Annotated in this window: 55 protein-coding genes and 3 pseudogenes (1 of these 58 running past the window's edge); 27 read left to right on the forward strand and 31 right to left on the reverse strand. The window is 50.6% G+C overall.

The genetic code is table 11. The features are described 5' to 3' along the window. A partial coding sequence (uilS, locus tag VV869_RS23025) for a UilS family quorum-quenching N-acyl-homoserine lactonase (RefSeq protein ID WP_337737281.1) occupies positions 1–801 on the forward strand: 801 nt, incomplete at its 5' end. Between the two features lie 107 nt (positions 802–908). On the opposite strand, the gene VV869_RS23030 is transcribed toward uilS, so the two are convergent. The 3 genes from VV869_RS23030 to VV869_RS23040 form a co-directional block, all read right to left on the reverse strand. Then, complete coding sequence (locus VV869_RS23030; RefSeq protein WP_337737282.1) at positions 909–1,139, reverse strand: helix-turn-helix domain-containing protein; 231 nt, start codon at positions 1,137–1,139, stop codon at positions 909–911. A gap of 12 nt (positions 1,140–1,151) precedes the next feature. Then, on the reverse strand, positions 1,152–1,700 hold the full coding sequence (locus VV869_RS23035) for a DUF2975 domain-containing protein (RefSeq protein WP_337737283.1): 549 nt from the start codon (positions 1,698–1,700) through the stop codon (positions 1,152–1,154). A 212-nt stretch (positions 1,701–1,912) separates the two neighbouring features. Beyond that, positions 1,913–2,827 (reverse strand): DMT family transporter, encoded by a 915-nt coding sequence (locus VV869_RS23040; protein ID WP_337737284.1) that lies wholly within the window; start codon positions 2,825–2,827, stop codon positions 1,913–1,915. A 970-nt stretch (positions 2,828–3,797) separates the two neighbouring features. On the opposite strand from VV869_RS23040, the gene VV869_RS23045 reads away from it, so the two are divergent. The 6 genes from VV869_RS23045 to VV869_RS23070 all read left to right on the forward strand — a co-directional run bounded on the left by VV869_RS23045 (position 3,798) and on the right by VV869_RS23070 (position 10,440). Continuing rightward, positions 3,798–4,877, forward strand: coding sequence for a replication initiation protein (locus VV869_RS23045; RefSeq protein WP_337737285.1), 1,080 nt, complete (start codon positions 3,798–3,800; stop codon positions 4,875–4,877). 690 nt (positions 4,878–5,567) lie between these two features. Further along, positions 5,568–6,767: an AAA family ATPase gene (locus VV869_RS23050; RefSeq protein ID WP_337737286.1), complete on the forward strand. Its 1,200-nt coding sequence runs from the start codon at positions 5,568–5,570 to the stop codon at positions 6,765–6,767. Positions 6,768–6,775: 8 nt separating this feature from the next. Beyond that, the gene (locus VV869_RS23055) at positions 6,776–7,744 is read left to right on the forward strand and encodes a ParB family protein (protein ID WP_337737287.1); all 969 of its coding nucleotides are present in this window, start codon (positions 6,776–6,778) and stop codon (positions 7,742–7,744) included. A gap of 290 nt (positions 7,745–8,034) precedes the next feature. Beyond that, complete coding sequence (locus VV869_RS23060; RefSeq protein WP_337737288.1) at positions 8,035–9,537, forward strand: bifunctional NUDIX hydrolase/phosphatase PAP2 family protein; 1,503 nt, start codon at positions 8,035–8,037, stop codon at positions 9,535–9,537. A 343-nt stretch (positions 9,538–9,880) separates the two neighbouring features. Continuing rightward, the gene (locus tag VV869_RS23065; protein WP_337737289.1) at positions 9,881–10,165 is read left to right on the forward strand and encodes a type II toxin-antitoxin system RelB/DinJ family antitoxin; all 285 of its coding nucleotides are present in this window, start codon (positions 9,881–9,883) and stop codon (positions 10,163–10,165) included. Then, positions 10,162–10,440 carry a type II toxin-antitoxin system RelE/ParE family toxin gene (locus VV869_RS23070; protein WP_337737290.1) on the forward strand — a complete coding sequence of 93 codons (279 nt, stop codon included), beginning with the start codon at positions 10,162–10,164 and terminating at the stop codon, positions 10,438–10,440. Before VV869_RS23065 ends, VV869_RS23070 begins: the two co-directional genes overlap by 4 nt. Before the next feature lie 178 nt (positions 10,441–10,618). Here the strand turns inward: VV869_RS23070 and VV869_RS23075 are convergent. Next, positions 10,619–10,963 (reverse strand): annotated as a pseudogene (locus VV869_RS23075) (GrpB family protein); the annotation flags it as partial. 77 nt (positions 10,964–11,040) lie between these two features. Continuing rightward, positions 11,041–11,520: a GNAT family N-acetyltransferase gene (locus VV869_RS23080; RefSeq protein ID WP_337737292.1), complete on the reverse strand. Its 480-nt coding sequence runs from the start codon at positions 11,518–11,520 to the stop codon at positions 11,041–11,043. 745 nt (positions 11,521–12,265) lie between these two features. Between VV869_RS23080 and VV869_RS23085 the strand changes: the two genes are divergently transcribed. Further along, positions 12,266–13,816 carry a hypothetical protein gene (locus VV869_RS23085; protein ID WP_337737293.1) on the forward strand — a complete coding sequence of 517 codons (1,551 nt, stop codon included), beginning with the start codon at positions 12,266–12,268 and terminating at the stop codon, positions 13,814–13,816. Between the two features lie 471 nt (positions 13,817–14,287). Here VV869_RS23085 and VV869_RS23090 read toward each other — a convergent pair whose 3' ends face one another. Then, a complete protein-coding gene (locus tag VV869_RS23090; protein ID WP_337737294.1) occupies positions 14,288–14,689 on the reverse strand; it encodes a disulfide bond formation protein B in 402 nt (133 codons plus the stop codon). A 256-nt stretch (positions 14,690–14,945) separates the two neighbouring features. Between VV869_RS23090 and VV869_RS23095 the strand changes: the two genes are divergently transcribed. The 3 genes from VV869_RS23095 to VV869_RS23105 are packed head-to-tail and all read left to right on the forward strand — an operon-like array spanning position 14,946 to position 16,517. Continuing rightward, positions 14,946–15,365: a PACE efflux transporter gene (locus VV869_RS23095; RefSeq protein WP_337737295.1), complete on the forward strand. Its 420-nt coding sequence runs from the start codon at positions 14,946–14,948 to the stop codon at positions 15,363–15,365. 15 nt (positions 15,366–15,380) lie between these two features. Further along, a complete protein-coding gene (locus VV869_RS23100) occupies positions 15,381–15,920 on the forward strand; it encodes a carboxymuconolactone decarboxylase family protein (protein ID WP_337737296.1) in 540 nt (179 codons plus the stop codon). Positions 15,921–15,941: 21 nt separating this feature from the next. Beyond that, positions 15,942–16,517: a TetR/AcrR family transcriptional regulator gene (locus tag VV869_RS23105; protein ID WP_337737297.1), complete on the forward strand. Its 576-nt coding sequence runs from the start codon at positions 15,942–15,944 to the stop codon at positions 16,515–16,517. A gap of 642 nt (positions 16,518–17,159) precedes the next feature. Here the strand turns inward: VV869_RS23105 and VV869_RS23110 are convergent. The 9 genes and pseudogenes from VV869_RS23110 to VV869_RS23150 all read right to left on the reverse strand — a co-directional run bounded on the left by VV869_RS23110 (position 17,160) and on the right by VV869_RS23150 (position 26,167). Further along, positions 17,160–17,426: a hypothetical protein gene (locus VV869_RS23110; RefSeq protein ID WP_337737298.1), complete on the reverse strand. Its 267-nt coding sequence runs from the start codon at positions 17,424–17,426 to the stop codon at positions 17,160–17,162. A 262-nt stretch (positions 17,427–17,688) separates the two neighbouring features. Next, positions 17,689–17,981, reverse strand: a pseudogene (locus VV869_RS23115) (transposase domain-containing protein); the annotation flags it as partial. Between the two features lie 330 nt (positions 17,982–18,311). Then, positions 18,312–19,190 (reverse strand): hypothetical protein, encoded by an 879-nt coding sequence (locus VV869_RS23120; protein WP_337737299.1) that lies wholly within the window; start codon positions 19,188–19,190, stop codon positions 18,312–18,314. Between the two features lie 540 nt (positions 19,191–19,730). Next, on the reverse strand, positions 19,731–20,906 hold the full coding sequence (locus tag VV869_RS23125; RefSeq protein WP_337737300.1) for a M24 family metallopeptidase: 1,176 nt from the start codon (positions 20,904–20,906) through the stop codon (positions 19,731–19,733). Between the two features lie 78 nt (positions 20,907–20,984). Continuing rightward, positions 20,985–22,325: a TRAP transporter large permease gene (locus VV869_RS23130; protein WP_337737301.1), complete on the reverse strand. Its 1,341-nt coding sequence runs from the start codon at positions 22,323–22,325 to the stop codon at positions 20,985–20,987. Beyond that, on the reverse strand, positions 22,322–22,864 hold the full coding sequence (locus VV869_RS23135; protein ID WP_337737302.1) for a TRAP transporter small permease: 543 nt from the start codon (positions 22,862–22,864) through the stop codon (positions 22,322–22,324). Before VV869_RS23135 ends, VV869_RS23130 begins: the two co-directional genes overlap by 4 nt. Before the next feature lie 164 nt (positions 22,865–23,028). Then, entirely contained in the window at positions 23,029–24,066 is a 1,038-nt protein-coding gene (gene dctP, locus VV869_RS23140) for a TRAP transporter substrate-binding protein DctP (RefSeq protein ID WP_337737303.1), read from the reverse strand. An 86-nt stretch (positions 24,067–24,152) separates the two neighbouring features. After that, positions 24,153–25,334: a M20 aminoacylase family protein gene (locus VV869_RS23145; RefSeq protein ID WP_337737304.1), complete on the reverse strand. Its 1,182-nt coding sequence runs from the start codon at positions 25,332–25,334 to the stop codon at positions 24,153–24,155. 26 nt (positions 25,335–25,360) lie between these two features. Then, positions 25,361–26,167, reverse strand: coding sequence for a maleate cis-trans isomerase family protein (locus VV869_RS23150; RefSeq protein ID WP_337737305.1), 807 nt, complete (start codon positions 26,165–26,167; stop codon positions 25,361–25,363). 331 nt (positions 26,168–26,498) lie between these two features. Between VV869_RS23150 and VV869_RS23155 the strand changes: the two genes are divergently transcribed. After that, a complete protein-coding gene (locus VV869_RS23155; protein ID WP_261604686.1) occupies positions 26,499–26,990 on the forward strand; it encodes an Lrp/AsnC family transcriptional regulator in 492 nt (163 codons plus the stop codon). A gap of 116 nt (positions 26,991–27,106) precedes the next feature. On the opposite strand, the gene VV869_RS23160 is transcribed toward VV869_RS23155, so the two are convergent. From VV869_RS23160 to VV869_RS23175, 4 genes are all read right to left on the reverse strand, one after another. Beyond that, entirely contained in the window at positions 27,107–28,300 is a 1,194-nt protein-coding gene (locus VV869_RS23160) for a diaminopropionate ammonia-lyase (protein WP_337737306.1), read from the reverse strand. Positions 28,301–28,496: 196 nt separating this feature from the next. Further along, complete coding sequence (locus tag VV869_RS23165; protein ID WP_337737307.1) at positions 28,497–29,015, reverse strand: metal-dependent hydrolase; 519 nt, start codon at positions 29,013–29,015, stop codon at positions 28,497–28,499. Next, positions 29,012–29,698 (reverse strand): hypothetical protein, encoded by a 687-nt coding sequence (locus VV869_RS23170; protein ID WP_337737348.1) that lies wholly within the window; start codon positions 29,696–29,698, stop codon positions 29,012–29,014. The genes VV869_RS23165 and VV869_RS23170 overlap by 4 nt, the downstream gene beginning before the upstream one ends. 142 nt (positions 29,699–29,840) lie before the next feature. Further along, the gene (locus VV869_RS23175; protein ID WP_337737308.1) at positions 29,841–30,563 is read right to left on the reverse strand and encodes a hypothetical protein; all 723 of its coding nucleotides are present in this window, start codon (positions 30,561–30,563) and stop codon (positions 29,841–29,843) included. A 1,255-nt stretch (positions 30,564–31,818) separates the two neighbouring features. Between VV869_RS23175 and VV869_RS23180 the strand changes: the two genes are divergently transcribed. Then, complete coding sequence (locus VV869_RS23180) at positions 31,819–32,421, forward strand: recombinase family protein (RefSeq protein WP_337737309.1); 603 nt, start codon at positions 31,819–31,821, stop codon at positions 32,419–32,421. An 844-nt stretch (positions 32,422–33,265) separates the two neighbouring features. Here VV869_RS23180 and VV869_RS23185 read toward each other — a convergent pair. From VV869_RS23185 to VV869_RS23200, 4 genes are all read right to left on the reverse strand, one after another. After that, a complete protein-coding gene (locus VV869_RS23185; RefSeq protein ID WP_337737310.1) occupies positions 33,266–34,246 on the reverse strand; it encodes an endonuclease/exonuclease/phosphatase family protein in 981 nt (326 codons plus the stop codon). 421 nt (positions 34,247–34,667) lie between these two features. Further along, on the reverse strand, positions 34,668–35,555 hold the full coding sequence (locus tag VV869_RS23190) for a PhzF family phenazine biosynthesis protein (RefSeq protein WP_337737311.1): 888 nt from the start codon (positions 35,553–35,555) through the stop codon (positions 34,668–34,670). Positions 35,556–35,569: 14 nt separating this feature from the next. Next, positions 35,570–36,055, reverse strand: a complete 486-nt coding sequence (locus tag VV869_RS23195) for a tetratricopeptide repeat protein (protein WP_337737312.1) — start codon at positions 36,053–36,055, stop codon at positions 35,570–35,572. A 108-nt stretch (positions 36,056–36,163) separates the two neighbouring features. Further along, the gene (locus VV869_RS23200; protein WP_337737314.1) at positions 36,164–36,706 is read right to left on the reverse strand and encodes a DinB family protein; all 543 of its coding nucleotides are present in this window, start codon (positions 36,704–36,706) and stop codon (positions 36,164–36,166) included. 616 nt (positions 36,707–37,322) lie between these two features. Between VV869_RS23200 and VV869_RS23205 the strand changes: the two genes are divergently transcribed. The 4 genes from VV869_RS23205 (at position 37,323) to VV869_RS23220 (ending at position 42,115) form a co-directional block, all read left to right on the forward strand. After that, a complete protein-coding gene (locus VV869_RS23205; RefSeq protein WP_337737315.1) occupies positions 37,323–38,405 on the forward strand; it encodes a YkvI family membrane protein in 1,083 nt (360 codons plus the stop codon). Positions 38,406–38,899: 494 nt separating this feature from the next. Then, entirely contained in the window at positions 38,900–39,433 is a 534-nt protein-coding gene (locus VV869_RS23210) for a YdeI/OmpD-associated family protein (RefSeq protein WP_337737317.1), read from the forward strand. 327 nt (positions 39,434–39,760) lie between these two features. Continuing rightward, positions 39,761–41,644, forward strand: coding sequence for a methyl-accepting chemotaxis protein (locus tag VV869_RS23215; protein ID WP_337737318.1), 1,884 nt, complete (start codon positions 39,761–39,763; stop codon positions 41,642–41,644). Positions 41,645–41,752: 108 nt separating this feature from the next. Continuing rightward, positions 41,753–42,115, forward strand: coding sequence for a DUF1304 domain-containing protein (locus VV869_RS23220; RefSeq protein WP_337737319.1), 363 nt, complete (start codon positions 41,753–41,755; stop codon positions 42,113–42,115). A gap of 548 nt (positions 42,116–42,663) precedes the next feature. On the opposite strand, the gene VV869_RS23225 is transcribed toward VV869_RS23220, so the two are convergent. The 3 genes from VV869_RS23225 to VV869_RS23235 are packed head-to-tail and all read right to left on the reverse strand — an operon-like array spanning position 42,664 to position 44,709. Further along, entirely contained in the window at positions 42,664–42,972 is a 309-nt protein-coding gene (locus tag VV869_RS23225; RefSeq protein WP_337737321.1) for a putative quinol monooxygenase, read from the reverse strand. Between the two features lie 14 nt (positions 42,973–42,986). Further along, the gene (gene nfsB / locus VV869_RS23230; RefSeq protein WP_337737322.1) at positions 42,987–43,646 is read right to left on the reverse strand and encodes an oxygen-insensitive NAD(P)H nitroreductase; all 660 of its coding nucleotides are present in this window, start codon (positions 43,644–43,646) and stop codon (positions 42,987–42,989) included. A gap of 19 nt (positions 43,647–43,665) precedes the next feature. Beyond that, positions 43,666–44,709 carry a zinc-binding alcohol dehydrogenase family protein gene (locus VV869_RS23235; protein WP_337737323.1) on the reverse strand — a complete coding sequence of 348 codons (1,044 nt, stop codon included), beginning with the start codon at positions 44,707–44,709 and terminating at the stop codon, positions 43,666–43,668. A 116-nt stretch (positions 44,710–44,825) separates the two neighbouring features. On the opposite strand from VV869_RS23235, the gene VV869_RS23240 reads away from it, so the two are divergent. Continuing rightward, positions 44,826–45,182: a winged helix-turn-helix transcriptional regulator gene (locus tag VV869_RS23240; protein WP_337737324.1), complete on the forward strand. Its 357-nt coding sequence runs from the start codon at positions 44,826–44,828 to the stop codon at positions 45,180–45,182. 306 nt (positions 45,183–45,488) lie between these two features. On the opposite strand, the gene VV869_RS23245 is transcribed toward VV869_RS23240, so the two are convergent. Continuing rightward, positions 45,489–46,160, reverse strand: a complete 672-nt coding sequence (locus tag VV869_RS23245) for a type 1 glutamine amidotransferase domain-containing protein (RefSeq protein WP_337737325.1) — start codon at positions 46,158–46,160, stop codon at positions 45,489–45,491. Positions 46,161–46,277: 117 nt separating this feature from the next. Between VV869_RS23245 and VV869_RS23250 the strand changes: the two genes are divergently transcribed. Further along, entirely contained in the window at positions 46,278–47,162 is an 885-nt protein-coding gene (locus VV869_RS23250; protein WP_337737326.1) for a LysR family transcriptional regulator, read from the forward strand. Between the two features lie 26 nt (positions 47,163–47,188). Next, a pseudogene (locus VV869_RS23255) lies at positions 47,189–47,877 on the forward strand (ISAs1 family transposase); the annotation flags it as partial. Positions 47,878–47,886: 9 nt separating this feature from the next. On the opposite strand, the gene VV869_RS23260 reads toward VV869_RS23255, so the two are convergent. Next, on the reverse strand, positions 47,887–48,675 hold the full coding sequence (locus tag VV869_RS23260) for a DUF3658 domain-containing protein (protein WP_337737327.1): 789 nt from the start codon (positions 48,673–48,675) through the stop codon (positions 47,887–47,889). Between the two features lie 706 nt (positions 48,676–49,381). Here VV869_RS23260 and VV869_RS23265 point away from each other — a divergent pair. The 3 genes from VV869_RS23265 to VV869_RS23275 all read left to right on the forward strand — a co-directional run bounded on the left by VV869_RS23265 (position 49,382) and on the right by VV869_RS23275 (position 51,822). After that, entirely contained in the window at positions 49,382–49,969 is a 588-nt protein-coding gene (locus VV869_RS23265) for a hypothetical protein (RefSeq protein WP_337737329.1), read from the forward strand. 449 nt (positions 49,970–50,418) lie between these two features. Continuing rightward, positions 50,419–50,505, forward strand: a complete 87-nt coding sequence (locus tag VV869_RS24455; RefSeq protein ID WP_443147363.1) for a DUF4113 domain-containing protein — start codon at positions 50,419–50,421, stop codon at positions 50,503–50,505. 237 nt (positions 50,506–50,742) lie between these two features. Continuing rightward, positions 50,743–51,822, forward strand: a complete 1,080-nt coding sequence (locus tag VV869_RS23275; protein WP_337737330.1) for a hypothetical protein — start codon at positions 50,743–50,745, stop codon at positions 51,820–51,822. Positions 51,823–51,927: 105 nt separating this feature from the next. Here the strand turns inward: VV869_RS23275 and VV869_RS23280 are convergent, their stop codons facing one another. The 3 genes from VV869_RS23280 to VV869_RS23290 all read right to left on the reverse strand — a co-directional run bounded on the left by VV869_RS23280 (position 51,928) and on the right by VV869_RS23290 (position 55,138). Further along, positions 51,928–52,563, reverse strand: a complete 636-nt coding sequence (locus VV869_RS23280) for a recombinase family protein (protein ID WP_337737331.1) — start codon at positions 52,561–52,563, stop codon at positions 51,928–51,930. 499 nt (positions 52,564–53,062) lie between these two features. Then, positions 53,063–54,664 carry a sensor domain-containing diguanylate cyclase gene (locus VV869_RS23285; RefSeq protein WP_337737332.1) on the reverse strand — a complete coding sequence of 534 codons (1,602 nt, stop codon included), beginning with the start codon at positions 54,662–54,664 and terminating at the stop codon, positions 53,063–53,065. Between the two features lie 198 nt (positions 54,665–54,862). After that, positions 54,863–55,138, reverse strand: coding sequence for a hypothetical protein (locus VV869_RS23290; RefSeq protein WP_337737333.1), 276 nt, complete (start codon positions 55,136–55,138; stop codon positions 54,863–54,865). A 277-nt stretch (positions 55,139–55,415) separates the two neighbouring features. Between VV869_RS23290 and VV869_RS23295 the strand changes: the two genes are divergently transcribed. The 4 genes from VV869_RS23295 to VV869_RS23310 form a co-directional block, all read left to right on the forward strand. Further along, positions 55,416–56,138 carry a winged helix-turn-helix domain-containing protein gene (locus VV869_RS23295; protein WP_337737334.1) on the forward strand — a complete coding sequence of 241 codons (723 nt, stop codon included), beginning with the start codon at positions 55,416–55,418 and terminating at the stop codon, positions 56,136–56,138. Then, positions 56,113–56,601 carry a hypothetical protein gene (locus VV869_RS23300; protein ID WP_337737335.1) on the forward strand — a complete coding sequence of 163 codons (489 nt, stop codon included), beginning with the start codon at positions 56,113–56,115 and terminating at the stop codon, positions 56,599–56,601. Before VV869_RS23295 ends, VV869_RS23300 begins: the two co-directional genes overlap by 26 nt. Positions 56,602–56,727: 126 nt before the next feature. Continuing rightward, a complete protein-coding gene (locus VV869_RS23305; RefSeq protein ID WP_337737336.1) occupies positions 56,728–57,522 on the forward strand; it encodes a winged helix-turn-helix domain-containing protein in 795 nt (264 codons plus the stop codon). Further along, on the forward strand, positions 57,506–57,671 hold the 5' portion of the coding sequence (locus tag VV869_RS23310; protein WP_337737337.1) for a hypothetical protein. It continues 317 nt past the right edge of the window; 166 of the gene's 483 nt are visible here — the first part of the coding sequence; its start codon is at positions 57,506–57,508; its stop codon lies off the right edge, out of view. Before VV869_RS23305 ends, VV869_RS23310 begins: the two co-directional genes overlap by 17 nt.

Consider the following 57,671-nt stretch of genomic DNA (forward strand, 5'->3'; position numbering starts at 1 on the left):
GAATCGCGCGCACCCTATCCCTTCATTATCTTGTGTCACGGCTTTTGTGGGGTGAAAGAGTTACTGTTGCCGGCATTTGCTGAGCGATTTGCAGAGCAAGGATACGCAGCGCTGACGTTTGACTATCGTGGATTCGGTGAGAGTGAGGGAGAGCCTGGCCGCCTGGTGCCGGCATTACAAATCGAAGATATTCATGCCGCGATTGAATGGGCAGCGATGCAAGAGCATGTGGATGCAACCCGCATTGGGCTGTGGGGAACATCTTTCGGCGGTGCGAACGCGATGATCGCTGCCAGCGAAAATCCGAACGTGAAATGTGTCGTCGCCCAACTGACTTTCGCAGATGGTGAGTCGGTGATTTGCGGTGACATGAACGCAGAAGAGAAAGAGAAATTTGTGTCGACGCTAGCGCGTATGCGCGAGAAAAAGGCCAAGACCGGCAAGGAGATGATGGTGCCCATTTCCAAGGTCTTGTCAGACCCTCAGTCCGTCGAGTTTTTTCACCAGTTTAAAGATGATTTTCCGGCCCTCAATCTTAAAATCCCGTTTTTAACCGTGTGGGAAACCATGAATCACAAACCACTGCATGCACTCCCGGGGTTAAATCAACCCCTGCTGATCGTGGCTGCCGGTGAGGATGGGGTCAATCCTGTTGGTGAGTCGCAGCAATTATTTGAGCATGCGAATGAACCAAAGCAGCTGCATATTGAACCAGGGGCGACGCACTACCAGGTGTACAGCGGCGAACATTTTGAGTCTGTGGTGCAACAAGAACTCAATTGGTTCAACCAATACCTGTAATCCAGCGATTGCTATCGAAGCAAAAGGCCACCCGGGTGGCCTTTTGTCTTTGGAAACACAATGAAATGATGGTGCAGTTCGCCGCCTTCCTGGCGGAACCGGGGATCCTATTGTTGTGGGCTTTCTTCATCCTCTGATGGCTCAAACGCCAGAAGATCGCCGGGCTGGCAGTCCAGTACTCGGCATAGTCGCTCGAGGGTTGAAAAACGTATGGCTTTCGCTTTACCGTTTTTCAGTACCGACAAATTCGCTTCCGTGATACCGACGGCTTCGGAGAGCGTTTTTAAACGCATTTTCCTTTTGGCCATCATGACATCCAAATTGATCTGTATACTCATGCCGGACCTGTGTTAGATGGTGTATTTACTGTCATCTGACAATTGATAGGCTTCTTTCATGACCCAGGAGATCAGTAAAGTAATGAGGCCAAGCATCAGGGTCAGTAGCTGCCCATCATCAATGCTCAAAGTCAGTTGGTGCTGCCCGGCAGGGGCATTAAAGGTGACGATCAGCGAAATCATCGCGCCATACAAGACAGATGCAATCACCCAGTAAAACAGACTCAGCGCCAGCTGCCGGTAAATCAACGCATTCTCGAGCGAAAAGATGTCTCCCTGCTCATAATTTCTGAACAAGCGAATCAACTTCGCCAGCGCATAAACCGGTACCGCGGTGACAGCCAAACTAAGCAAGGTTAATGCAAGCCGTATCCCCACGGTGAGGGGACTATCCCCGAGCGAGTCAAAGTTTAAGCTCAGGTTGATTAAGCCTGAATTCGTCAGAATGTCATAAGAGCTTTCGACGGTTAGCCAGAAATAGGCGACAAACAGCGGCAATGCGATGCGAATCAACTGGAAAATTCTCCGCGTAAACCGACTTAATTTTGCAATTTTGTCCATCCTGATACTCCGAGTTCGATGAGGTTATGGAGCTACTTTAAGGAATGCTTAACCAATGATCAATAAAAATTTATCGTTAAACGATAAATTTAGAGTGCTCCGATGGTGAAACTTAAGACTGAAGGTGCCATCTTCGGGCAAACCCGCAGGCGGAAGTTGCCTTGTCTTCCGCCCGGTGGAAAGTCGGATGTTTTAAGCCTCAGATACGCCTGTTAATGGCTTGGTGTGTGCAGCGCTGAACGCCATTTGAATAACGGCTTGGGTGCTTTTGTGAGTAATACGCCAAACAGCAAAGGGAGCATCAAGATCAGTGACTGCCGCGACAGCATGTTGTCATTGATATATGCAGAGATGAGTAGCGCGATGACCGGGAAAATCAGGAAGCAAATTGATGCCTGGAATGGCGTCGAGACTTGCCCTAATTTGAAGTAGGCAACAATGCCGCCAACACTGGCAATGCAGCCGAGGTATACAACCGCAGCAACAGACTCCCGGGTGAACGCGTCAAGATGGACGGTCTCCCCTAATGCCGATACGGCAAACAAAAACAGAGAGGCGACCAGGCAAGGTATCGCATTGTAAGTCAGGACCTGAATCTCCTGACAGTACTTCTGGACTAACACGTACATCACGGCGTGTATGGCGACAGCCAGCCCTAAGGACAGTGTGCCGAGCAAGTAATCTTTCCCCCCGACCTGCATTTCGCTCCCCAGGATCAGACATAAGCTGATCACGGCGGTGAGCAGCCCAAAGACCTGGTGCCTGGCCAACTGCAAGCCCAGGAATAAACCAGACATCAGCATCACGGCGACGGGCATGTTGGCGAAAATAATGGAAGCCAGGCCGGAAGAGATAAATTGCTCACCATAAATCATCAGGGTAAATGGAATGGCGAAATACATGAGCGCCACAATCAACAGCCATTGGCGCTTCCCCTTGGGAAACAGTAACGGTTGTTTGAAAACTTTGGCCAGCAGTGCCAGCAAAGGGGCCGCGAGCAGAAAGCGCAAGGCTGTGGCAAAAATGGGGGGAATAGAGCGCAGAGCGAGTTCCATCGCGAACCAGGTGGTTCCCCAGATCAGGCAGACGGATAAAAATAGTAAAAACGTAATTGACTTCGAATTCATGGAAGTTGGTCACTCATGAGGTTTGTAAATCAAAAGCACGGTGTGCCTCTGTGATTGCTCACCCTGTCGGGATTATGAAAGGAAAGGTCTTGAACCCAGAGCTATCTATTGCCCGTAGCCGGTCCTGAGTGTGTTACAGGAACACGGGCTGTCCGTCGATAACTCATTTGTGGTTGGTAACACGGCGGCTCATCGTTCAACGAAGTCCGGATAAGAAATTGTAATAAAACACCATCGGTGCCACGGGAGTTTCTGGAGCTCTGGACCGGAGCTCCCGCGACACCGATGTGTTTTATAATTCATATCGGTTAATCTTGATTGTCTCGCCGCATGTGGTGCAATGATAGACTTGTTTGTAAAACAGTTTTTGCAAGCAACTCCGTTTCACTCGTTTAACGGAACGATGCTGACATGTCTTCTGTGTCCCAGGCATGGTTTCAACTCACTTCGCAATTGAGCAGCTCATTGTTCGAGGCCTATGGCTCCCTTCCTGAGCACACGGTGCATACCATCTATCACGGGCGATTAGCTCAGCTTGGTACGTAGTTTATAAGATTATTAATATAGTGCTACACGCAAAAAAGACGGAGAGCGTAGTCAATTAGGTCATCAACACTCTAATGCACTATAACTTTATAGTTTAAAAACTATAAAACTCACACCTCACCATTAAATCCACCCCATCACACCAAAACGACACCAGCCTAACAGAACATTGAGCATGAATCGTCTCATCATACTGCGCAGATGCTCCCCTGCTCTGAACCAGCACTGCCGCCCGCTTTTGCTCACCCAAGCAATAGTTTCCGCGCGCGGCTGAGGCTTGAAATACCATAGAGTGACCCTGTCACAAGATCGCAACGTCGTATCCTGGGGGAACACCCTACTAACAATTGCGGCAATCACCGGTTGCCAACACCACAATTCTGTTATCTAATGCCAGAATTGTGTTATTGATGGAAAACCTGCCGTGAATTCAGAAGCCTATTATCCGGCGATTGGCCCGGCCCTGCCCAAGCACATCAAGAAAGGCCATCAGCTGATCTTCAGCCGCCAGGATCTCTCCGCTCGCGAGGCTGATCTGTTTGCCCTGATGATGGCCCACATGAAAGAGCCGGACTGGCACCACAACACCCCGGTTTACCGCTTTTCCTGCAGCCAGCTGTCAGAATGGCTCGAGATTGACTCGCGCCACGTCGCCTCAGTCCTCAGCCCGGTTGCCGAACGGCTGTCGATGCGCCAGGTCGGCCTGCGCGCCCTCTCCGACAAGGGCGAGGAAGAATTCGACTACATCCCGTTTTTCAAACGCCTGGCCTACAAAGACGGTCACCTGGTGATGATCCCCAACGACGAGCTGCGCACCGAGTACATCGAATACAATCAGGGCTTTGCCCTGATCAACACCCGCCACTTCTTCCATCTCAAAAAAGAATACTCCAAGCGCCTGTATGAGCTGCTGAGCCGGTTCAAAACCGAAGGCACCGCGATGAAGGCGCAGAACATCGATGATCTCAAAGGCCTGTTCGGCCTGCTCGATGAAAAAGGCCGCCTCAAAGCGGACAAAAGTTCGTTCAAAAACAACAGCGTGTTCATGAAACGCTGCATCCGCGACAGCATTGAGGAAATTTCGACCAACCCGCAGACCCGCAAGGAGCTGCTGTTCCTCACCAGTGACAAGGGCGAGAAAGGCTATCAGCTGATCAAACGCGGGCGCAAAATCGTCGGCATCGAGTTTCTCTACCGCTGGCTGGAATCCGCCACCATCCAGGAGCTCAACGATCAGGATGCCAAGGAAACCATCCGCAAGCTCGAGCTCAAGCGGCTGCAAAGCGGAGAAAAGCTGGCCGTGGCCGAACTGCGCCGGCTGGCTGACGCCTACCGCGCTGTCGAGCGCTTCGAAACCGCCGATGAAATCGAGCAGAGCATTGCCCGCCGGGAGCAGGAAGAAAGCCGGAACCCGGCGCAGCAGAACGCGCAGGATGAAGATTTTGAAGCCATGCTGGCGCGCCTCGAAACCCTCAAAGACATGAGCGAGCACCCGCAATATTGATCATATTTCTGGCGTCAGCGCGATTTGACGCCAGAATTGTGTTATTTATTGCCGCCTCACCCGCATTTCAGGCCCGCTCAGATGACTTTTCACCCCCAACCGCGTCCTTTAAATAACACATTTATGGCCCGTATCCCCCACCACGCCATAAATGTGTTATCGACACACCACAATTGTGTTAGCTATACGCCATAAAAAGGATCAATAACACCAGAAATAAGATCAACAACGCCATAAATGTGATCAAATAAGCCAGAAAAGTGTTATCTATACGCCATAAATATGATCAATAAGGCCTTTTTTCTTTTTTAATATCAGATGGTTACAACGCCTATAGATCTTATAGATCTAATAGTATTTATAGTAATAATAGAAATATAGATCTTATAGTCACTGTGGATAAGTGGAAAATCTTCGATTTACACACTTCCCCACAGCCCAGGGCAAAATCGGTTCTCTCTTTCTTTTTCAGAAGCTTAAGGGAGCCCCCGCAAAAATCCCCTGCCAAGCCCGGATCCATCCCTCACAACGCGTTACAGCGCCTCTGAGCATGGTAAACCTGCGTGTTCCCCGGAGAACTGCCAAGATAAAAATTGGAAGCAGATCAAACCGATAGTCATTTACTTTTTTTCATATATGCAGCATTATAGCGTTCAAGCTAAAAAGCTGCATATTAAAGGAAGCCATCGAATGTATGATCCCAAACAGTTGATTTCCCGGGTTGCCGAGCGCTCTGAACGGATGCTGGCCTCGCTCACGACTCAAATCCGTGAGCAAAAAGCCGAGCTGGCGCTGGATACCTATTACCAGGTGTATTCGAAAGCAGCCGTGGCCAAGTTGCCGAAACTGAGCAAGGCGATCGTGGATAAAACTGTTGGGGAGATGGAGGCGCGCGGCTATTGCTTTGAAAAGCGCAAAGCTGGTACTTCGGAAAAATACGCGATGTCGATCCAGAATATTATCGATATTTACCAGCACCGGGAGGTGCCGAAATACCGCCAGCGCCATCCGCAGGCATTTACTCTGTTTGTCGGCAACCTTAAAGGTGGGGTCTCGAAAACCGTCAGCACCGTGTCGCTGGCCCACGGGCTGCGCACCCATCCGCATTTGCTGCAGGAAGATCTGCGGATCCTGGTGATTGATCTGGATCCTCAGTCATCGGCGACCATGTTCCTTAATCATACCCAGGCGGTCGGCTCGGTCGAGACCACGGCCGCCCAGGCAATGTTGCAGGATATCAGCCGCGAGGAGCTGCTTGATGAATTCGTGATCAGCTCCGGCGTGCCCGGGGTCGATGTGATCCCGGCCTCAATTGAAGATGCCTTTATCGCCTCGCGCTGGGAAGAGCTGTGCGCCGAGCACCTGCCGGGCCGCAATGTGCACACCGTGCTGCGCGACAATGTGATCGACAAACTCCAGGGCGACTATGACTTTATTTTCGTCGATAGCGGCCCGCACCTCGATGCCTTCCTGACTAACGCCCTGGCATCGTCCGATCTGCTGATGACCCCGATCCCGCCGGCTCAGGTCGATTTTCACTCGACGCTGAAATACCTCAACCGCCTGCCGGAGCTGATGAGCATGATCAGCCACTCCGGCGCCGAGCTGCGGGTCCAGGGCAATATCGGGTTTATGTCGAAGCTGGCCAACAAGGCCGACCACAAGCTGTGTCACAGCCTGGCCAAGGAGATCTTCGGCGGCGATATGCTTGATGTCGCCCTGCCCCGCCTCGATGGCTTTGAGCGTTGTGGCGAGTCGTTCGACACCGTGATCTCCGCCAACCCGGCCACCTATGTCGGCAGCAGCGAAGCGCTGAAAAATGCCCGCGTCGCTGCGGAAGACTTTGCCAAGGCGGTGTTTGATCGCATTGAATTTATTCGTGCCAACTGAGGTTCACCATGACAACCAAACGTAAAACCATCGGCCGTACACTCAGCGGTACCACTTTTGACAGCGCGCCGGCCCAGCCGGCGGGCGCAACACGCACCTTTACTCTGGCTTCCGGGCAAAGCGCCACGTTTACTCTGAAATCCATTGCGGCGGATGCGCTCAAAGACAAAACCTTTGTGGAGCTTGTCACCAACGGCCGCGATCAGGACGCCCTGACCGAAGCCTCGGTGGCTGATATCACCCGCACCCTCACCCTGCAGCAGTTCTTTCCGGCCATCGGCCGCGAGGTCGGCGACAAAATCGAGATCCTCGACGGCTCCCGCCGCCGGGCCGCCGCGCTGTTTGCCGGCACCGGCCTGGAGGTTCTGGTGACCCAGGATGCGCTCAGCAGTGACGATGCCCGCCAGCTGGCGGCTGATATCCAGACCGCCCGTGAACACAACCTGCGTGAAGTCGGGATCCGCCTGTTGGTGCTGCGTGACGGCGGCATGAGCCAGAAAGAGATCGCCGCCAGCCAGAATCTGTCGGCGGCCAAGGTGACCCGGGCGATCCAGGCGGCTTCGGTGCCGGCTGAGATGCTGCAGGTGTTCCCGGACCATGCTGAGCTGGCCTACCCCGACTATAAGCAGCTACTGGAGATTGCCACAGCCATCGCCGGCAAAGGACTGGATCTGGCCGATGTGATTGCCCAGGTGATGGTCGATCACGACGAGCTGGCGCCGGAACTGGCTCCGGATGAAGTCAAAGCGGCGCTGATGAAGGCATATCGCCGCGCCGCGGAGCGGCAGCTGGCCAAACCGGCGCCGAAGAAAGCCAAAATTGAGCCGCTGTGGCAGTTTGACGATGCCAAAGTCTTTGCCCGCAAGCGCAGTAAGGATCGCAACTTCAGCTACGAGTTCAGCCGCCTGCCGAAAGCGCTGCAAAAAGAGCTGGATCAGGTGATCGGCGAGACGCTGGCCAAGCACCTGGCAGAATAAGCTGCTCGGCGCAAAGCCATTGCGAACGAATCGAATTTCGATGAAAAAGGCCCGTTTCCCTGGGCCTTTTGTGTGAGATACTGTGGTTTTTGCACCATTACAGGCAATACCGTGTAATGAAAAATGACTGGGTAGCTGCGATAACCGTCACCTTTTACGCGGGCATTTGAATAGATAACCTCGTATTCATCTCCTGCTCTCATATCCCGTAGAAACTGACCTAAATTCTGGCAATCATATTCATCTTAGTGATAATAGCGCCTTAACCATCCGTAAGAGGACGCACTCCCTTGCAACACGCGTTATTATTATTCAGCTTATTCGCTGGATTGTTCAGTTCATTCGCTTTTGCCCAAACAAATATCCAAGCCCAGCCCGAAACCCGGCCCAAAGGGGCCACCTGTGTGATTCGTGATGATCGTGGCCAGGTTATTTTAGTGCAGGACAACCTGACCCGGACTCTCTCGTTACCCGGTGGTTACATCGATAGCCACGAAACATTCCGAGCTGCCGCCAGGCGTGAAACACTTGAAGAAACAGGAATAAAAGTTGACGTTGGAAAACAGCTTTCTATCAATCAAAACCGTGTGGTTTTTGCTTGCCGGCCAAGTTCAAGAATCGGTTACATTGAGCCCGCTGTTGATCATGGCTTTAACGCACAGATCATCCCAGCGCTTGATTCTGAGCATTTTGGTAAAGAGATCCGTCAAGTTTACCTCACCGCATTAACGCCAGTCGTGATGGCTAAATATCGCTACCCAAGCGATGCAGAAGCGCTTCACTCCTGGGTCAACGCGAGTGAGCCAACAAACTTTTATCCCCTGCAAGATTTAACCGACCGGGCGGATAGCTTGCACTTCTTGCTGCTCTCTTTCATTGAGTCTTTTCAATCTTGGGTAAAGTCAATCGCCCCTGCGCGTGAGTTATTGAACCTGTCCAACTGGCTCGGTGAAGGGGCGATTGCCATTGGCCTGCTCATACTATGCTTTCTGATCTTTCCACTACGTTACGGGTTGACCATTGCGTTTGCACTGCTCGCGACCGCGTATTCAGTGAATTTATTGAAAATTGGTTTAGCAATCCCAAGGCCGTTTTATTTCCTGCCGAGCCTGCAGCAAGCACAAGCAAGCGGGTTTAGTTTCCCAAGCGGCCATGCCACCCAAGCTGCGGCCATGATTGGGGTGCTTATTGGCTGGTTACTTCGAGAAGGTAAACAGCGTGTTTGCATCTCGGTGCCGACGGCTGTGGTTGGCTGGTTCGGGCTGTCATTACTTGCCGGAGCAGCGCGTGTCTGGCTGGGTGTGCATTACCCAACAGATGTCGCGGCTGGTATAGGTTTAGGGGGGATTATCGCGCTCGTCTCACTGGCTGTTTGTCATTACCGCTACGCTAATGATAAACCTCTGATCGAATCAAAGCGCTTATGGTTGTTGTTATTAGGGATATACCTTTACGGTACATCGCAGCTGATTCAACCGTTATATGTGTTCTCGTGGTTTGCCGCATTAGGGATTTTTATGTCGTTATGCTTTATTCCATTGCAACCCGCAGATTCACGTAAGCATCTGGTGAAGCACAACAAGGTTGCCTCATGGCAGCAAGTTGTTCTGGCACTGTCTGGTGTAGGCGTTATCGTCGCTGTACCCATGATACTGATCAGCCCTGCCACGACCAGCATCTTCATTTTGGCGGCGAACTCGGTTGCTATTTGTTGCGGCGTGCTCTGGCTTTTAGTCGGTGCACCACGTCTTAGTCAAAAGCTAGTCACTGCGACGAGCGGCAATAAAAGCTAAACATGCATGCACAATTGACCAGAATACGGCACTGTATTTTAGTGCGCCTCGCACAACCCGCCTGCAGGTAAAAAGCGGGTGAGTTTGTGCTGTGGGCTATTGATACGAGCCGACGCGTTTCCAACCAAAAACGATTCTGGTCAGGATGATTGGTGGCGGCAGGCAACCTGCAAGCGAGCATCTTTTTTGCCGCTTTTTTCCTCAATTCATCAATATATACTGCCGCAACTTATGACTATGTGCCCAACCATGGCGCTCCTTGATTTTAGCTTGTCATGTTGTCAGTTGCTCAAACTTAAGCCTAGTGCTAACATTTGTACACACGCAAGATATGGAGCACATCATGGACACTAGAATTCAGTTTCGTGTTGATGAAGAAACGAAACGATTGGCTCAGCAAATGGCTGAAAGCCAAGGCAGAACATTAAGTGATGCTTGCCGTGAGCTAACTGAGCAACTCGCCGAACAACAGAGAAAAGCCCTATCTTATGACGCTTGGTTAACTGAGCAAGTAAACCTGGCTTTTGAGAAGTTTGACTCAGGAAAAGCTGTTTTTGTTGACCACGAATCTGCTAAATCTCGAATGGCTGGGCGCAAAGCTAAAATCCGTAACCGAGGCAAGCTATGATTTTGTGGGAAGAAGAGTCTCTTAACGATCGTGAAAAGATCTTTGAGTTTCTTTACGACTTCAATCCCGAAGCAGCTGAAAAAACTGATGATCTCATCGAAGCAAAAGTTGAAAACCTTTTGGAGCAGCCTTTCATGGGAGTACAGCGGGATGGAATTCGCGGACGACTCCTCATCATTCCTGAGATTTCAATGATTGTTTCCTACTGGGTTGAAGGCGATATCATTCGTGTTATGCGCGTACTACACCAAAAGCAAAAATTCCCGGCGGACTGATAGTACTCGCTGGGCAACTTACGTTTGTCATCAACGGTCGAGCGATCACCAGCCGACGGAAAACCGGGGAAGGAAGCCATCATCGTCTGCGTCTGAAAGATGGCTGTTGTCCATAATAAGAGGCGGCGGGTGGGGAGAAACACGGCGTCAATTGAGTGATTGACGTCATTATTTTTTATTAGGCTTGAGCCAACACACGCTCCACAAAAGCAGATTTTTTACGACGGTATTCTTCTTGAGACCAACCCTCGCAAGACAGTTTTAGCTCGTTGTACTGTTGCACTAGCGAAGCATCTGAGCGTCACTTATCTCTGAACACCAAAAAGCATGCAAACTCAGTCCCGTTAGCCACCACCTGAAATGCTACGTCATCACCCAAAGTCGACTCCAACATACAGAGTTCCGCTGTTCTTAGTGTGTCGATTTTTTCTGCGAAACCCAAAGTTGTGAGTTGTTGGACTGCGTTCTCTAACGCGCCCGCCTCTACACCCACGAAGATGTCGAGATCTCCTTTAGAGACTGCTCGCTAACACGCATCCCCTTTTGAGGATACTTGAGTCACCTCAGCATGATTAAACTTATTGATACCGTAGTTGTTTGTTATGTCTGTACTTTTGACATTATGACAATATCAGTTAATTCGTCTTCAACACGCACAGCCTTACGTTTTGTACCTTCGATTTCAAAACCAAATGATTTATACAATGCAAGTGCTGCTGCATTGTTCGAGTGCACTTCTAGTTCAAGGCGAACTAAATCAAGTTTTTCATCACAGTATGATAACAAATGTTCCATTAAGAAACGTCCAACACCCATACCTCGAGACGCTTTATCTACAGCGATACCAAAAGATGCACAGTGCATTAGCCTTGGCTTGTCTGCGGTAAAGATCGACAAATGCCCTAGGATCTCCCCAGTCGAGTCAACGGCAACAAAGTTATGCTGACTATCATTGAACATTGAGTCGAACTCTTCTCGCTTGATATCGGGCAAATAGCGGTTGTTGTTAACCACTTCTTTATCTTTGTATATCTCATATAAGGCTGATAAATCAGCTGAACACATTTTTCTTATTTTCATCGAACACCAGAATTCTGAAAAACAGCATAACGAATAATATGGCATCCCCCTGAGCAGGCTTTGCCTCATTGGGTAGGTCTGATCCCGGCATTACCTGATGCCTCCTGATCAACATTTGTCTATGGCATTGATTCAGCCAAACAGAGCTTCAGTTTCCACGGCGAGGATCACCAAGGAAAGACATTGACCGACAAACAATATCACGCTCTCAGTGGCGTGCAAACTGATGAGGATTGCCGAAAAAAGTTGGTGAAACAGCGCTGATTTAAACTGCTCTCGATGTCATCAAAGGAGTGACATTCCGAGATGGTGTTCGCGAAACGGAGTGAACATCAGCAGGACACTGCTTTGAATGTCGTACACCGGATTTGCCTATAACGCTGTATTTTAGTCCGTTTACTCCCCCTACGGCGTCTTATTTGCGGCAGTCGGAATCTTTCTACTTTCGTTAAAATATTAACTTTGTTAATAGCTTTTGATTGTATTCGTCAGGGCGAAAAAAAGAGGACTCATTGTGCACACTTCACTTTTTCGGGTGCTTTGGTTATCGGCGATTATATTGGGAGGTGTCTCAGGATGTCATCATTCTTCCGGTTCTTCCGGTTCTTCCGGTTCTTCCAGTTCTTCCGGTTCTTCCGGTTCTTCCAGTTCTTCCGGTTCTTCCAGTTCTTCCAGTTCTTCCGGCTCTTCCAGTTCCACGTTGTCCGATTTTAATTTAACCGATATCACTGCATCATCGACGGATGTGAAAACAATAACACTCGCCTGGACCGAGGCGTCTGAGGCTTCCGGTGTGACCTATACCGTTTGTCAGAAAGATACCTCTCAAGATGATGATTGTCTGGCACTGGCAACAGTTACCGATACGTTGTCGGCTTCTGTGTCTGTGGGCAGTCTGGTGAGAGCCCTCTCTAGTGATTATTTCATTTCAGCCTCTGATGGCACGCATACCGCGAGATCCAATGCGGAAAGTTTAACGGTGGATACCGCCAATCAGATGATCGGTTATTTTAAGACCTCCAAGCTCGGGTTCTATGATCAGTTTGGTTCTAGTGTGGCCTTGAGTGACGATGGCTTAACCCTGGCGGTCGGGGCACCTAATGAAAGTGGCGGCATGGCTGGTATTCAGTTCGGTACGGTGGAGGAAGGACAGGAAGCCATAGCTTCCGGTGCGGTGTATCTGTTTAAGCGAGAGAGTGACCGCTGGTCGCTGAGCGCATATATCAAAGCCTCCAACCCTGGAAGCAGTGATCGGTTTGGTTCTAGTGTATCCCTGAGCGCAGATGGCTCAACCCTGGCGGTCGGAGCGCCTTTTGAAGATGGTGGTACGGCTGGTATTCAGACCGGTACGATGGCCGAAGGGACGGAAGTTTCAGAGTCCGGAGCTGTGTATCTGTTTGACCTCAGTGACAGTGATCGCCATCACTGGTCGCAGAGCGCATATGTCAAAGCCCCCAACCCTGGGAAAGATGATAATTTTGGCGAGAGTATAGTCCTGAGCAAAGATGGCTCAACCCTGGCGGTCGGGGCGCCTCGTGAAGATGGCGGCATTGCTGGTATTCATACGGTTGGTATTCCGCTCGGTAGGATTGGGCAAGTGACGGATGGCTCAGATTCCGGTGCGGTGTATTTGTTTAAGCGAGAAAGCGGCAGTTGGTTACAAAGCGCATATATCAAAGCCTCCAACCTTGGGAGCAATGAATATTTTGGCGTTAGTATGGCCCTGAGCGCAGATGGCTCAACCCCGGCGGTCGGGACGCCTTTTGAAGATGGCGGCACGGCAGGTATTCAGACCGATACGGTGGACGACGGGGCGGAAGCCAGAGATTCCGGTGCAGTGTATCTGTTTGACTTCAGTGACAGCGATCCCAGTCACTGGTCACAGAGCGCATATATCAAAGCCTCCACCTCTGGGAGCTATGATCATTTTGGCGCCAGTGTATCCCTGAGCGCAGATGGCTTAACCCTGGCGGTCGGAGCGCCTAATGAAGATGGCGATACGGCAGGTATTCAGGCCAATGTGGTGGACGAAGGGACGGAAAGTTTAGATTCCGGTGCGGTGTATCTGTTTGACCTCAGTAACAGCGAGCGTAGTCACTGGTCGCAGAGCGCATATGTCAAAGCCCCCAACCCTGGGAACGGTGATCTTTTTGGCGTCGGTTTGGCTCTGAGCGCAGATGGCTCAACCCTAGTGGTTGGGGCGCCTTATGAAGATGGCGATACGGCAGGTATTCAGACCGGTACGGTAGAGGAAGGGGGGGAAGCCATAAATTCCGGTGCGGTGTATCTGTATTAATTGTCAGCGTGATAAAAAGCGCCATGATTGAGGAGTGCCGATCAGTTTAGCCACAAATGATCGGTTGAACGCTCCTCTGGAGCTGTCAAAATCCGAGTGTATTCAATGCGCTCGGATTTTTTATGGGCGTCTCATCAGCTCCGGGCATCATGAAGAACTGGAAACCTAACCCAGAAGTAACTCTGGCTGACTGGCTCCTTCTCGAACTGTAGTGGCCAATAAAAGTTGGCCACGATTCTGGAACATCCCATTTTACGCTGGTTCTCCCCGTCTTTCCCCACATGAAACCCGCTCAAACTTACCCATGCGTATTTCATTACTAACCGACTGATATAAATAAATTTGGCCCGAAAATTTCAGCCTGAAATTCCCATGGTTTCAGGTGCCGGGGAACTTGCTGCTGAACAAGGCCCGGTCTGCCGGGCCTGGTACAGTGCAGCTGCGCGGGCTCCCTGCGGATCGCGCCTGCGATCAGGCCAATGCCGGCTTTTTGATCCAGTGGCGGTTAAGCAGCGCAAACTGGGTCAGGATAATGATCAATGCCGCGGCAGACAGATAAAAATCATTCTTATAAATGGGCTGGTACAGCATCTCAAAATTACCGTCATCGAACGCGTCCCAGTTCATAAAGTGTTGCAGCGCCGCAACGTGCGCGCCGTAGAAGGCAAAGATATTCCCCAGGTGCAGCATGGTCCAGTGAGGGCTTCGGAATATCATCAGCAGCCCCAGCAGGCCAATCACCGATCGCTGCGTCCGGCAGTACGGACAAGGGTCGACGACTGAAAAAATATCCATGCCCCAGGTCACCAGAAAGATCGCAATCGCGCCAAAACCAAGCAGCCGTACCCGGCTGTCATTCAACACACTAAACATAAAATCCCTTCTTCAAGTTAAATTGAGCAACGAAAACGTGTTTGCAATCGACTTGCCTGAGTAAGTTACCATTGGTATAGTTGGATGTAGATTACTATTGGTAACTTATGGCAATGCCACAGATCCTCTATTGGTTAAATGGTGTGTACAGCTGGATTGCGCGCAGTTTCGAAAAGCGCAGGGCTTACCGCTGCACGCACTGCCCTCCTGATTTTTTAAATGTAAATCAATCATTTGAACTATTAAGGAGGAAGCAATGCAAGGTATCAAGCGACGAATTACATATGTGTTTTTTTATGAGGTCATCACCTTAGTGCTCATCAGCATGGCGTTTCATCTCTGTGCTGAAGACGACTCAGGGCACCCGGTGATCCTCGGGGTGATCACCGTGGTTCTGGCAATTCTCTGGAACACGTTTTACAACACCCTGTTTGAGCTCTGGGAGAAAAATTTGGTCACCCGGGGAAGAAGTGTTCGCAGACGGGTACTCCATGCCGTTGGCTTTGAGGTCGGGTTTGTGGCCGTGACCTTACCCATCTTTGCGTGGTGGCTGAATCTCAGCCTTTGGGATGCATTTTTGTTAGATGCTGGACTCACCCTGTTCTTTATGTTTTTTACCTTCTTTTATAACTGGTTATTCGATCTGATTTTCGGGTTACCAGTCTCTGCACAGTAAGAAAAGGAATTTGAAATGGAAAAGTTTAACCTGAGAACCCCCCAGACCGCAGACAAACTGGCGGCCCCGATCCTGATGGAATTCAAGGAAAAGTACGGCATGATCCCGAACTTTTACGCAGCGCTGGGGATTGATGGCGCGAGCCTGAGCGGCTACCTGGATTTTGAACAAGCTATTGAGGATTTCGGCAGCCTTACTGAGCGTCAGCGCGAGCTGATCTCACTCAGTGTCGCCAACTACAATCAGTGCCACTACTGCGTCTCTGGCCATACTTTTTCCGCTAAGAAAATTGGTTTATCATCGCAAGAATGTGCTGATGCCCAGCGGGCTATCGCCAAGGATTCAGGCGATCAGGCTATTTTATCCCTGTCCCGGACGATTCTTGAAAAGAAAGGGAACCTGAGCCAGGAAGACGTCGATGCGGCTCTGTTTCACGGGCTGACGGAAAGCCAGATCCTCCAGGTGTGCGCCTGGACTGCGCTGAATACGTTCAGCAACTGGGTCAATAATATTACGCAACCCAAGATTGATTTCCCAAAAGTTGATTTTGCATAGGAAAAGGTAAGGAAAGTCATATTGAAGTCTCGTTTTAAAAAGGAAGAGCGTTATAACCAGCTTCTGGATTTGGCTTTCGACATGGTCAGAGAGCAGGGCACGGATGCCCTGACTCTGATCAGCCTGGCAAAAAAAGCCGGGGTGACAAAACCCATTACCTATAATCATTTTTCAACTCGCCAGGCCTTGTTGTATGCATTGTACCGGCGTTGCGATGAGGCGCTGTCGTCCCGGATGGACAGCCTGATCACGACCCAGTCAAACAGCTTAAAAGATGCCGTAACCGTGTATGTGTCTTCTTATATCCACTGTCTCGAAACCAACGGGAAGGTGTATGACGATATCGTGTCGGCGTTAAAAGCCTACCCGGAGTACGCCAGCGTGGAAAATGATATCCGGGACTACTTCTGTCATGTGATTGAGAAGACATTGTCGCCATTTGTTGTCTCGGACGGGAACAGTCTGACCAAGTTAATGCAGATCTCGATATTCAGCATCACCGAATCGTTAGGCGGATTTTTGCAAGAAAACCCGCAGGCCAAAGAAGAGCTGATCGATGAAGCCGTCGAGATCATCTTAAGGATCTGCAACCGTTAACACGGCCGCAGGTTCACTCCCCTATCCTCATCATAACCTTTTGGCGGAGTTGCTCCGCCGTTTTTTTTGATGATGGCAGGTGCTCAGGCGCCGTTTATCTGAATATAGTTACCCACACGAAAATCACTTATAACCATATAAAATTAAACGTTTTTTTAAGATGATTTCAGCCTGAAATTCCCAAAAGTTCAGGTGCCGGAAGAAACACCCACGACAACATAAACGTCACGAAAAGTGATGAAAGCCGGACATTCTAAACGGGTGAAATGTGGTTAAAGTAAGTTGGTGTCATCCACTCCGGTTTTGTCACAAGAACGGATGGAACTTAGCTGATCTGGACGACAACAAGTTCAATTCAGTGTGCCACTTCACCTTTGCTGAAAATGACCAGATGGACAAGGTGCTTGACTCTGTTCGCCGAGAGGCCGCCGTAAACGTGGCTCAAAATAGGTTAGTTAGTCTGAGGGCTGACTAAAGCTGGCAATGCGACATTGCCAGATTTGATGGACGAGCTAAACGGGCTATTGGAGGCGCTTGAGAGTGATATAGAGGACAGCTTTGGTTCTCGGGTGCAGCCTGAAACTCTTGGTGATGACTGAAGGCCAATCGCAGCCTTCTCATTACCCGTTGTGAACAATACCACTACCCCTGCGCTTCAATCTCCACCCGAGTCGAATCAAGAAACCACACAGTCTCACCAGTCAACAGGGATACAGCATTACCTTTGTAGCGGTAGTTTGGGTCGTCTTCACTTTGTATCATGGCACAATCATCTTCGGCCTTACGGACGAAGAGCTCCCCCTGAAAAGCAAAGTAGCCTTCTTCCATAACAGACTGAAAGTGAACAGTGTTCGTCTCTACTTTTTCACAAATAGCTTTGATTGCGTATTCCAATGTTGTTTTAAACATAATTACCCTTTTTTTTTGATATTTATTAGTAATATATCACACTGAAGCAGAGTGGAGCCTGTGTTGTTTTGTCTGGTGTAAAGCTAAGCTGGCAAGGCACTTGAAAGTGACATAGAGGAAATCTTTTCAGAATGGTTGTTTAAAGCATTGTGTGCATATGATTGAAGGCTTATCATGTGATTAATGCTTATATATCAAGTTGCTAGCACTCATTTTTAACTAACAGAGGAAGTATGTAAGCGCTCAATAAACCAGTAAAGCCTTATTCAGCCTCACCGATTTCAACATTCCACGGCATCAGATCCGACATATCATTGTCCACCGAACGCTTTGGCAATTCGGTGAACAGGTGCCGGAAGTAATAATACGGGTTCATGTCATTTGCTCGACACGTCATCACCAAGCTGTACAGATTAGCGCTGGCTTTCGCACCACCGACCGAGGTTGAGAACATCCAATTCTTTCTGCCTGTCGTGAACGGCCGGATATCTCTGTCACATTATTGTCGATGCTGATATGGCCACCTTCCAGATAGGTCAGCAGCTTTGGCCTCTGAATTCCCAAAAACTCAGGTGCCGGAAGAAACACCCGCGACAACCTAAACGTCACGAAAAGTGATGAAAACCGGACATTCTAAACGGGTGAATATGGTCAAAGTAAGTTGGTGTTGACACTGCCGAAAGGGTTGCAACGGGGCGGGACTATGGCCTGCTGTATGGCAGCGCGAAAACACAGCATGATCACTTCCATGCTGCGCTCGCCCTGAAGAAAGCCGCGGGCGCAACGCCTGCCAGCCCCCAATCGAGCAATTTGCTTAATAAGGCTGTCCGGGCTTGTCCAACACCCGGATAGAAGTGTCGGCTGCGCGACACGTATCCTTATTTGTTACATTTCTGCCAACATGATTTCGGGAAAAAGCTCCCGTTGCTCGTTAGACCCTATTTGATGGTAAGTAAGACTTTCACCATCAGCTCCGACCTTGGTTACCAGCTTTGCGTGAAACAGATAGTCATCTTTTTCTCGAATAACACTAGCAATTTGGGAGCCAACCAACTTAAGTTTGGACCTTTTTTCTTTACGAAAGCAGACATTGAAATGGCCTTTCTTTGCGACAGACGGGTAACACCAAGCATCTTGAAAATCAGGAGGTAAATCAAAGTAGTCCTTAGTAATCGACTCGGAGATTCTATACAGGTACTCTGTACCCACACCAACATCTCTTATGAACTCATGTTTCAAGAAATCTTGAATCATCTTGGATTTGAGTACTTCCTCTGCATTTAGCCCTTCAGTGCTTGGCTGTGCCCCAATCATGGTCACATTAATTTGTTCTAGCGCTTCGTAGACAATAAGTGAAAACAGCTCACCATCTGGAATCTTCATTTCCTCTACAGCGACAAAAGGTGAAATAGGCGCTGTATACAACAAAGCTTCATTGTCCCGATTTAGCCTTCCCGCTTTCACAATATGCTCAGGAGGCTCCCAACAATCAGACACCTTAGACATTGTTTGTAGAGGAATTTTTCGATCATTCCCAGGTAATGCCCGAACCCTGTAAAACCTTGTACCCGCAGGATAATTATCATTCATAGGCATCAATATTGAAATGTTGCCATGCGGTGTACTAAATGTAATCACATCAGCTATAGATTTTTGGACTTCCTGGTATGACATTCGTTTGAAGTCTAAATCACGAAATTTACCGATCTTGTCGTGTAAATGCGCCGCATCAACGTGCTTTAGAAAATCCTTTAAGTTGACCACTAATCCCTCTTAATAAATGTAACAGCGTATTGTGCAGCATGCTCGATAACACGCCTACTATGTTGGTTCCATATTAGAAACTTTGCTTAATGTATCAAGCGTTTAAGCCCTGATTTGATATCTGTGCACGGTTTTACGTGCGGTTAAAACAAGCATGTGCATAGAACGAGACCTGATATGTACTCATTAGCGAAGAGCAATGCGCTTATTTTCAGTAACATAAGCTGTTTGGCCCTGAATGAAGAGAGCAATTTTTGTCTCGTTAATACGCCCGGGATATGCAGGAATCGGAGGCTCTCAGTTATAACTGTTTATAACGACAGCGCAACTTATATGAGCCATGCTGTGCCGGCTCTACCCGTGTCCCCGCATGAAGCCGCTCAAATCTACCCATCTGAATTTTGAAGATAAGCTCATGATATTAAATCACTTTGACTGAGAATTTCAGCCTGAAATTCCCATCGGTTTCAGGGCTGTTTCGCGTGATCGGCAGGGGCGCTGCGGTGACACCGATGCGCCCCTGTGTTCATGGTAACCTCGCTACGCGATCACCGGCATGTCGCGCCAGGTGCGCTCGTGCAGCAGTTCGCAGCCGGATGCGGTGATGACGATATTTTCTTCATGTACCATCATCCGGCCCGGGGCAAATGCCATTCCCGGTTCCAGGGTGATCACCATCCCCGGCTTCAGCACCACATTGCCCTGCGGGACATGCGAGGGCCATTCGGTCAGCTGCATCCCCAGCCCGTGCCCCATCCGTCCGACGTCATTACCCAGTGCCCCTGATGTTTCCAGCACGGCCCACATGGCCTGCCAGAGCTCCCCGGTGGTCACGCCGGGCGCGGCAAGATGCAGCCCGGCCTCGGTGGCTTCATAGACTGCGTCGTAGGCGCGCAGAGTTTCGGCGGGCATGCGGCCGAAGCCGTAGTTGCGGTCGAAATCGCTGAAGTAGCCGTCGAAGGTGGCCCCGGTATCGATGATCAGGACATCACCCTCATCCAGGACCCGATCCGTGGGCCCCATGATGATGTTGTCATAGCCTCCCTGGCCGGAGGCGGAGATCAGGTACGGGCAGGCATCGGCACCCAGGCGCAGCATTTCCAGGTGCATGGCTTTACATGCGTCACGCTCTGTCATTCCGGCGCTGAGGTGACGGCGCAAATAGTCAAACCCGGCGGCGGTAACCTGGCAGGCAAAGCGGATCTTCTCGATTTCCGCGCGGGATTTGATGCTGCGGATGCGGCGCACGGCTGAGGACACATCGACCATCTGATGCTGACTCAGCTGCTGTTGCAGCGCCGCGTAGTTGGCGGCAGGCATCCGCAGGTGCGTTTCCGGCCCGAGCATGGCGCCGATGCGGTGGTGCCGCCCGGCCAGAGATTTTAAGGTGGCTGCCAGCAGCGAGATACCGTCATCTTCCGGTCGCGGGGAAGGCCAGCTCCGGACATCTTCGAGCCAGGTCTGCTCAAATCCTGCGACGCCGATTTCCGGGACCACGGCAATGGGTTTTCCGGCCGCGGGGACCACTAAAAACCAGGGCCGGGTCGGGCTTTCCCAAAACTGGCTTTTGAAGCCGCTGAAATAGCGGAACTCCGGCTCGGTGGTAAAGAAGACGGCATCAAGCCGCTGCGCGTGCATCTGCGCCTGGAGCTGGTTGGTGCGTTGCTCAAATTCTGCAAATTCAAAACCCCGTTGGGGGGCGATCAGGGTGTGCATGATATTTATCCTTACGAACATGCCGGCGCAACGGGCAGAGGGTGAGATTTTCTCTCCCCGCTGCGCCTGTCTGTGGGGTTAGAACAAGAGATCTCGCGGCATCAGGGCGATACCCGGAAAATAAATCAGCAGCGCTGACATCAGGAGCAAGATCAGGAAGAAGGGGAGCGTGCCCTTGATCACTTCCATGTATGGTTTTTCAAAGATGGCGATGGCGGTGAAAATGTCACAGCCGAACGGCGGGGTGGCAGAGCCAATGGCCATCTGCAGGGTGACCATAACCCCGACCAGGACCGGATCCAGTCCTGCGGCCTCAATGATGGGCATGAAAATAGGGGTTAAGATCAGCAGCACGACCAGGGAGTCGACGAACATGCAGCCGACGAAAAATGCCACCGCGATGACAAACAAAATATATTCAGGGGAGGCGTGTTCCAGGTTGAGCGGTGCCAACAGCGCTTGCGGGATCTGCTCAAACGAGATGTACCAGGAAAAAGCCTGGCCGACCCCAACCAGCACAAAGACGACGGCGGTGATCAAGCCGGTATTGAGCGCGGCATCGCAGATATCGCTGAGGGTCAGTTTGCGGTAAATCACCGATTCAATAATGATGGCGTAGAGCACGGCGAAGGAGGCCGCTTCGGTCGGTGTCACGATGCCGGAGTAAATCCCGCCGATGATCAGGGCCGGAAATCCCATCGGCAGCATGGCTTTCTTGATGGCCGCCATCTTTTCGGCCGTACTGGCTTTTTCGACCAGGCTCAGGCTGTCGCTGTGCTTCACGCTGTAGCGGTAACTGGAGAGTGAAAACAGCAGCGCCAGCACTAACCCGGGGCCGATCCCGGCAATGAACAGCTCGCCCACGCTGGCGTTGGCCAGGGTCCCGTACAGGATCAGGCCGATGCTCGGCGGGATCAAAAAAGCAATATCACTGGCATTGATGATGAGCGCCATGACAAAGCTGTCTTTATAGCCGGCCTGCAGCAACTTCGGGCGCATGATTTGCCCCACCGACACCACGGTGGCCTGGGTGGAGCCGGACACCGAGCCAAAGAGGGTACAGCTGATGCAGGTGGTGATCGGCAGCCCGCCGCGTAAATGGCCGACAAAGGCCTGGATCAGCCCCAGTAAGTTATGTGCCGTATGGCCGCGGGTCATGATGTCTGCGGCGAGGATAAACATGGGGACCGCGATCAGCGCATTCGGCGAGATCCCGGTGACCATTTGCTGGATCAGGACCTGGGGATCAACCTGCGAGAAATGTATCAGCCCAATCAGCGCCCCGATTGCCAGCGGCACAATCATCGGGAAGCTGAGGAACAGGAAGACGACCATGACGACCACCAGAGTGAAGGTGATCACGTAAATGTCAGGCTCGCCGGCGATCACATCGGATAAAAATTGCGTGATACTGATCATGAGTATTCCCCCGCCTGTTCCTGTTTATTTTCGATCATGTCGAACGAGAGATAAATATCATCGTGGATGAGGTTCATCGCCAGGCTCATCAGGTATTGCAGCCCTGCAATGGCGAACCCGACCGGGATGATGGCGTAAACCCAGAAGACCGGCAGTTGCAGCGCCGGGCTGAGGCGGTTCATTGTTTTCAGCTCAGCGACATAGAGCAAGGACTGGTAGGCCAGGTAAAACATCAGCAGTGAGGTGATCAGGGCGATCAGCGTGGTCAGGTGTTTCTGGGCCCGTGGGCCGAGGGCGTCATACACTGCGGTCATGCGGATGTTGCGGCCTTTGCGGACGGCATAGGCAAACCCGATGAAGGTTACTGCAACGATTAAAAACTGGTTCAGCTCTTCGGCAAAAAAGAGACTCTGGTTAAAGGCATAACGGCCGATGGCGTTGGCCGTTGAGTTCATCATCATGATGAGAATAAAACTGGTGATCAGTACACGCTCCAGCGTTTCTGTCACCTGGCTGATCTGATGGAGTATTCCTTTCATATCGATACGCTCCTTGTTCGCTTTGGCCCGGATTGACTCGGCTTTGATATCCACGATCTGGTCAAGACTGCTGATGCAGGACGTCAGTGACGGGAAAGGTCTGAATCGCGGCCTGCCCGGTAGGCGCCGGCCGCGAGGGGACATCGTATTCAGCAGGCCCTTGGTCAGCGAGCCGCCACTTTGACATCATTGAGCAGGCCGGTGAGGATGGCCTCGGCTTCCTGACGCGCTGCGGCTTTCTCTGCGTCCGGATAGGCGTTTTCGACCACGTCATAATAGGTGGTAAACAGTTGCTGACTGAGGGTTTTGAAGCGCTCGCGTTCGCTCTCGGTCAGCGTAATGATCTGCATGTCCGGACGCTCTTTCAGAATGTTCTCGAGGTGCTCTTTGTTGATCCGCAGCTGGTATGCATAGGCGGCCTGATCGGCTGCTTTGATGGCTTTTTTGATCATGGCCTGCTTGTCGGCAGAGAGGCTGTGGAACCATTGGTTGTTGGTTGAGACGGTGCTGATGTAGGACTGCTGGCCCGGGAACATGAGGTAGTCTTGCACTTCATGCCACTTGGCGTTGTAGATGAAGTAAATCGGGTTCACCATGCTGTCGATGGTTTTTAATTGCAGCGAGCCGTACACTTCCCCCCAGGAGAGCGGGGTCGGGGTTGCCCCGAAAGCTTTATAGGTTTCGACCGGAATGGTCGAGGTAAAGGTGCGGATTTTCTGGTTCGCGAAGTCTTCCGGAGAGCGGATCGGCTTGTTGCCGCCCCAGACCATTTCGCCTTCCGACATCATCGACAGCAGTTTGAGGTTGGATTTTTCAAACTTCGGCGCCAAGTGGTTGTAGATCGTCGGGCTCTGGGTCAGGACCTTGTGCGTGAGTGCTTCGTTGGTGCCCAGCACATAAGGCAGGCTGACGGCCTGAACCTCCGGGACGTAAGAGCCCAGATGACCGGCGCCGACCGAGACAAACTGGATGGTCCCTTTGGCCGCAAGCTCGACGATATCATTTTCCGTCCCTAACTGGCCGTAGTAGTAAATACGGACCCGGATATCACCATCGGATTCTTGTTTGATGGCGTCGGCAAATGCCTTGGCGTAGACATCCTGAACATCGTTCTTATCTTCTTCCGAAGCGAACTTCCACGTTTCAGCCTGTGCGCTGAACATCATCCCTAAACTGAGTAGTGCAACGAGAGAGCGTTTCATCCTGTTCTTCCTTTTTGGGTCGCTTGCCATGGGGCAGCCGGAGACAGGCAAACGCGCTGTGCCGGCTGCGGTGGTGAAAGTGGTGTTTACCGGTGACCGGTTATCGGGCTCAGGCGGTTGGTCACCAGCTGGATCCAGTACCGTGCGCCGAATTCCAGAATGCGGTCGTTAAAGTCATAGCGGGGGTTGTGCAGGGCACAGCCGCCCACGGACTCCGTGCCATTGCCGAGCAGCACATAGCAGCCCGGCTTGACCCGCAGCATGCTGGAGAAGTCTTCGGAGATGGTCAGGGGATCGCAATCGGCATGCACCCGATCTTCCCCCAGAACCTGCCGGGCCGCTTCAACGGCGTACCGGGTCTGCGCCGGGCTGTTGACTGTGGGATAAAAGGTATTGGTAAAGCTGAACTGGTATTCGGCCCCCGCGGCCTGGCAAATCCCGGCCACGATCCGGGCCATGCTCTGCTCAATCCGGGCCAGGGCGCTTTCGGTAAAGCAGCGGCAGTCACCTTTGATGGTGACGGTCGAAGGGATCACATTCACGGTGCCGTCGGTGATAAATTCAGTCGCAGAGACGACCGCCGTTTCATGAATCGCACTGAGGTTGCGCGAGACAATGGTCTGCAGCCCCAGTACAACCTGGGCGCCGACCACGAGCGGATCGATGCCCTGATGCGGCAGCGCGGCATGTCCGCCGACGCCGGTGATGGTGATTTCAAAACTGCTCTCGCTGGCCATGAGGGAGCCCGGGCGGACCATGAGTTCGCCTTCGGCAAGGCCGGGGAAATTATGGATGCCGTACACTTCGTCAATCTCGAAGCGCTCAAACAGACCGTCGTCAATCATCGCCTGGGCCCCGCAGCCATGCTCCTCATCGGGCTGGAAGATAAAATAAATGGTGCCGTCGAAGGTCGGATGTTGTGCCAGATAACAAGCGGCACCCAATAACATCGCAGCGTGCCCGTCGTGTCCGCAGGCATGCATTTTGCCGTCGTGTTGCGAGCAGTGGGAGAACGTATTTTGCTCCCGGATATGCAGGGCATCCATATCCGCCCGCAGACCGATGCTGGCCGGACTGCTCCCCTGGCGCAGGATCCCGACCAGCCCGCTTTGCCCGATCCCGCGGACCACTTCAATGCCGAAGCTGTGGAGTTTTTCCGCGATAAAGTCAGCCGTCAGATGGACATCAAACCCGCATTCGGGAAAGCGGTGCAGGTGCTGGCGCCAGGCCGTCATGTCAGTGATGAGTTGTGGAGGGAGTAACAACATATTCTGAGCTCCGTCTGGTGAGAGATTTATTGGGCGTCGCTTAGGTGTTCGCACGATGGCTGCGTTTCAGCCGGTGCGCCCAGGTGCCTTTCCATCAGCAATCCGAAGCCGTGGATCGGCTCGGCGTATCCGACTAGTTTTAATGAATGCCAGGCCAGAACCTGGTTGCTGCTGAGCACGGGTTTACCGAGGGCGGCTTCAATCTGGGCGATCACCGGGGTCGCCCTCAGGGCGGTGCAGGAGATGAACAGGGCATCGGCGTTCGGATCACAGATGCGCAGGGCGGCCCGTTTGATGTCGCGCGGATCGATAAAGGTCATGGCCGTGTCGTCTTCAAAACCGAACCCGGCAATGTTCGTCACCTCATACCCCTGCTGATGAAAATACGCCGCAACATCGTGATTCACGGTGTCGGTATAAGGGGTCAGGATGGACAGGCGCTTGACCCGCAGTGTGGCTAACGCAGCAAAGACCGCGGTGACCGGATCCGTGACCGCCGTTCCCGGACAGGCCTGATGGATGCGCGCTGCGATATTGGCTTGCCCGATCGCAATGGTGCCTGAGGTACAGGCATAGATCATGGCATCCAGTCGGGTGCCCGGCAGGATCGCGTCGGCCGCGGCGGTGATGCCGGGTGCCATGGTGCGCAGGTTTTCAATCGTCAGGGGATTTACATTGCGAACGCGGCTGGTAAACATGTGTACCGTTTCGGGATACAGCCGGCGTAAATCCTGCTCGATATTAAAATCTGTCGCCAGGGTGATCACCCCAATGCGTCCGGCCGGGGCCAGGTGCTCTAACGCAAAGTGTGGTTCGATCCGTTCATTTCTCATAGGCACCCCGTGAGGTTAGCAACACAACATTTTCCGGTGACGGAAGGCCCGCGATTGAACACATTTGTCTGGCGTGTTGACGCGATGACCCTTCTATCGATAAGGTGTCGAAACGAAGTTTTACATTTCGTTTACAAGGTCATGATGCCTTGACTGGATTGAGGGAATTCCTCAAAAACATTTTGAATAATGATGATAATCCGCGTTTTTCTGCGATATAGTGCGTGAGATTGGCGAGGAAACAGGCGGTAAGCCGATCCCCGGCACTTCAGGTGCCCAGGGCTTTGGCGCCGTTCAATACTACATTTATGCTCAAAGGATCCTGACAGAAATGGCGCACGCTTCTCCACCCGTGGTCGATAGCTTCGACCGTAAAATTCTTGATCTTGTCCAGTTGTCTAACCGCATCACTTCAGAACAAATTGCTGAAAGTGTGGGATTGTCGCCAGCCGCGGTTCAGCGTCGGCTCAAGCGCATGCGGGAGAAACAGGTCATCCAGGCCGATATCTCGGTCGTGAATCCCAAATCAGTCGGGCAGGCGATGACCTTTGTCGTTCAGGTAACGCTTGAACGTGAGCGGGTCGATCTGATGCATAACTTCAAAAAAGAGATGACGGCGAACCGCTCGGTCCAGCAATGCTATTACGTAACCGGCAGTTCAGACTTCATCCTGATTGTCACCGCGGCAGATATGGCGGGGTATGATAAGTTCACGCGGGAAGCATTTTTTGACAATGCCAATATCAAGAGTTTTCAAACCAATGTGGTGATGGATCCGGTTAAGGTCGGGCTGACCATCCCGATTGATGAAGAGGGTGATTAATTGCGGTTTGTTTCGGTGCAGTTCAGTGTGGTGTTCTGCCACGCTGCTGCATTGAAGAGAAGCGAATCGAGGTGAAGAGAGCACGACCCCCGTGCTCTCTGTCGATTCGGAGCGGCTTACTGGCCGACAAGCTGCTGATACAACGCCGGGTCCGTCGCCCCTTCCGTTCCGATCACCAGCACGCGGCTGGATTCATCCAGGCCGAGCGCCTGAGCGAACTGATTGCTCTCGCGGGCGATGAGCGCGGCAGCCAGACCCGGCACAGCGGATTCCCCGGCCTCAATTGCCGGATCGCCGTGATACCCGGAGGCCAGCAGGCGCATGGTTTGGCCGATGGCCGCTTCGCTGAGTGTCAGGAAATCATCGGCGCCGTTGGCAAGGATGGTCCAGGCCAGTGCCGAGACTTCGCCGCAAGCCAGCCCGGCCATTAAGGTTTCGAGATCGCCGTCAACCACGACGGGTTTGCCTGCGCGGGCACTTTGCTGCAGGCAATTGGCCTGCTCCGGCTCGACAATGATCAAGCGCGGGCGTTTTTCGCCCCACAGATCCCAGAAATAGCCACACACCGCCGAGGCCAGCCCCCCGACACCGCCCTGGATAAACACATGGGTCGGGATCGCTCCGGCTAGCTGGTCGACGATTTCGCCAAGCATCACGGTATAGCCGAGGGCAACGTCTTTGGGGATCTCCATATAGCCTTCGTAAGAAGTATCAGAGACGATCACCCGGTTGTGTCTTCTGGCTTCTTCATCGGCGAGACGAACCGATTCATCATAGTTGCCGCTGATCCGGATCACCTCTGCGCCGTATTGCTCCATGGCTCGTTTGCGTCCTTCCGAAACATCCCGGTGAATATAGATCACACAGCCGCAGCCGAACAGCTGTGCCCCCCAGGCAACAGAGCGGCCGTGATTGCCGTCTGTGGCGCAGCTGACCACGACCTCTGCGGCTTCAGACTGCCACTGGCCCTTCAATAACTCGGTAATGGTCGGTTGTTTGCCGTAGCGCGCTTTGAGAACCGCCTGGAGTTGCCGTGCGACGGCATAAGCCCCGCCCAGAGCCTTGAAGCTTTTGAGACCAAACCGCTGCGACTCATCTTTGTACCACAGGCGGTCGATCCCTGCGGCTTGAGATAAATGGGACAATGAATGCAATGGGGTCACCGCGTAACCCGGCCAGCGTTGGATCTCCTCAATGGCTTGCGCTGCGCTGGCCACATTTAATACCGCTTGTTGCTCAGGGGAATAAACGTTATTCGGGTGTGCTCCGGGGTTGGCAAAATGTGTCAGTGTGCCATGCACGATTTGCATAATGGCGCTCCTTTCGTCTGGTTGAGATGGCCTGCAATTGGTGTTTCGGTCAGGCATGCCTTCTGGCTTGAGATAGTTTCAGTTTATCGAGGATGGTTGCAGAAGATGTGTCTTCTGCAGCCTTATGGGGCGGAGATATTGCGCAATTTGGTAGCAGAATGCGGATATTCCTCACCCCTGCGCTGAAGGGTGTGCTTTAAATCAACCGGAACCGGTTCGCTTTCCACTCCGCGCCGTCAATCAGTCCTTCATGGTACAACCCGCCCCAGTCGTAGAAGAACGGCGCAAACCCGCTGCCGCCGGTAAGGTGACTGAGGCCAATACAGGCAATCACCACCAGGGCGGCAATGGCGTACTCAATGGGATCGCCGGTGCGAAAGCGGCCGCCGAACAAATGAAAGCGCCGGTCGCTGTCAGGAGCGAAGGGGACACCGCTCACCGTCAGCGCATCGGTGAGGATATGGCTCACCCCGCCCCAGGCGAATGCGCTCACAATACCGTGATAATCCCAGACAAAGCTGAAGGCCAGCGCGGCGATCAGCCAGTGGGTAAAAATGTGAGTCGGGCCGCGGTGCTTGATGTGGCGTCCGCCGGCTTTGGCCAGGTATTCCATCCAGTCCGGGGCGGTCGCGCCGGCTACGCACGCGGCGACATGGGGCGGGGAGATCACCGCGCAGGCCGCGCCGGCGATCAGGGTATGGTTGAACCATTTCATGGCCGGGCCTCCGTTGGGTGAGGAGGTGAGGGCGGCGGCAGGTAAGCCAGGCGCTGCAGGTACCGGTTGACTTGGTCGATGCGCTGGTTGTCGCACATCGAGCTCAGCGCCAGGCGCTGCTCAACGATTTGCGCCTCGAATTTGAGGATGTCGCGTTGGGCGGCGGCGACTTTCTCCAGGTAGCCGACCTGCTCGGTGATGTTGGCGATCCCCTGTTTGACCCGGGCCTGGGACCGCGCTTCCAGCGCCAGATACAGGCCGATCTCCCGGTAGGCATGGTTGCGGTTCGCCAGCGCTTCGGCAAAGCGGGCGACGCTCTGGGCTACGCTGACCCGGCGCTTGTGCTCCCATTCCCGCTCCCGCGACTGCTCGGTGCTGGAGTAAAGCGGCATCTCGCCGACCAGGCCGATGTAGTGATCGGTGATCTCCGGCCAGTCACTGCGGTCGTACTGGTCGACGTTGGAGCGGACCCCGGCGACGATTTTCAGATCGATGTTGAACTTGCTCTTCTCCGGATAGCAGCGGTTGATGACGGTAAAGATGGCATCGGGGTCGATCACCGGCGCGCTCTTGAGCGCCGGGATCGGGGTGTGAAAACTGGGCGGGGTGCCCTTGAGGGTCGGCAGCTCGAACGGGCGGATATCCGGCGGCGTCTCGGTAGGTTGTTGCCAGGGCAGGCTGATCCCCCATCCTTTTGGGTTCTGATCCTGAGACGTGGCCGCCGGATTGTCCGGGCTCTGAGGTTCGGCGGCCGGTGCTGAAAGCGGCAGCAGAACGGCCAGCACTGCGAGAGACCGGATGAACCGGCGGGGCGGAGTCGGGTGGTTATTCGGCACGGGTCGATCGCCTCCCGGTGCCGAGCACCTGCAGGCCGCCAATTACGGCGCCGGCTTCCCAGGCGCCGGAGACGATGCACATCGCGACCAGGAACCAGATCAGGGCCCGGGTGGTATCGTAGCTGACATCGCTCTCGAGGTTGGTGCGCTGCGGATCGCGCCGCTCGATGATCGGCCGGATGGACGGCGGCAAACGGCCCTCCTCGCTGGCGGCAACCAGCCACAGTTTGGCCGAGAGCATGCACTTGCGGGCGATCTGGGCCTTGCGGCCGGTGAGCTTGTGGGCATCGTCGATAAACAGCAGCGCCTGGGTGTCGAGCAGGTAGTCGGCCAGCAAGTCGGCTTTCTGCTGCAGGTTGAGCCGGGCCCAGGGCGTCTGAGTTTCAGCTTCTTCGGTAAACGTCGCGTACCAGGCTTCGATGCCCTTGATTTCAACCCAGCTCGAGAGCGGCATCAGCCCCTCGAGCAGCACCGGCTGCGGCTGCCGCCCCCAGATCTCGTGGCGGTTGTCGCGCAGCCGGGTGAGCCAGCGGCTTTTGCCGGAATCATGCGCGCCGGTGATCAGCTGGCACCGGGTTCGGCGCAAACTGGTTTCCTTGCGGTTGTGGCTGGGCGCATACCGGCGCGGCGCATCCACGATCAGCGGGGTGACGTAGCGGCTGCCGTCCCGGCGGGTTCGGTTGTGATCGGTCCGGAGTTTGAGAAATCGCATCGCTTATTCCTGCGGGGTATTGCCAGCAGAATTAGCAAAATTTTCCCTGGGGATCATATCGGCTGTTGCAGCTTTCGGGTGACTTCAAGTGACGCTGTAATTATGTTGTCGGTCGCCGGGAGGTGTACGAACAACCGCTGTTAATTCCGTACAGCGCGAAAAAATTTTGCGCAGCACATAGGGGTAAATGTTTTGCTTTGAGGAAATAGGGCATGGTTCAGGGGTATGTGTTCGAAACTATCGAGCGTTTTTCTCGAACAGGTCTCTATGACGGGGGCTGGGTGATGCCAGACAATTGCGTTAGCATCAACCCCCTTCCCATCAAGGATCCTTGTGTGGCTTTTCAGCAAGGTGCTTTATCAGGTGCGGTTGTTCTGCGACAGATTAGTTTGGGCTGGGCATAGTCGCACGGTCCGCCAACACCGCTGCAGGTCGAGGCGTTACTCTCTCCCGTTTCCCGGCTGGTTTGCGCTCGGATGTTACGCAAGTTATTTTGGTTATGTAACTTACGTAAGTTATTCCTGAGTCATACCTGACAGCCGGGCTGTTGTGGTTATCACCCGTCAGCCTGTACCTGCTTATCGGCTCCCGTGACTGCGCCACACAGGAGCACGCGTCCCCGTCAAGACGGACACCTTGCTGTCACCTGCTTGTTGGTTTCTCCGAACCCGGAGGCCGCCCACTTGTTTAAAGTCGCTGGCGTAGGTTTGCCCGCAACGACCAGGAAAAACAGGTTTCCTGAAATTCTGAGAGTCAGTTCAAAGCGGACGAGTTGATGCGACCGCAGCAAAGCGGCACAATGAAGAGGTCTGATTTCTTATCTCTTGTTCACGGCTCGCTGCGCCAACAGCTCACCGTGTCTGCTCGTCCTTGAGTGCGTTTAATCGTAAGGCTTTCCTCTGGTCGGTTTCCGATACCTCAACCATACCAAGCTTGGAATTGTGACAGTTTTTTGAATCTCGACGACACGGGTGATCTCAGGTGGGGATGAAATGACGGGTTTGTTATTTTCAGAGTGGGTCGATCAATCAGAGCCTTTTGTCGCACGCTTCTTTTGATTGTTTAGGCGCATGTTAACACTCCGTCAGGTTGTGCTTTCCTGATGCCTGAACAATCGGGCCATTTTGTGATTTCGGAAACGAAGAGATACCACAATATTTTGAACCTCGTCGGGATATTTGACGCCTTACTTGCCTGCGGCTATTTCCATGCCAACTTGTAACCAGGGAGATGAAAAGTGGGGGGGAGAGAAAACATGGCCAATTACGCTTACCTGCGGGTCTCTACCGACAGCCAGGATGTGCTGAACCAGAAACACGGGATCCTCGAATATGCCAACAAAACCGGGTTGGCTGATCTGGTGTTTGTTGAAGATGCAGTGTCCGGTGCCAAAAAGTGGCGGCAGCGAAAGCTGGGTGCGCTGCTCGAAGGCATGACAGAGGGAGACACCATCGTGTTCTCTGAAGTAACCCGGATGGCCCGTTCGGCGTTGCAGGTGTTGGAAATCCTCGAGCTGTGTATGGAGAAGCAACTCCGGGTTTATATCGCCAAGCAGAACATGCAGCTCGATGGATCGCTGCAATCGAAAATCATCGCCACCATGCTCGGCCTGGCCGGTGAGATCGAACGCGAGTTTATCCGGATGCGAACCAAGGAGGCCTTAGCGGCCAGAAAAGCGGCTGGCTATCAGCTGGGGCGACCAAAAGGGGAGGCTAAGACCCTCAAGCTTGATGCCAGGCGCGAGCAGATCGAGAAGTACCTCGGGATGGGGTTGGGGATCCGAGAAACCGCGCGGCTGATCGATGCCGCGCCGAGCACCCTGAGTGACTATGTGAAGCGGCGGGGGTTAGGTGATTGAAAATACTAATGATGTAATCATTGAATAAGTTACGTAACTTATTCCTGTTACTTAACTTACGTAGGTTTTGTATCTCTTTTTAATGTACAGAAATGTCACTGTCCAATTTCTTCCGGATAATGCCGCCCTGCAAAGCGTCGCCCGTTTTCGCCCTCTGATGTTTCGCGGCCATCACGATCAAACGCCCTCGCGGTTACACGTCATGCAGGCATCACACCGCCAGGGCAACGTCATGGCCGCAAAACCCGGGCTGAAAACGGCCGACTGCAGGGCCCTCAAAAGCGCTGTTACCAACCCCATCCCCGGGCTCGGGGCATGGCTCAAATTGTAACATAATGAAATTTATGCGAACTTGCTACGCCGCGCCCGCCAGGCAAGCTGTCGGCGGCTGGGCAAATTCAAGCATAAAAGCATTATGTTAAATTTTCACGCAGCCCTAGAAAGCGGGCTGTAAGGCTGCCGGCAGGCCGGCGATGTTTATCGGCCCGTGGGCAAGCCACCGGCCGGGCTGGTTGGCGCAGCAAAACACAAACAGCGTGTTTTCATGCGGTCCCGCTGGCATGCACCGTGCCGTCTATCATCGTGGGTCGTTTCGGCATGTTGGCCGTGCCGGCCACTCACCTGGCGCAAGCGCCTCGGTGCCACCACGTCCCCCGCCCACCCCGGTGCCCCGCGAAATGGTGGGGCTAAAGGCCTGTGCCTGGCTCATGCTCGTCGCTGTTGCGAGTTCTGCGTTCGCAGTTGTCAGCGCGGGGCGGGTGTGCTGGTCGTGGTGGTTTAGTTCAGCTGATGATCAAGAAAAGAAAACCGGGCCGAAACGGCCCGATTCTGGGTTGGATTACGGTTACTTTCTGAATGTCGCAATAAACGGCGCGTGATCACTGGCCGGGTACTTTTCATCAGTTCTGTAGGCAAGGCTTTCATCATGAAGTGTTTCATTCAATATCTTTGCGCCGTCAAAGTAGGGGAGCAAAGCTTGGGATATCAGCATGTGATCAAGCAAGTTACCTTGGCCGTGATGAAAATGGCTGTGACGGACCGATTCGGCAATGCCTTCGCTGCAGGGCACTAAGACTCGGTTGTGTAGTGCCGGGTTGTTGGTGTTTTCCATTTTGCCGCAAATCAGTTCAACGGGAACTTCGCCGGGCTCTGCATTTAAGTCGCCGCAGACAATGATTTTTGCTTCCGGCTCAGTGTTGAAGAGCTCGTCCAGGAGCACTCGGGTTTCGAGCGCCTGGCCTACGCGTTTGATGGATGAAAGGAAAAATCCTTCTCCCCATGCGGCAGCGGAGTCCCAAGTATACCAATTCTGGCTTTGTTGGCCGGGAATGGCGGTAGCCAGTTTGGATTTTAAGTGAAGGTTGATCACATGAACTCTGCCGAGCTCGGGATGCATGATTTGGCAGTGAAGTATTGGTCGTTCCCAACTTAGCGGATCGGCATTTACTTCCGCAGGAATGGCAGTAACTTTTCGGTACATCAAGTCCGGAATGAGATCAGCGTTATATTGTTGCGGTTCGCTCTCCGCAAAAGGGTATTTTGACAGCACGATGAGGTTTCGCTCGTGCATGGGCTGGCCGTCTGCTGTCGTTGTATGTTGTCGGTGGTAATCGTGATAGGGGGTACCTTCGATTAACTCTATTAACGCATCCAGTTTTTTTTCGTTATCGTCATTCTTCTGGCTGTGTACCTCCTGCAGGCAAAGAATATCGGCATCGATGCGGATTAACATCTGGCGCAACGGTGTGAGCCGGTTGGCAAATGCTTCGTTTCCCGGTGTTTCATCGTAATCGAGGTTCTCAACGTTAAATGTTGCAATTTTCATGTTGCCGCTCCTTGACGATTGAATGAGGAATTCTGTTCGCATTTTTATTTAAGCGGGTTATGTGGTGAGCAGATGAATTTATGTAAGTTGTGTGATCTGGTTTAGAGAACAGGGTTGTTAGCGTAAAAAGGCTTCATTTAGGCATAGATCCTGCCGGTTCCGGGGCTGTATGGAGATCTTCAGCCATTGATCTCATCCCCAGAAAATGTGCATAACTGGCCTGAGCCCAGTCGCTTCGGGTCGGTATAACTTGGTACAAACAGTCGGGCTGTGGATGGTTTCTGCTGCGACTGTTCGGTCGCCCCCGGTTCAGAAAGAACCGGGGCTTTGGGGTAAAATCACGGCAATGTCTGGTTTGCCGTGATGCCCTGCGTTGGCTCGCTCAGCGCAGTGGTTGTGCTGAACTCCTCACTTGCTGTTGTTATAGGGGAACGGTTTTCGTGCCGGCCATGGTTGCCTGGCCGCCGACGCGAACGCGGCAAATCGTGTTCTCTTCTGAATCAATCGTGACCTGGATCAGCGATGAGCATCCCATGGCCCGTCCTTGCTCCAGCAGGAAGGACGTTGCGCCGGGCATGACATGATTGACCAGGTAGCATCCCAGCGCGCCGCTGGCACTGCCGGTTGCAGATTCCTCATCGATACCATACAACGGTGCGAAATTTCGGCAATGCGCGGTGATAGCTGCATCGCGACTGAGTTCGAACACGTGGAACCCGATGGTGTTAAACTCACGGCTCAACGTTGCGATTGCTTCCGGATCAGGCTTGAGGGCATCTAGCTGACCGGGCTGTACGGGAACAATGATGTCAGGCAACCCTGTCGAGACCACCTCGATCGGGAGGCCGGTCGCGGAAATAACCTCACGCTGCACCCCGAGGGCTGCGGCGATCTCTTCAACATCAGGGCCCCTTCGGGTGATCGGCAGGGCTTGGTCCATGACGACACGGTCGTGGTTCACGGCCACGCTGAGAATGCCGGCTTTCGTTTGTTGCGTGTAATTTCCCGGCGGGATTAAATTGAGCGAAGCCATGGCGGAAAACACGGCTAATGTCGCGTGACCGCAAAAATCAACTTCCCCCTCAGGGGTGAAAAACGCCACCTGGAAATCCGTTTCCTCCCCCGGGTAGACAAACGCGGTCTCGGAAAAGCCTAATTGCTTTGCAATAGATTGTTTCTGCGCCGAGCTCAGGCTGGGCGGATCAAGTACGACCCCGGCGGGGTTCCCGCCAGAGCCTTCCCGGGTAAATGAGTTCACCAGGTGCACGTTGACGTCGTGTTCATCCGCGAGTTTTGCCTCTGTTGCCATTGTATGCTCCAGTTTCATGACCAGGTACGATCCAGGTCTTGTGCGTACAGCTTGATCGCACGCTGATAGGTCAGGATCTCTTCAGCGTTTGTGGTCTCGATCAGCAGCTTCAGCAGCAGCTCGGTCGCTTGTTTGTGGTGCCCCAGGTTATACAAACACATTGCATAGAAGGGCAGAACCTCCCGGGCATCCGGGTAAAGTGCCAGGGTTTTTTCAAACCAGACGATGGCTTCCTGATACTCTCCGAGACTGCGCAGGGTGCTGGCCAGCCCGAACAACGCATCAAACCGCTCGGTGGCATCAAGCTCGCCAGACAGCGCTGCATGATAGTGTGGTACGGCTGCTGACTCAAACCCCTGATTATCATAAGACCAGGCGATATGCAGGTGTGCTTTCGCTTTGAGTTCGTCATTCGCCAGCAATGTTTCCAGCAGCTGGCGGCTCTGCTCAAAGTTCCCGTCCTTTCTGAGTGCTATCGCACGCTGAATTGTTTCACTCATATCTGTTTTTCCTTCTGACACAGAAAATCCTTTCTACAACCTTGGTGGGAAGAAAGCTTGTAAAAAATAAACACGCTCGCCGGTTTTTTTGCTCAGCTCGAATTGTCGCTAGACGTGCGCTCCTTCAGGCACGATCACTGGTAAGTCTGTACAGCCGAAGTCGAGCCCAAACTGACTTAGGATGCAGGTGAGCTGACCCCGGTGATGTGTTTGATGGTTGAAGACATGCTGACAGAACTCCCCCAGGTTCCGCGTCAGCGCTTGCCCTTCCGTGGTCTTGTAGTGAACCACTTGGGAGCAGTCTTGTGCAGTTAAACTACGGGTAAAGTTCAGGTAAATGTGGTCGATCAATTCCCGCAGCGGCCTCAGTTCAGCAAGGCTCTGTGCAAATCTGTCATTCACGTCTCTCGCCACAGGCAGCGATGCGAGCGTGTGTGCATCTATATTCACCATGCCGTTGTCATGTAAGCGTCGCAACATGATGAGATCGCCAAAGAGCAGGTGATTCCAGTGAGCCATGACCGAGGGGAAAAATGAGCCGGTCTGTTGATGTAACTGCTGCTCTGTCAGTTGTTCGCACACGCGCATCAGTTGGTTATTCATCCGCTGATTGTAGCGTGCCAGCATTCTAAAATTTGAGGGTAAATCCATCTCAACCTCTTTTGTTGACCATGTGTGATAAGAGATGCGGCTGGTTCTCCGTGCCGTTCAGCAGCCACCTGGTTGTATCGTCTGGAACATTTACGTCAATGCCCCCAGTGATGATGCCCTGATCGTCCACTTTATCTCATTCAACCCGTTTGCCGGGCGTGGGTCTGTGGGAACCGGGCGCGCTCAAAAAGCCAACCTCTGCGTTTGGATGCACTGTTTGTTGTGAATAAATATTCGAATGTGTGCTTTTTTAGATTTTAGTGAATCTAAACGCCGCTTTAAGTCTCATTAAATGATTCTTATAAGGCATTGATTTTATTGGTTTTATTATTTTTTTTGGTTATGTTGGTGTTTTTTGCTTATAGGAAAAATTAAAAAAGCGAGGATTTATACACGCTCATATGTGCATTTTCAAGCGTTTTAAACATTCTTCACCAAGGTTCAGTTAGCGATCACATATACCTCATCGGCATATGACTTTATATCCATACCCATGTTACTTGTTATCGGCGCGTTTCATTTTTGTTGCTTGTTAACATATTGGTAGTACAGGTAAACAATCACAAAACAAACGATCTCATTTACAGGATGTCTGTGGACTAAGGAGAAAGTCGGCATGTGGAATGTTCTTAAAATCGCTAGTGCATTTATCGGCATTATTGTTGGGGCAGGGTTTGCTTCCGGTCAGGAGGTTCTGCAGTACTTCACCAGTTTTGGCCACTGGGGAACGGCAGCTGCGATCATCGCGACGGCTTTGTTTGCCTATCTCGGGATGATGCTGACCATGCTGGGGTCGCGAACGCAGACCATGTCTCATAAAAAAGTGATTTACCAAATCAGTGGCCGGGTGGTCGGGATTATCGTGGATTATGTGATCATCTTTACCTTGTTTGGTGTCGGCGTCGTGATGATCGCAGGTGCCGGCTCTCTGATGCAACAGCAGTTTGCTTTGCCGCCCTTCGTAGGCAGCGTAGTTCTGACCTTACTGGTTGCGGTGACTGCCATGATGAATGTGAACCGCGTCATTGCCGTGATTGGCAGCGTGACGCCATTTCTGATACTGGTGCTCATTGCCATCTGTGTTTACAGTGTGATCACGATGGACTCCTCATTCGATGAACTGGCCTCTGTTGCTGAAAGTGTGTCTTCAACTCTGCCTCATTGGTTTGTCTCTGCCGTGAACTATGTCTCCTTCAACCTTGCGGTCGGGGCAGCCATGGCGCTGGTTATGGGAGGTGCTGAAAAGAATGAAAAAGTCGCTAAATTAGGCGGGCTTTTAGGCGGAGCCGGTGTTGGGGTGTTGATTGTCCTGAGCCACCTGGCGCTGTTTTCTCAAATTGATGTGGTCGGGGGCTACCCGATGCCGTTGCTGAAAATCATCGATTTGATCTCCCCGGCACTTTCTAATGTAATGACCTTCATTCTGTTCGGGATGATTTTTAATACCGCGGTCAGCATGTTCTACGCATTCGCTGCGCGTTTCGTGACAATGAAAACGCCCAAAGCCAACATGTTCATTTTCGTCACACTCGGCGTTGGCTTTGTCGCCAGCTTTGCCGGGTTCACCCAGCTCGTTGCCGTTTTCTATCCATTGATTGGCTACCTGGGGCTGTTCTTGGTCGGGGCGCTCGTCTATGCGCCGTTTAAGCTGAAGCAAGCGCAGGAAAGATCACAACAGCCGGTTCTGATCACGGATTAAGTCATCGGGTTTCTGTCATATCAGCCAGTGTGCAGGACCGATGGTGGCTAGGCGTCTTACATCACACCCCAGCTCCGGCTGGGGTTAAATTTTTGATGAGCAACATGTTTTATTTTGCTGTCAGTGATGGCGATGAATTTTAATCGGCTTGGCCGCAATGTGTTCTAAAACTCGCTTTGGAAGGACAAGAAAAATTTAAATGTCCTATTTGGCAGGGGATTGGTCCTATCTCCCTGTAGAAAGCCGAACTGGTTCATCGCATTCTATGGATGTTCATGTGCGTTTATGAGCATATTTTGTGCACTGGAATGTCAACATTTCAGCTCAGGCCGCAATGCAATGGTCCGTCCGGACTTTGGGACACTATACACGAAGAACGCTATAACGGTTTTCAGCAAAGGGGGGGATGAATCATCCGATATTCTCTTGTTGAAGGGCAATTGAGAAAATTAAAGTCGAATCACCTCACAGATTTCATGATAAACGAGAGTGTTATGCCAGGCGTTAACAACAAAGAAGCCCAATCATTTACAACCCCTGAAGACTTCTATGAATGGCTGAAGGAGAACCATGAGAGCTGCAATGAATTGTGGCTGAAAATCTACAAAAAAGGATCTTGCATACCCTCCATCACGTGGAATGAATCGGTCAAGGTTGCGCTTTGCTGGGGATGGATTGACGGCATCAAGCGAGCGCTGGATCACGAGGCTTACTTGCAACGGTTTACACCCCGGCGCTCCGGTAGTCATTGGTCAAAGCGCAACACAGAGCATGTTGCGTCCCTGATTGAGCAAAATTTAATGACTGAAGCCGGAATGAAGCATGTTCGTGCTGCTCAAGCCGACGGCCGTTGGGAAGCCGCTTATGCTCCTGTGAGTGAAATGCAAATTCCAGACGATTTTCTCGGAGCGCTGGAGCAAAACACAGAGGCAAAGCATTTTTTTGAAACCCTCAATAAAACGCAACGTTTTGCTATATCGTACGGGCTTGAAACCGCAAAAAAGCAGAAACACGCCAACGTCGGCTGAATAAATTTCTGCTGATGATGGAACAAAAACAAAAACCTTAGCTAACGAACTACGTCTGACCCCTTTTGAAGAGGCTGAGCTTCCCCCGACATTTTGGATCGCAGGCCTCACGTCGGGGCTTTCGGTTCGCTGTCACCAGGCTGAGTCCTCTTCAGGCCAACTGTACGCATCTTAGCATCGCGTGATTCACCAGGATGTCCTGAAGCGCGAGGGGATATGTCCGATATCTCTATAGAAAGCCAGTTATTCTCAGCGCATCCTACCGGAAAGGGTTGGGTGGACTATACAGAACTTTCCCCACGACGTGATTAGAAGAACAAGGCCGTTATGTTGAAAAAACTTTCACTGAAAAACAAGCTGGCGCTCTCGGCCAGTATTGCCATTATTATCGGGGGACTGCTGGTCGAAGCGCTGTCTTTTCGTGCTTCGCTGGCCAGGTTGGAAACTGAAGTCTCGCAGCGCTTGGAAAGTACCACGGCTTCATACAACCAGTATGTTGCCGACTGGATCCTATCCAAGGAAAACGCGCTCTCATCCCTGACCGCTGAAGCGAACCTGGACGCCATCGTCACCCACCTCAAGCAGGTGAGAGATGCCGGCAGCTTTGACAATGTGTTCCTGGCCTACCCGGACGGCAGCCAGGACAACGCCAATGGTGTGGTGTTACCACCTGGGAATGATGATCCGCGCCAGTGGGGCTGGTATATCCATGGCAAAGCCGACCCGGCGCGGGTCTTTATGGATAACCCGACCGTGGCCGCTGCAACGGGCGCCAATGTCGTTTCCCTGGGGAAAGCACTCCGGCTGGGTAATGAGACCGTCGTTCTGGGGGCTGATGTCGAGATTACCAATATTATCAAAGGTCTGGATAAGGTCATCCTGCCTGGTGACGGCTATATGTTTATTGCCAGTCAGGCCGGCACGATCTTCACCCACAACAACACCGATCTGCTCAATCAGCCCCTCAGCAAGCTGGATTTATCTTTCAACACCGTCCGATCTGCGGTGCGCTCCGGGGTGCATGTGATGGCAGATGTAAACGGGGCAGAGAGTGTCATTTACGCCAAAGCGATTGAAAATACGGGACTTATCACAGTTACCGTGATTAATTATGACTCGTTAGTCGCCCCGCTGTTTGAAGCTGTCTGGGGCCAGTTTGCCGTCACGGTTGCCGTTGTAATTGTGTGTACCCTGCTGTTTAACCTGCTGGTGAACGTGTTGTTCCGTCCGCTCAATAACGTCTCCAGTGCGCTCGAGCAAATTGCGTACGGGAGTGGTGACTTAACCCAGCGCATTGAGGTGGAAAGTGACGATGAAGTGGGCCGGCTTGCCAATAACTTCAATACCTTCGTTGCCAGTATGCACAATCTGATCAGCCACATTCGTGAACAGGCCGGCCAGCTGACCTCACAATCGGATATCAGTACCGGTCGTGCCCGCCAGAATGTCGATGAGATCAACCAGCAACAGCAAGAAATCACCATGGTCGCAACGGCTGTGACAGAGCTGGCGTCCGCGACACAAGAAATTGCCGCTCATGCTGAGCAAACGGCTAGCACCGCGCAGGCGTCGACCCGCAGTACCGACAATGGCCGGGCGGTGGTTGAGAATACCAAGTCTTCCATTACCCGTCTGGCGGATGAACTGACGCAGGCGAGTCAAATCGTCGCTGAGCTGAACAATCATTCGCAGGAAATCTCAACTGTGCTTTCAACCATTCAGGGGATCGCCGAGCAAACCAACCTGCTGGCACTGAACGCCGCCATCGAGGCTGCGCGGGCCGGCGAGCAAGGGCGTGGCTTTGCCGTGGTGGCTGATGAAGTCCGTGTTCTGTCGCAGCGTACACATACCTCGACGGAAGAGATCAAAGCGACCATCGATACCTTGCAGGCCACCACCGCCAGTGCCGTCCGGATCATGGAGAGCAGCTCTGCGCTAGCCGGGGATTCAGTCGCAGATGCAGATAAAGCCGCGGAAGCACTGGGTGACATTGACGCTGCTGTGAATCAAATCAGTGATATGGCGACTCAGATCGCCACAGCCGCAGAAGAGCAAACGCATGTGACGAGCGAGATCACGCAAAATATCACCGCGATTAAAGATGTTTCTGAGCACTTAGTGAATAGTGCAGATGAGGCATCGAGCGAGGCGGTCCGTCTGCGCGGGCAAGCCAGCGATCTCAGTGACAAGGTCGCTACCTATAAGCTGTAAGCAAGCAGCAGCTCCCTCCTTGCCACACCCGAAGGCGTGGCGGGGAGGACATCGATCAGCGACTGCCGTGAGGCTCGTCGTTATTAAGGCCACTCAGGACATCAAATTATGGAATTATTTGCCAAAGGGTTAGTCGGGATTGTTGCGATCGAGCACATGTATATCCTGATACTGGAAATGTTTTTCTGGACCAGTCCCAGGGCGTTAAGCGCCTTCGGGATGACACAGGATTTTGCAAAAAACACCAAAGTCCTCGCCGCCAACCAAGGTCTCTACAATGGTTTTCTTGCATTCGGGTTGTTGTGGGGACTGTTACATCCCAATGAAATATTCGGGGAGCAAATTCAAGTTTTCTTCTTGGCCTGTGTTCTGGTCGCGGCGATTTATGGCGCGTTCACGGCTAAAAAGTCCATTTTGTTGGTCCAAGGCTTGCCCGCATTGTTGGCAATGGTCTGTGTGTTGATGTCATAACGAAACATTACGTGTGTGTTATCCGGGAGGGCAGGAGATGGTCCGGACACTTTTCCTCAAGATTTACCATGATGACGGCAGCATCGCTGCCGTTTAGGAGGACGAGTCTGAATTGTACTGACTCATACGCGATCTAACGACATTAATCGTACAATTTGCACTTTAGCACCACGTAAGTCACTTCGCGGCAAAACATGCTTGAATATCTATCCTAACGTGCTTATCTAAGATTAGACAAAGCATCTGGCAATTAAGGAATTGACTTTCATTCTCGATTGACCAGCGATTTCGCGGTTCTGATAAAATAAAAAACACTACACAAGCAGAAAATTTCAAGATTAAAAACCGGAATAATTTTATCAGTCAATCTCGATATAAAATCAGGTAATACATTGCATCTAAAAACACTATAATTATGTAATGAATAATAGCTAAGGGTCTTCTACTTAGCAGATTTTAACTATTTAAAATCTGCTGAGTAGAAAAGAAACAGAAGAATAATTAGCTTCTGCTTCTTACTGCAACATGGTATATATTGCTACCTTACGCTATATCTCTTTAATCATTTGCACAGTAATTCTTAGTTCACTTTCACTAAAATTATTGATGAAATTGGTGAAATGTTCTGACTTAGCATGTTCATTTAGAGATTCGATATCTTCCCATTTTTCAATAACAACGAATTGACCACCTGTATTACCTACACCAAGATCTCCCTCAACAACCTCATGTAAGCAGTATTTAATACATCCTTTTTCTGATAAGCTTAAAGGAACAAGACGTTTCATTTCTGATTTAACATCATCTAAAACTTCATTTTTAACATGTAACGTTGCTATTATATTTATAATAGACATTTGCAAACTCCTAATTATCGTAAGACAGTAAATATTTCACTTTCTGGAAGTCTAGATTTAGGTAAGCTCGCATTGAAATCATTTTCTGCACGATAACCAAATGCAACCACTGCAAGGGATGTATATCCTTTGCTACGAAGTGATAATGCTTCATCTAGTTCCTTAGAATCTATTCCTTCAATAGGAACAGCATCAATCCCCATAACTGCTGCACCTATTAGTAACGTTCCCATGTTAAGGTAGACCTGTTTCTCCATCCAATGTTGGGCATCTTTATTATCAAAACGATGCATATTAACAAACATACTACGACCTTTATGGTTTGCCTCTTTGAACAAAGGATCGCTGGCAAAACGTCCATCTTTTTCTTCTGTATCTAATACATGAAGCAGATACTCCTCATCAATATTTGTCTTAGCACAAAAAACAACCACATGAGATGCGTTTAGAATCTTATCTTCGTTAAAACCATAAGCTCCTTTAGTCCCTTCCGATATTTTTCGCTTTCCATCCTCTGTATCTGCAATTACAAAGTGCCATGGTTGAGAGTTAGTACTGGATGGGCTAAAGCGTAATAACACTTTGAGACCATCAAAGTCTTGAACTGATATTTTTTTATTCTTATCAAAAACTTTGGTGGAGTATCGCGTCAAAGCAATATCTGCAATATTCATGAATATCTCCTAGATGATTTTAATCTTGTGGGTTAAAAATAATGGACATTTTACCGATAGCCGTACCTTTTTCTATTTTTTCGTGGGCTATTTTTAAAGTCTCGGCACTGAAGCCAGATAGCGTTTCATTCAATGTTGTCCGGATACGTCCGGCATCAACTAGATTAGCAACTTGTTGTAAAATTTCGCCTTGCTTTTCAATATCAGGTGTATTGAATAGAGAACGTGTAAACATCAGTTCCCATACAAAACCGGCGGACTTTCCTTGCAGTTTACTCAAGTCAACACCACCATCAAACTCAACAATCGAGGAGATCATTCCTTGCGGTGCTATGAGTTCGGCCATGGAATCCCAATGTCCAACGGTATCTGCTGTGTTGAAAATATAATCAACAGTCTCAAAACCAAGAGCCTTAACGGAGGAGACTAAATCGTGATGATTAGCGACATAATCAGCCCCCATTTTTCTTGACCATTCAATGGTTTCAGGGCGGGATGCGGTTGTGATAACAGTAAGGTTTGTCAACTGTTTAGCAATCTGCGTGGTGATAGAGCCCACACCACCAGCTCCACCGATTATTAATAGTGACTTTCCTTTAGTGGTGTGGTTTATACGCAAACGATCAAAAAGAGCTTCCCAACCAGTTAGGGCTGTAAGCGGTAACGCTGCAGCTTCCGCATCGGTTAAGCTTTTAGGTGCCAGGGCAATAATACGTGAATCAACAGCCTGATATTCTGCATTTGAGCCTTGACGAGTCACATCTCCAGCATAATAAACACGATCACCCAGCGCGAATTTTTTCACCTCATCGCCTATAGCAACAATCGTACCGACAGCATCATAACCAGCAATTTTTGGTATATCTAACGTTGTGTTTTTCGCTGCACGAATGCGAATTTTAGCATCGGCTGGATTCATCGATACCGCGTTAATTTTAACAATTACATCATGTGAAGTGCCCTTAGGATATTCCGCATCAAATACATATAGACTCTGAGGTTCTGAAACTGGCAAAGACTCTGTAAAACCAATAGCTTTCATCTTTCTTGTTGCGATAGACATAAATATTTATCCTTTAACTTACATACAAATAAAAAACGTTGTAACATCCATATTAAACCTAAACTCTAACCAATCAAGTACGTACAATTTTGTCATATAGGTACCAAAAGGATACTATGAGAGAACCTCGTTTCGATTGTTATTCAGGTATGGGATGCCCAGTTGAGGCGTCTTTGGAGCTATTTGGTGGTAAATGGAAAGGAATGATTCTGTATCATTTACTAGACGGAACGTTACGATTTAACGAATTACAGAGACAAGTCGGTAATGTGACACAACGTATATTAACGAAGCAGTTGAGAGAGCTGGAGACAAGCGGATTAATTCATAGAGAGGTTTATGCCGAAGTCCCTCCCAAAGTTGAGTACAGCTTGACAGATGTTGGTAAAACACTAAGGCCAATACTAATGTCACTAAAAACTTGGGGAGAACATTATGCCATCCCAATACATTTGAAAGACTGTCAAAAATAGGGATTTCTGCAAGTTACCTAGCGCTGAAAAATATACTAACTTGCTATGGAAATACGCGCTGAGCCAGTGGTTTTAAGTCGCTGACTCAGAGCTAAAGAAGTTATATGGAAAATAATAAGAACCTTATCGTATCTCCATTGACCACTACACCTAGCTAGAACACTTTTGGACAATTTCGAGTTAGCTCGTCTAGCTAACTCGAATGGCGACACTTCTCAGCAGAAAAGTGCCAACCGTGGAGATGGAAGGGAAATTCTTATCGGACTTGTTTCCGTAGTGAGGTACGATTTAAGTCCTAATCATCGCTTAGGCCAAGAGATCCACGATGGCTTTGCCGACGCCGTGAGCGCTTGTTGGATTCTGCCCTGTGATGACACGACCATCCACAATCACAAGCTCTTGCCAAGGTTGAACTTTAGAATATCTAGCTGCACCACGTGCCAGTGACTCTTCCAATAGGAAAGGAATATCATTGATGGTGCCAAAATCGATCTCTTCTTCACGAGTGAAACCTGTCACTGACATAGACGCAAGCAACTTGTCGCCATTGCTTAGTGTGATAGGTAGAAGAGCAGCAGGGCCATGGCACACGGCTGCTACAATACCGCCATCTTCATAATGTTTTGCTGAGATTTTTGCGAAGTCTTCGTTGCTCGCCAGGTCGGAAAGAAGACCGAAGCCACCTGGATAGAAAATTGCGTCGTAGCTGTCGCCGTTGATCTGTGATACTGGAATCGTGTTGTTGATACGGTTTTGGAAATCATCATCAGCTAAGATTTTTGCATTTACTGCATCACCCTCGATATCGGTTCCGTATAGTGGAGCCTGACCACCTTTAATCGAAGCAATGTCGTAATCGAAGCCAGCAACAAGTAGTTCGCTAAGTACATGAGTTAGCTCTGGTGCGTAAGTTCCGTTTGCTTGGTCAGTTTCACCAAGCGTCGCATGGTTAGTCACAATAATGAGTACTTTCTTCATGATGGTTTCCCTATTGGCTTCATTGTATTTGTTGAACACTTACATACTAATTGCAAAGTAAATAAGTGATAATATGCCATATCAACAAAACATTATTGCCATATGGCAAAGGTGGTTATGGACAGTTTTGAAGGCATCAATGAGTTTGTTACGGTTGCTGAGAGCCTAGGGTTCTCTGCGGCGGCAAAACAATTAGGTTGCAGTACCAGCCACGTCAGTCGCCAAGTCACCAGGTTAGAAGAGCGATTAGGTGTCGCCTTGTTAGCGCGTTCGACAAGAATGGTGAGCTTAACGGAAGCTGGTCAAGCGTATTACCTGCAGTGCAAAGAGTTAGTTATTGGGCTTCAACAAGCCAATGAGCAACTCACCACGCAACAAACGCAATTGAGTGGTACGTTACGAGTGAGTGCGGCTGGCGCGTTTTCTGAAAACCATGTGGCTCCAGCTTTAATGGAGTTCGCCAAACAACACCCCAATCTCACGGTAGAAATAAACTTCAACACCAGCATGGTGAACTTTATTGAAGATGGTTTTGATTTTGCCATCCGTTATGGGAGATTAAGCGATTCAGGGTTGGTTGCGAGAAAGCTCGTAGACCGCCCAATGGCAGCGGCTGCTAGTCAGAACTACATTGATGAACATGGTTTGCCGACTCACCCTGAACAGCTTAAGCATCACAGTTGTATTATCGCCAATAAAGATGTGTGGTTGTTTGAAAAGAATGGCAAGCCTTTAAATGGCGTGAAAGTACAAGGCAGATGGAAAAGCAATAATGCCCACACCGTTTTGCAAGCTTGTACAGAGGGGTTAGGCGTGGCGTATCTACCAAAAAGCAGCTTTAGCGATGCCATTTCGTCAGGTCGTTTAGTATCAATTCTAGAGCCTTATTGGGGAAGCGGCAACAGCAGTTGGATTGTATATCCAAACCGTCATTTCCTACCATTAAGAGCAAGGCTGGCCATCGACTTTCTACTCGACTATTTTGCAGAATGGCAGGAATGACAAACCTCATAATAAATAGCGGGTAGCCTAGCTTGGAAAAGTTTGCTCGGATAGTCTCGCGCCTTGACCCAAGCGAGTTTCAGCAGTGTTTCATCAGTTGGATGCAAGCAGTTTCTTCTCTCTCCGAAGGCGAGCTGATCGCCATTGATGGCAAAGTCTTGCGTGGCTCTTATGACCGTCAATCTCGGCAGTCTACCATCCATATGGTCAGTGCATTCGCCTCGAAAAAGGTGTTGTTCTCGGTCAGCAAAAAACGGATGCTAAATCGCACGAAATAACGGCTATCCCTGAACTCATTAAGCTACTGGATATCAAAGGTTGTTTGGTCTCTATTGATGCCATTGCATGCCAGAAAGACATAGCTTCAGCCATTGTCGATAGTGGTGGTGATTATCTGCTAGCGGTTAAAGGTAACCAAGAAACACTGGCTAAAGCTGTTCAACAAGCACTGGTAGAAAACGTAAAAGCCACGAGCTTACGGAATGATGTCGCCATCGAGCAGGGCCATGGGCGTGTTGAAGTCCGTCAATACCATGTACTTCCAGCAGGTGAATTGGCACACGAGTTTCCAGGCTGGAAAGGCCTAGAAAGTATCGGGGGTGCTATCGGTTATCGTATTGATAAAACTGGTAAAGAATCACTCGATTATCGCTATTACATCCGTTCTGCAGAGCTGGTGCAGGAGCGTTTTGCAGCGGCTGTTCGTGGTCACTGGGGGGGGGATTTATGTCGCGTTAGAAACCAGGCTCAGTTGGCGGTAAAATAAAGGCCCGTCGTGATCGGAACACACTGTCCCTTGCTGCATGAGTATGCACAGTCGATAGCAAAGAAACGTATCGCCCACTTGGCCGGCATATTCACCGAGGACCTGACCGATAACCTCTGCTGCGAGGCGAGGACCGGCGCCTATCACCGCAAGGAGTGCGTTATCAAAAAAGGTCTCGTTGTGCGGGATGATGGTGGTGCCGTCCCAGGTTCTGACCAGGTTGCCTCGTGCCGTGATCCTGTGCCATTCATCCGCCAGTTCCGCTTGTCGGCGGGGTGAGAGCGGGACGGGGTGAATACTCGCAAGCTCTTCAACAGAGCAGGCGCCGACAGCCGGTGCTGTCTCTTCGCCAAGTTTGTCTGCGGTGACATCGGCGACCAGCAGCTGTTGATTCGGGAGTGCCGCGCAGAGCGCTCGCAGCATTAATTGTTCGTCCACCGACTGACCTACCCAGACAATGTAGTTGCTGTCTGATGGTGCATTCTGATGTCTCTGTAATACGGGCAGTCCGATATGGCCGGATAACCAAGTCCACAAGTCGGGCTCCCCCAGTCGATCACACACCCCCCGAAACCATTCGGCGCGCTGTGTATTCCCGGCTGTTGTGCCGTAGTCATTCAACGGGCCGCAGGCCAGTGGATCACTGAGCTCAACCACCTGCGCAAAACCTTCAGCGCCGATGAGATAAGTCAGGGTGCCCGCGGCCGCGCCGCCGGTTACGAAATGAGTCACTGTCTTTGTTGTCATGGTTGGTCTCGTGCTTTGGGATGAAATCGTGGATGTCGGGCTGCGATCACTGTGCTCAGCTGACTCAACATACACGGTTTACGCCCTGAAGTGATACCTCACACCATAAGATGTCCTTATTTCCCGGGTATATGTCCGAAATCCTTGTAGTAAACCGGTTGACGCCAGCGCATCCTAGCGGGGTGTGATTGTGTTTGACAAGCGTCGTGCTAACGACCCTGGCACTAAGCCTTTGTGCCTGTTATGAGTCGCGAACTCACCGTGCGAGATATCTTTCGGCCGGTATGATTTCGTTGAATCAGGGGCGAAGGGGTGACTGTTTGGCGAAATCATTCTGAGTGGACATGGATGTCTGCGTTACCAGTAAGGAGAATATCAATGGGATATGGTTATGCATGGAAAAAAATGCACTCAGCCGTTCACTTATTATCAGGCCCAGGATCTCAACAAGAGTAAATCTTTCACGCTGTTGTCAGCTTAGATCGGTTGTCTAAACAATGTTCAGAATTGCGATCGGGCTCATATGTTTTTTGGAATACGTTAGGTATAATTTTTGTAAGTTGTTGATTTTTATTTATTTATTTATTTTCTCATCTCGATGGTTCTCGGCGGTTGTTTTTATTCTTTGCTTCAGCAAAGTCATAAGAGAACGAGGGTAATTATTACGCTACTCGCCTATTCTATTGATGTTTTGGACGGATCTCGCATGAATAAAAACTGGAATAAAACGATTACATGCATCGCTGTCTGCTTTAGCGCTCAAGCAGCTTGTGCCGGGTTGTATTTTGACTATCAAAATCAAAAAATCAGTTTTGATAATATCTCTCCTAACTTGTCCGGACTTTCTATCGGGTATTCTTGGCTTGAAAACCGAACATTATACGTAGAAGCTGATTTTATCAATGATTCCGAATTTGACATTAGATATTGGGGCGGAGTTTTAGGCTATAATCATGGTTTGTTTCGTGGCACTGATATCGATGTTTATTTTAATTTTGGCATTGGAATTGGTGAGCTGGATGTTAACTATTACCAGAATAAGAATACCTTAATTTCGATACCTTTGGGTTTGTCTAGCTCATATTCATTTACAGAAAAATTTCATCTGGACTTGGGGATTGGTTATCGATACTTCATAGATCTCACTGAGAATACGAAGTGCAAAGATGGCACAACCTCTGAAAGTACAGGTTCAGGTACATGCTCTTGGCATGGTGGGATTGCACGCTATCAAGATAAAGTCGGTGATGGTGGTGGGGCATTTTATCGTGCAGGCCTTCGATATAGCTTTTGATTATATTGATAAAAATGCCCGTGTTCTAATCACTCATTATCACAGGAACCCACGGACTGAACGGTTTTTTATTATTTTGCTTTGCGCGCACGGTTCGATGCCTTTAGCTCGGGGAAATATGAATTCGTATCTTGCCTGTGCCTGTGCCTGTGCCTGTGCCTGTGTCCATACGATTATCAACAAGCAAAGCTGCTGATGGCTCAGGACGGGACAAGCTGCGGTTCGACAGGCAATGAATTGTGTTTTGCAGCTTACAGCTGGGTGGATGGCCGATTTTCAGCCGCAGGCGGGACGGTCACACCGGTGGGTGAGAACAAGTAAGCGCAGCCCGCTCCGGAGCATGATGTTCTAAGCCCGTCCGGATCTGTTCAACCCGGCGCCGAACACTCCGGCCCTGAATCAGAAATACGGCTCGGAGACGCTGTTCCTGGTCCGATCCCAAATGAGCGATGCGTCGCGAGTTCCTGTCACCGCAGTACACCACCCAATGGCGGGATTGGCAAGTGATTCGGTGTTGCCTGTTCTTCTGTTGCTGAGTGACCTTGTCACAACCTGCGGATTGCTTAGCAAACCATAAGAAACGCATAAGTGTGATCAGTTGCGTATCTTTTGAGGCCCGTCACAGGTAGGTTTTTTGAAGGTGTTGAATCTGATGGGTTCAACATAATTGGGTGTAATGTCTACCAAATTATCTTGGGTGGATATACGAAATGTTTTCGTAAAATAAAATGTTAGGCGACAGTAAGTAGCTGCATCATTAGGAAATAAAAAAAATGGAAGACTTTGAAGAGTCAATTAAAGAAGAAAGATACTACGTGTTGAAATTAGAAAGACAGCAACGGTTGAGAATTGTTATGGCTGTTGTGCCAGCGTTAATCGGTGTTGCGTCTATATTCTTCATTAATTTGGTTCCAGGGTATACTGAATTATCCTTTCCATTTAGTAGAACAATGTTGAGCATATTAGCTCCACTATCGTTTTTAATATCAGGAATGTCTGTTTTGATGATTTATCTTCAAACAGGATTCAAGAAAAGACCAGAATCGAATATTGACTATCTAAAATATGAAAATGAACTGAGAAACCTTAGAAAAAAAATGGAGCACAGTGTTTCTATAAATCCATCTGATTTAGAGGCATTGAAGTCTGATTTGACTACTCTTAAAGATCAGGTTAGTAATAGAGAGTCACTAAATGAAGCAATTTCATCAGAATACAGAGAAGAATTGGTATCAGTTTTAAAGAAAGAAATTATAAAGGAGTCAAAGTCTGATGCATTCGCCGATGTACTGGGAAATCTAGAAGAGAAAATTAAAGGAGTTAATCAACTTAAAGAAGTTGAAGTTGTGTTTTCTAGAACCTTAGAAAGATTATATACTGAGATTGATTCGTTAAGCCGAAGAGGTAATATAAATTTAGGTCTTGGTATACTAACAACAATAATTGGTCTCGTTATTCTTGGCTATTTTGTTCTTGAAATTGATTCAGTACCCGATGATAAAATGGCATTTATTGCTCATTTTATACCTAGGTTATCACTGGTTGTACTTATTGAAATTTTTGCCTATTTTTTCTTAAAGCTATATAAATCAAGTCTTTCAGATATTAAGTATTTTCAGAACGAAATGACTAACTCTGAAGCAAAATTGGCAGCTATTAAATGTTCAATTATGACTTCTGATTCTTCGGCTACTTCCAGTGTGATTCACACGCTCGCAAGTACCGAGCGCAATGCAGTGTTGGAAAAGGGGCAAACTACCGCTGAAATTGAGAAAGCGAAAATTGAACAGCAAAATATAGCAACAATATCTGATAAAGTGTCAAACTTTATCTCTTCAAAAAAGAGCACCTAACCATAAAAGCATATAAAAATTAATTCTTTTGGTTTAAAGGTTATGAGGGGCGTTAGACACTGAACGTATCATTTACTACCCCGTCTAATAACACGGGGTGAAACCTCACCCCGCTTCTGTCCCCTTCGCCAAGATCCGGCATACCTGCGATCGGCTGTAGCCGGTCGCTTCGGCCACTTCGCTCAGGCTCAGGCCTTTCTCATGGCGGTAGTAATGCACCTTGCGGTGGCGCTCGGGGTCGGCCTGGCGGCCGCGGTATTTGCCTTCTTCTTTGGCGCGCTCAATCCCCTGGGCCTGGCGGTCGCGCCGGGTGATGTAGTCCTTGCGGGCCATGGCGGCCATCAGGTCGATCAGCATGTTGTTGATGGCATCGAGCACTGCTTTGATGATCGGGTCGTTGTGGGTCATCCGGGCGCTGTCGATGGCCTGCCAGGAGGTCGGCACGTCCAGGCTGACAATCCGCAGCCCTTTCTGCTCGATGCTCTGCTTCAGGCTTTTCCAGTCGCTCTCGTTAAGGCGGGTCAGGCGGTCGATATTCTCGACCAGCAGGATGTCGTTGTCCTGGGTGTCGGTCAGCAGTCGTTGCAGCTCCGGGCGCTCGAGCTGGGCGCCGCTGACGTTCTCAATGTAGTAGCTGGCGATCCGCTGGTTGTGATCGGCGGCAAAGCGGTTGAGGGTGTCTTTGGCCCGTTCGGCATTCTGCTCGTCGGTGGAGGCCCGCAGGTAAGCCCGGATGAACATCGGCGCGTCCTTGTGTCAAAATTGTCCTGAATGTCGCATATAGGTAGTCGCAAACCATGCTATCGCATTTGAGTGGTCGCGTGAAGGGTTTTGTGCCGTAATTGAGTGGTCGCAATGGGGTATACCCTAATGGTTAAGTTGGGGCCGATAAAATTAAACCGAATCAGCTTGATCCCTGATTTGGTTTTTGCTAGGCGAACGGTAAGGTGAAAATGACCACAATGGGTACGTGAAATTTTCCTTACTCGTCTACTGACGTACAAAATAGCCGCCTGTTTTGTACTACCGTCTTTTTGTTGCTCTGTTTTGTTCTAACGAATTTTTCGGGGCTATTTTGTTCTAACAGGTGAGGGGAGCTGTTGCGGCTTCCTCGAAGGGAGATCGACATATCATTGTTGGCCGTCGGCTTGGTCAGCCAGGTGCTGGATAAAAGCGGTGTTCAAAAGGGGCTGGCGCAGCAGAATTGCCTTATCTCTGCCTGGCACCTGGCTCGTTAGCCTTATCCTTCATATTCGTTAGCACTCGACAGGTAGGTTTCATCATTGTAGACGGTACGGTTGCGGCCGCTGGATTTGGCTTCATACAGGGCGCTGTCTGCCTGCTTGATGGCAGCATGGACATGAGCGGGCTCCCCCGAACAATGAGCAATTCCGATGGATACGGTGCACTTTCCTACGGGAGCAATCTCCTGAGCTGAGATAGTTTCCCTCAAGCGCTCGGCGACCTCAAACGTGCGTTCGGGGCTAGTATTGGTGAGAAAAATGAGAAATTCCTCACCACCGGAGCGACACAGGATATCTCCTTGCCTGGCATTTGTTCGCATCAGGTCGGCAACGGTGGTGATGACCTTATCGCCTACATCATGGCCATAGGTATCGTTCACCTGTTTAAATCGGTCGATATCTAAAGCCATCACGGCAAAGGCCTGGCGGTTATCACTGAATGTATCTAAGGCTTTCAGCATCCCGCGCCGGTTGAGCAGGCGGGTCATCGGGTCGGTATGCCTGTCTGTATCCAATTGGCTGATCTTACGCGTCATCATGTCCAGGCATTTGGTGATCGCGACTTTCAGCTGTGTTGCTTCAAAGTACCAGGAGCGGATATCCTGGATTTGCTCAACAGTATCGCAATGATCCAGGTTTTTCACTTCCCGGGCCAACTGCCAGAGTGGCCTGGAAATAAAAATGGCTGAAATCCAAATGCCTGCCAGGGTCAGGAGCCCAACCGGAATGGTCGTGACAAATACTGCCATCATCTGCTCATGCAGTTCCGAAAGCGTGCTTACCTTCGGCCGTTGGGCAACAATCCCCCAACCCGTCCGTTCAACTGTTGCGACCCCGGCTAACATATCGCTGCCTAAAGAGTTCACAAGATGTATAGGCCCCGGATTGTCGTTAAGCACGTAATTAATGGCTTCATTATTTTCAATAACCTGTCCGATCCTGAATTGTTCCGGGTGGTAGATGACAGTCTTATTGCGATCAACGGCATACAAATAAGAGCCGTCCTGATAACTGTGCTTGCCCAAGAGTTCGAATAAGATATTTTTCTGCTCCAGATAGATATTTCCCGAGATATAACCCAGATATTGCCCCTGCACAGAAAAAATAGGATGGGAAATACTGATGAGGTAGTTCCCAGCTGAGGAGATAAAAGGATCGGTGACCAAAGGACGCTTGGCCAGCAAAGATTGCTCCGAGTTTTTTGTACTCAGGTGGAGCCCTTTGACCTGCAGGGTTTCCGGGGAGATGGCAACAATTGTTCCCGTTGCGTTCACAATGGCCACGGAGTTGAAGGTTTTGGTTTGCCGGCGTAGGCGCTCGGTTTCCGCCATTAACTGCGCTTGATCCCGCATCAACGAACTCAATCGCTGGGCGCTGTATGCCAGTTGATCTTGAGCCGCTTCAATAAAAATATCGGTCGTTTTTGCCATTTTCTGCGCGTAAACCTGATTGGATTCCATCGTTTTTTTGATCAGCAAATCGCGCTGGACTGTATAGGAGGAGTAAAGCGTATTGGTCATTGTGATGAATACACTTACGAGCGTCAGTAACAGGATCAATTTACGTAGATCAACTTTCAACGTCGGGGATTGCGCCATAAATGATTGAAGCCTGTTCGGTCGGGGAAAAGTCTGCGGGAAATTTTCGGGCTAATCTAGTTGAGCGCAGACCTCGATGCAAGTGTTTTGGCTGAAAAATGAACAGGTGACGTGTCTGCGTGATCTGCTTTTGAACCGTTGCAGTATGTTGCCCAGCACCGCGGCCCTTTTGCCTGGTTTAGTAAACGTATAGTTGTGTCACTCGTAGGGGGGCTCTTGGTAGGACGGGTCGTTTGCTGAGTTCAGGGTTAACAAAAAGTCCAGAAAGCGAATTTGTGACTGTCGGTATTCGGTGGTGTTTTGTAGTGCTGCTTTAAAAATGGCGTCGGGGTTTACAAAAAACAGATTGACCACGTGTGCGATCTGGTTGTGCTGAAGGTGGCTGCACATGGCAACGGCAGCCAGGTATGCCTGGACTGTCGGGGTGGTGAGGTTCAACCCGAGTCGTCTTGCACAACGAGTGATTTCTTTCATCCTCAGGTTTTCGTTATCGGAGCTGGTCATTCTGTTATCAGTTCATTAATTATGTGCCAGAGGCAGGACGAAAAGACAATGAGAATCACTGTGATAAAACAAGTGATACATTCACGGATTGAGGCTTTGGTGCTTCTGATTGATTGGTTTTATTTACTCCGTAAAAGATATATATTTACAGATCTATAAATATAGATCGATCGCGAAAAAGGACAGCTTAACGGGGGAGATGGGTCATCTTTGTCGGTGAGGCTTCGTTCGTCAACGACAGGTAACTATGTGGGAATTTAGACCAGAAGACGCTGAGCAATTGAGGCACCGAACGAGTGGAGAAGTCAGATCCCTGCAACCATCTGAAAGCCGGTTACTTCTTTTGCTGCTCGCGCATCCACATCGTACGGTGACCAAACAAGAAATTCACGACGTTATCTGGCCGGATAAAGTCGTATCGGACGAGAGTATTACACGCGCCATCTCAACCTTGCGTGCGGCGCTGGATGACAACGCCACCGAGCAAAACGTCATTCGTACCGTCCCGAAAGCGGGATATTTCGTGACCGGCAATGGGGTGACGTTCGTTGAGGAATCATTGCCAGCTGCACCGAAACGGGCTTCTGCGCCGGCCGCAAAACCGGCGGTCAATCGGGGTCGCGTCTGGATTTGTCTGATGCTGCTCCTGGTCAATGTTCTGTTGTTCGATTTCTTGTTTTTACCCGGCGGAAATTCAGAACGGCTGAGTATGGTGCACCTTACTTCCGGCAATACGCAGTTTATTGTGGAAAGTGATGATCTGATCAGTCTTGAATTGATGAGTAGGCTAAACAGCTTAGAACGTCCTGACCACGTGGATTTCTATATTACCTCCAATCAAGCGCGAATATATGTCAGTTGTGTTGATCGCACCCCCAAGGCTGAGCGGCGAAGCAGCATCAATTTTTCAATCGATATCGAGCAGTCCCTTGAATATATCAGTCATGAAATCCTTCAGCAGTGCCAATAATCTCCTCACCTGGGTGTTTCTGTCGCTGTTGCTGGCGATCCCGCTCCAGATCGCGGTTAATCGCTTCCTGCTCCCTGATTTTGTTAAAAAAAGCGACACGGTCACCCACAAGACGATCGTCTCTTATGGGAAGGGGCGGGGCGATTATCAGTCCAGAACCATTGAATACCACTTAGAGCCCTACCTGTGGAACCGCTACTTGCTGCTCGCGAGTATTCAGTTTGATCATGGCGATCAGCTGAAAACCCAGTTCCTGATCACCTTCTGGCCTTCAAAAATGTATTCAATTCAATACATTAGTCAATTGGTTGACGCTGATGAAGTCAAGTACTTTGATCCACCGGAGCAGCATGTCCTCTTCGATGGTGGGGATGAGAACTTTCAGGTCCTGGTCGAGACTGATCAGCTGTATTGTTACATTCAGCTGTCGAACCAGGCCGTTCAGTGTGTTGATGTGAATTGAAGTGCCCGCCAGTCACTGGCACTTAGTCTGATAAAGATGCACTGTATCCATCTTTTGGCTTGAGCAACCGTCACTGTTGAACCCGGCCCATATCAATATAATAGCCAAACAAGAAGAGAGTAAACAATGTGGTGTTTTGACCCAACCGCCAGGAGGCAACTCACGCACTCTGAACTCGGAATAACGAAAAAGCTGAAGTCGACCGACTGTAAAGTGCTTGAGCTGTTGTTGATTCACCAGGGGCAGATCGTCTCGAAAGAGCAGCTGGTGAATGTGGCTTGGCCAGGTCGTATTGTCTCCGGGTCAAGCCTTACCCAGTCGATCGCACAGCTCAGGCTGGCGCTTGGCGACAACGGGCGAGAGCAAAAGATGATCCAAACGGTTCCGAGGCAGGGCTACAGGTTGGTGACCGGGGTGATAGAAATGGTTCAACAGCCGGAGCCAGAGAGCGCATTGTTACAGCCAACGCAAGCAGCTGCTCCCGAACACTGCCGCGAGCACGAGCCATCTCACCGTCACAGTATTCCCGCTGTCGCCTCATTACCGGCAAGTGTTTCTCGACTTCAGTGGAGCCTGCTGATCTTCTTATCCCTTTTATTGCTCATCACTGCCTCCTGGCTCGCGGTGATCACTTATACGAATACCAAAACCGAGCGGGAAAACTGGCAACAGGTCACCTATGAGCGGGTGGATTACTTTTTTGAACCTGACGATAAAGGCGAGCAGTTGTTTGAGTGGCTGAAAGATGTCTATCCAGACAATCTACGGATGCTTTACCTGTCTAAAAATCCTGAGCAGATCTATGTCTCCTGTGTATTTCAGTCTGGCAGCTTACAAGAGCGCGAAGCTACGAATATGAGTTTCGAGTACGGTTTTTCATCGGTGCAGATCAAGGAGGCCATTCGTGAGCAGTGTCAGTAAGGCGATATGGGGGCTCGTGGTGGCGAATGTGCTGGTCTTGATTGCGATCAACGGCTTCAATATTTATCACCATCCGTTGTTTCTGGAGGGCAGGAATAACACCATGCTTTTTTCTCGGGGGGTAACCTATACCGAGGACTTGGTCGAGT

The sequence above is a fragment of the Photobacterium sp. MCCC 1A19761 genome (genome assembly GCF_037389125.1).
Classification (GTDB): Bacteria; Pseudomonadota; Gammaproteobacteria; order Enterobacterales; family Vibrionaceae; genus Photobacterium.

Bases quoted from the DNA above. Each gene is read 5' to 3' on its own strand.
- VV869_RS23050 (WP_337737286.1), top strand. From the start codon at position 5,568: ATGTATGATCCCAAACAGTTGATTTCCCGGGTTGCCGAGCGCTCTGAA.
- dctP (WP_337737303.1), bottom strand. From the start codon at position 24,066: ATGAAACGCTCTCTCGTTGCACTACTCAGTTTAGGGATGATGTTCAGC.
- VV869_RS23220 (WP_337737319.1), top strand. From the start codon at position 41,753: ATGGAATTATTTGCCAAAGGGTTAGTCGGGATTGTTGCGATCGAGCAC.
- VV869_RS23265 (WP_337737329.1), top strand. From the start codon at position 49,382: ATGAATAAAAACTGGAATAAAACGATTACATGCATCGCTGTCTGCTTT.
- VV869_RS23280 (WP_337737331.1), bottom strand. From the start codon at position 52,563: ATGTTCATCCGGGCTTACCTGCGGGCCTCCACCGACGAGCAGAATGCC.
- VV869_RS23285 (WP_337737332.1), bottom strand. From the start codon at position 54,664: ATGGCGCAATCCCCGACGTTGAAAGTTGATCTACGTAAATTGATCCTG.
- VV869_RS23155 (WP_261604686.1), top strand. From the start codon at position 26,499: ATGGCGCACGCTTCTCCACCCGTGGTCGATAGCTTCGACCGTAAAATT.
- VV869_RS23110 (WP_337737298.1), bottom strand. From the start codon at position 17,426: ATGTTTAAAACAACATTGGAATACGCAATCAAAGCTATTTGTGAAAAA.
- VV869_RS23125 (WP_337737300.1), bottom strand. From the start codon at position 20,906: ATGCACACCCTGATCGCCCCCCAACGGGGTTTTGAATTTGCAGAATTT.
- VV869_RS23150 (WP_337737305.1), bottom strand. From the start codon at position 26,167: ATGAGAAATGAACGGATCGAACCACACTTTGCGTTAGAGCACCTGGCC.
- VV869_RS23235 (WP_337737323.1), bottom strand. From the start codon at position 44,709: ATGTCTATCGCAACAAGAAAGATGAAAGCTATTGGTTTTACAGAGTCT.
- VV869_RS23205 (WP_337737315.1), top strand. From the start codon at position 37,323: ATGTGGAATGTTCTTAAAATCGCTAGTGCATTTATCGGCATTATTGTT.
- VV869_RS24455 (WP_443147363.1), top strand. From the start codon at position 50,419: ATGCGTCGCGAGTTCCTGTCACCGCAGTACACCACCCAATGGCGGGAT.
- VV869_RS23290 (WP_337737333.1), bottom strand. From the start codon at position 55,138: ATGAAAGAAATCACTCGTTGTGCAAGACGACTCGGGTTGAACCTCACC.
- VV869_RS23185 (WP_337737310.1), bottom strand. From the start codon at position 34,246: ATGAAAATTGCAACATTTAACGTTGAGAACCTCGATTACGATGAAACA.
- VV869_RS23210 (WP_337737317.1), top strand. From the start codon at position 38,900: ATGCCAGGCGTTAACAACAAAGAAGCCCAATCATTTACAACCCCTGAA.
- VV869_RS23195 (WP_337737312.1), bottom strand. From the start codon at position 36,055: ATGAGTGAAACAATTCAGCGTGCGATAGCACTCAGAAAGGACGGGAAC.
- VV869_RS23065 (WP_337737289.1), top strand. From the start codon at position 9,881: ATGGACACTAGAATTCAGTTTCGTGTTGATGAAGAAACGAAACGATTG.
- VV869_RS23095 (WP_337737295.1), top strand. From the start codon at position 14,946: ATGCAAGGTATCAAGCGACGAATTACATATGTGTTTTTTTATGAGGTC.
- VV869_RS23040 (WP_337737284.1), bottom strand. From the start codon at position 2,827: ATGAATTCGAAGTCAATTACGTTTTTACTATTTTTATCCGTCTGCCTG.
- VV869_RS23080 (WP_337737292.1), bottom strand. From the start codon at position 11,520: ATGAAAATAAGAAAAATGTGTTCAGCTGATTTATCAGCCTTATATGAG.
- VV869_RS23295 (WP_337737334.1), top strand. From the start codon at position 55,416: ATGTGGGAATTTAGACCAGAAGACGCTGAGCAATTGAGGCACCGAACG.
- VV869_RS23300 (WP_337737335.1), top strand. From the start codon at position 56,113: ATGAAATCCTTCAGCAGTGCCAATAATCTCCTCACCTGGGTGTTTCTG.
- VV869_RS23030 (WP_337737282.1), bottom strand. From the start codon at position 1,139: ATGAGTATACAGATCAATTTGGATGTCATGATGGCCAAAAGGAAAATG.
- VV869_RS23090 (WP_337737294.1), bottom strand. From the start codon at position 14,689: ATGTTTAGTGTGTTGAATGACAGCCGGGTACGGCTGCTTGGTTTTGGC.
- VV869_RS23070 (WP_337737290.1), top strand. From the start codon at position 10,162: ATGATTTTGTGGGAAGAAGAGTCTCTTAACGATCGTGAAAAGATCTTT.
- VV869_RS23145 (WP_337737304.1), bottom strand. From the start codon at position 25,334: ATGTTGTTACTCCCTCCACAACTCATCACTGACATGACGGCCTGGCGC.
- VV869_RS23160 (WP_337737306.1), bottom strand. From the start codon at position 28,300: ATGCAAATCGTGCATGGCACACTGACACATTTTGCCAACCCCGGAGCA.
- VV869_RS23250 (WP_337737326.1), top strand. From the start codon at position 46,278: ATGGACAGTTTTGAAGGCATCAATGAGTTTGTTACGGTTGCTGAGAGC.
- VV869_RS23200 (WP_337737314.1), bottom strand. From the start codon at position 36,706: ATGGATTTACCCTCAAATTTTAGAATGCTGGCACGCTACAATCAGCGG.
- VV869_RS23035 (WP_337737283.1), bottom strand. From the start codon at position 1,700: ATGGACAAAATTGCAAAATTAAGTCGGTTTACGCGGAGAATTTTCCAG.
- VV869_RS23190 (WP_337737311.1), bottom strand. From the start codon at position 35,555: ATGGCAACAGAGGCAAAACTCGCGGATGAACACGACGTCAACGTGCAC.
- VV869_RS23225 (WP_337737321.1), bottom strand. From the start codon at position 42,972: ATGTCTATTATAAATATAATAGCAACGTTACATGTTAAAAATGAAGTT.
- VV869_RS23215 (WP_337737318.1), top strand. From the start codon at position 39,761: ATGTTGAAAAAACTTTCACTGAAAAACAAGCTGGCGCTCTCGGCCAGT.
- VV869_RS23305 (WP_337737336.1), top strand. From the start codon at position 56,728: ATGTGGTGTTTTGACCCAACCGCCAGGAGGCAACTCACGCACTCTGAA.
- nfsB (WP_337737322.1), bottom strand. From the start codon at position 43,646: ATGAATATTGCAGATATTGCTTTGACGCGATACTCCACCAAAGTTTTT.
- VV869_RS23180 (WP_337737309.1), top strand. From the start codon at position 31,819: ATGGCCAATTACGCTTACCTGCGGGTCTCTACCGACAGCCAGGATGTG.
- VV869_RS23130 (WP_337737301.1), bottom strand. From the start codon at position 22,325: ATGATCAGTATCACGCAATTTTTATCCGATGTGATCGCCGGCGAGCCT.
- VV869_RS23055 (WP_337737287.1), top strand. From the start codon at position 6,776: ATGACAACCAAACGTAAAACCATCGGCCGTACACTCAGCGGTACCACT.
- VV869_RS23275 (WP_337737330.1), top strand. From the start codon at position 50,743: ATGGAAGACTTTGAAGAGTCAATTAAAGAAGAAAGATACTACGTGTTG.
- VV869_RS23240 (WP_337737324.1), top strand. From the start codon at position 44,826: ATGAGAGAACCTCGTTTCGATTGTTATTCAGGTATGGGATGCCCAGTT.
- VV869_RS23260 (WP_337737327.1), bottom strand. From the start codon at position 48,675: ATGACAACAAAGACAGTGACTCATTTCGTAACCGGCGGCGCGGCCGCG.
- VV869_RS23135 (WP_337737302.1), bottom strand. From the start codon at position 22,864: ATGAAAGGAATACTCCATCAGATCAGCCAGGTGACAGAAACGCTGGAG.
- VV869_RS23100 (WP_337737296.1), top strand. From the start codon at position 15,381: ATGGAAAAGTTTAACCTGAGAACCCCCCAGACCGCAGACAAACTGGCG.
- VV869_RS23165 (WP_337737307.1), bottom strand. From the start codon at position 29,015: ATGAAATGGTTCAACCATACCCTGATCGCCGGCGCGGCCTGCGCGGTG.
- VV869_RS23175 (WP_337737308.1), bottom strand. From the start codon at position 30,563: ATGCGATTTCTCAAACTCCGGACCGATCACAACCGAACCCGCCGGGAC.
- VV869_RS23245 (WP_337737325.1), bottom strand. From the start codon at position 46,160: ATGAAGAAAGTACTCATTATTGTGACTAACCATGCGACGCTTGGTGAA.